Annotated in this window: 45 protein-coding genes and 2 pseudogenes; 20 read left to right on the forward strand and 27 right to left on the reverse strand. The window is 59.2% G+C overall.

Annotation, left to right across the window (positions count from 1 at the left end; genetic code table 11):
- On the forward strand, positions 1–297 hold a 297-nt coding region (locus tag SOP97_RS04315; protein WP_322948330.1), incomplete at its 5' end, for an ATP-binding protein.
- A gap of 298 nt (positions 298–595) precedes the next feature.
- Here SOP97_RS04315 and SOP97_RS04320 read toward each other — a convergent pair.
- The 5 genes from SOP97_RS04320 to SOP97_RS04340 form a co-directional block, all read right to left on the reverse strand.
- Positions 596–2,242, reverse strand: coding sequence for an ATP-binding protein (locus SOP97_RS04320; protein WP_322948331.1), 1,647 nt, complete (start codon positions 2,240–2,242; stop codon positions 596–598).
- Positions 2,243–2,261: 19 nt separating this feature from the next.
- Complete coding sequence (locus SOP97_RS04325; RefSeq protein WP_322948332.1) at positions 2,262–3,890, reverse strand: DUF262 domain-containing protein; 1,629 nt, start codon at positions 3,888–3,890, stop codon at positions 2,262–2,264.
- Between the two features lie 17 nt (positions 3,891–3,907).
- Complete coding sequence (locus SOP97_RS04330) at positions 3,908–4,960, reverse strand: restriction endonuclease subunit S (RefSeq protein ID WP_322948333.1); 1,053 nt, start codon at positions 4,958–4,960, stop codon at positions 3,908–3,910.
- Positions 4,957–7,038, reverse strand: coding sequence for a class I SAM-dependent DNA methyltransferase (locus tag SOP97_RS04335; RefSeq protein WP_322948334.1), 2,082 nt, complete (start codon positions 7,036–7,038; stop codon positions 4,957–4,959). The genes SOP97_RS04330 and SOP97_RS04335 overlap by 4 nt, the downstream gene beginning before the upstream one ends.
- A 294-nt stretch (positions 7,039–7,332) precedes the next feature.
- A complete protein-coding gene (locus SOP97_RS04340; protein ID WP_322948335.1) occupies positions 7,333–8,328 on the reverse strand; it encodes a tyrosine-type recombinase/integrase in 996 nt (331 codons plus the stop codon).
- Between the two features lie 167 nt (positions 8,329–8,495).
- Here SOP97_RS04340 and SOP97_RS04345 point away from each other — a divergent pair, with 167 nt between their 5' ends.
- The 4 genes from SOP97_RS04345 to SOP97_RS04360 all read left to right on the forward strand — a co-directional run bounded on the left by SOP97_RS04345 (position 8,496) and on the right by SOP97_RS04360 (position 16,084).
- On the forward strand, positions 8,496–9,140 hold the full coding sequence (locus SOP97_RS04345; RefSeq protein WP_322948336.1) for an MBL fold metallo-hydrolase: 645 nt from the start codon (positions 8,496–8,498) through the stop codon (positions 9,138–9,140).
- 111 nt (positions 9,141–9,251) lie between these two features.
- Positions 9,252–9,908 (forward strand): OmpA family protein, encoded by a 657-nt coding sequence (locus tag SOP97_RS04350; RefSeq protein WP_274089670.1) that lies wholly within the window; start codon positions 9,252–9,254, stop codon positions 9,906–9,908.
- 197 nt (positions 9,909–10,105) lie between these two features.
- Positions 10,106–13,864 carry a response regulator gene (locus SOP97_RS04355; RefSeq protein WP_322948337.1) on the forward strand — a complete coding sequence of 1,253 codons (3,759 nt, stop codon included), beginning with the start codon at positions 10,106–10,108 and terminating at the stop codon, positions 13,862–13,864.
- 72 nt (positions 13,865–13,936) lie between these two features.
- Entirely contained in the window at positions 13,937–16,084 is a 2,148-nt protein-coding gene (locus tag SOP97_RS04360; protein WP_322948338.1) for a putative bifunctional diguanylate cyclase/phosphodiesterase, read from the forward strand.
- Positions 16,085–16,112: 28 nt separating this feature from the next.
- Here the strand turns inward: SOP97_RS04360 and SOP97_RS04365 are convergent, their stop codons facing one another.
- The 4 genes from SOP97_RS04365 to SOP97_RS04380 all read right to left on the reverse strand — a co-directional run bounded on the left by SOP97_RS04365 (position 16,113) and on the right by SOP97_RS04380 (position 20,881).
- Positions 16,113–17,018, reverse strand: coding sequence for an acyltransferase (locus SOP97_RS04365; RefSeq protein ID WP_322948339.1), 906 nt, complete (start codon positions 17,016–17,018; stop codon positions 16,113–16,115).
- Between the two features lie 199 nt (positions 17,019–17,217).
- Complete coding sequence (gene pta / locus SOP97_RS04370) at positions 17,218–19,311, reverse strand: phosphate acetyltransferase (RefSeq protein WP_322948340.1); 2,094 nt, start codon at positions 19,309–19,311, stop codon at positions 17,218–17,220.
- A gap of 10 nt (positions 19,312–19,321) precedes the next feature.
- Positions 19,322–20,509 (reverse strand): acetate kinase, encoded by a 1,188-nt coding sequence (locus SOP97_RS04375; RefSeq protein ID WP_322948341.1) that lies wholly within the window; start codon positions 20,507–20,509, stop codon positions 19,322–19,324.
- Positions 20,510–20,881 (reverse strand): DUF3565 domain-containing protein, encoded by a 372-nt coding sequence (locus SOP97_RS04380; RefSeq protein ID WP_322948342.1) that lies wholly within the window; start codon positions 20,879–20,881, stop codon positions 20,510–20,512.
- Here SOP97_RS04380 and SOP97_RS04385 point away from each other — a divergent pair.
- The 3 genes from SOP97_RS04385 to SOP97_RS04395 all read left to right on the forward strand — a co-directional run bounded on the left by SOP97_RS04385 (position 20,850) and on the right by SOP97_RS04395 (position 22,871).
- A complete protein-coding gene (locus SOP97_RS04385; RefSeq protein WP_322948343.1) occupies positions 20,850–21,335 on the forward strand; it encodes an FKBP-type peptidyl-prolyl cis-trans isomerase in 486 nt (161 codons plus the stop codon). The two genes, SOP97_RS04380 and SOP97_RS04385, sit on opposite strands and share 32 nt — an antisense overlap.
- Before the next feature lie 217 nt (positions 21,336–21,552).
- Entirely contained in the window at positions 21,553–22,035 is a 483-nt protein-coding gene (locus SOP97_RS04390; RefSeq protein WP_322948344.1) for a glutathione peroxidase, read from the forward strand.
- Between the two features lie 98 nt (positions 22,036–22,133).
- Positions 22,134–22,871: a nitroreductase family protein gene (locus SOP97_RS04395; RefSeq protein ID WP_322948345.1), complete on the forward strand. Its 738-nt coding sequence runs from the start codon at positions 22,134–22,136 to the stop codon at positions 22,869–22,871.
- Positions 22,872–22,889: 18 nt separating this feature from the next.
- Here the strand turns inward: SOP97_RS04395 and SOP97_RS04400 are convergent, their stop codons facing one another.
- From SOP97_RS04400 to SOP97_RS04425, 6 genes are read right to left on the reverse strand one after another with little or no spacing between them, the layout of a single operon-like run.
- The gene (locus SOP97_RS04400; RefSeq protein WP_322948346.1) at positions 22,890–24,221 is read right to left on the reverse strand and encodes a DUF58 domain-containing protein; all 1,332 of its coding nucleotides are present in this window, start codon (positions 24,219–24,221) and stop codon (positions 22,890–22,892) included.
- 25 nt (positions 24,222–24,246) lie between these two features.
- Positions 24,247–25,350, reverse strand: coding sequence for an AAA family ATPase (locus SOP97_RS04405; RefSeq protein ID WP_322948347.1), 1,104 nt, complete (start codon positions 25,348–25,350; stop codon positions 24,247–24,249).
- A complete protein-coding gene (locus SOP97_RS04410; protein WP_322948348.1) occupies positions 25,347–26,576 on the reverse strand; it encodes a DUF4350 domain-containing protein in 1,230 nt (409 codons plus the stop codon). Before SOP97_RS04410 ends, SOP97_RS04405 begins: the two co-directional genes overlap by 4 nt.
- Positions 26,573–28,144: a DUF4129 domain-containing protein gene (locus SOP97_RS04415; RefSeq protein WP_322948349.1), complete on the reverse strand. Its 1,572-nt coding sequence runs from the start codon at positions 28,142–28,144 to the stop codon at positions 26,573–26,575. Before SOP97_RS04415 ends, SOP97_RS04410 begins: the two co-directional genes overlap by 4 nt.
- Entirely contained in the window at positions 28,131–29,111 is a 981-nt protein-coding gene (locus tag SOP97_RS04420) for a stage II sporulation protein M (protein WP_322948350.1), read from the reverse strand. The genes SOP97_RS04415 and SOP97_RS04420 overlap by 14 nt, the downstream gene beginning before the upstream one ends.
- A complete protein-coding gene (locus SOP97_RS04425) occupies positions 29,108–29,830 on the reverse strand; it encodes an RDD family protein (RefSeq protein ID WP_322948351.1) in 723 nt (240 codons plus the stop codon). Before SOP97_RS04425 ends, SOP97_RS04420 begins: the two co-directional genes overlap by 4 nt.
- Before the next feature lie 229 nt (positions 29,831–30,059).
- On the opposite strand from SOP97_RS04425, the gene sbcB reads away from it, so the two are divergent.
- Complete coding sequence (sbcB, locus tag SOP97_RS04430) at positions 30,060–31,490, forward strand: exodeoxyribonuclease I (protein ID WP_274089628.1); 1,431 nt, start codon at positions 30,060–30,062, stop codon at positions 31,488–31,490.
- 87 nt (positions 31,491–31,577) lie between these two features.
- On the opposite strand, the gene mvaT is transcribed toward sbcB, so the two are convergent.
- A complete protein-coding gene (gene mvaT / locus SOP97_RS04435) occupies positions 31,578–31,952 on the reverse strand; it encodes a histone-like nucleoid-structuring protein MvaT (RefSeq protein WP_274089629.1) in 375 nt (124 codons plus the stop codon).
- A gap of 300 nt (positions 31,953–32,252) precedes the next feature.
- Between mvaT and purU the strand changes: the two genes are divergently transcribed.
- From purU to SOP97_RS04450, 3 genes are read left to right on the forward strand one after another with little or no spacing between them, the layout of a single operon-like run.
- Complete coding sequence (gene purU / locus SOP97_RS04440) at positions 32,253–33,104, forward strand: formyltetrahydrofolate deformylase (protein WP_274088187.1); 852 nt, start codon at positions 32,253–32,255, stop codon at positions 33,102–33,104.
- Positions 33,105–33,149: 45 nt separating this feature from the next.
- Positions 33,150–33,575, forward strand: a complete 426-nt coding sequence (locus SOP97_RS04445) for a CBS domain-containing protein (protein ID WP_160013327.1) — start codon at positions 33,150–33,152, stop codon at positions 33,573–33,575.
- A gap of 27 nt (positions 33,576–33,602) precedes the next feature.
- Positions 33,603–33,788: a hypothetical protein gene (locus SOP97_RS04450; RefSeq protein ID WP_274088186.1), complete on the forward strand. Its 186-nt coding sequence runs from the start codon at positions 33,603–33,605 to the stop codon at positions 33,786–33,788.
- Between the two features lie 183 nt (positions 33,789–33,971).
- Here the strand turns inward: SOP97_RS04450 and SOP97_RS04455 are convergent, their stop codons facing one another.
- Entirely contained in the window at positions 33,972–35,849 is a 1,878-nt protein-coding gene (locus tag SOP97_RS04455) for a methyl-accepting chemotaxis protein (RefSeq protein ID WP_322948352.1), read from the reverse strand.
- A 129-nt stretch (positions 35,850–35,978) separates the two neighbouring features.
- Here SOP97_RS04455 and SOP97_RS04460 point away from each other — a divergent pair, with 129 nt between their 5' ends.
- Positions 35,979–37,478, forward strand: a complete 1,500-nt coding sequence (locus tag SOP97_RS04460; protein WP_274088184.1) for a helicase HerA-like domain-containing protein — start codon at positions 35,979–35,981, stop codon at positions 37,476–37,478.
- A gap of 47 nt (positions 37,479–37,525) precedes the next feature.
- Here the strand turns inward: SOP97_RS04460 and SOP97_RS04465 are convergent, their stop codons facing one another.
- Positions 37,526–37,738, reverse strand: a complete 213-nt coding sequence (locus tag SOP97_RS04465) for a hypothetical protein (RefSeq protein ID WP_274088193.1) — start codon at positions 37,736–37,738, stop codon at positions 37,526–37,528.
- Positions 37,739–37,980: 242 nt separating this feature from the next.
- Positions 37,981–38,736: a substrate-binding periplasmic protein gene (locus SOP97_RS04470; protein WP_274088183.1), complete on the reverse strand. Its 756-nt coding sequence runs from the start codon at positions 38,734–38,736 to the stop codon at positions 37,981–37,983.
- Positions 38,737–39,084: 348 nt separating this feature from the next.
- Between SOP97_RS04470 and SOP97_RS04475 the strand changes: the two genes are divergently transcribed.
- The gene (locus SOP97_RS04475) at positions 39,085–39,384 is read left to right on the forward strand and encodes a hypothetical protein (protein ID WP_274088182.1); all 300 of its coding nucleotides are present in this window, start codon (positions 39,085–39,087) and stop codon (positions 39,382–39,384) included.
- A 15-nt stretch (positions 39,385–39,399) separates the two neighbouring features.
- Here SOP97_RS04475 and SOP97_RS04480 read toward each other — a convergent pair whose 3' ends face one another.
- Positions 39,400–39,945: a tetratricopeptide repeat protein gene (locus SOP97_RS04480; protein WP_274088181.1), complete on the reverse strand. Its 546-nt coding sequence runs from the start codon at positions 39,943–39,945 to the stop codon at positions 39,400–39,402.
- 240 nt (positions 39,946–40,185) lie between these two features.
- On the opposite strand from SOP97_RS04480, the gene SOP97_RS04485 reads away from it, so the two are divergent.
- The gene (locus SOP97_RS04485; RefSeq protein ID WP_322948353.1) at positions 40,186–41,319 is read left to right on the forward strand and encodes a M14 family metallopeptidase; all 1,134 of its coding nucleotides are present in this window, start codon (positions 40,186–40,188) and stop codon (positions 41,317–41,319) included.
- Positions 41,320–41,410: 91 nt separating this feature from the next.
- Here the strand turns inward: SOP97_RS04485 and gcvT are convergent, their stop codons facing one another.
- The 5 genes from gcvT to gcvH all read right to left on the reverse strand — a co-directional run bounded on the left by gcvT (position 41,411) and on the right by gcvH (position 48,793).
- The gene (gene gcvT, locus SOP97_RS04490; RefSeq protein WP_322948354.1) at positions 41,411–42,535 is read right to left on the reverse strand and encodes a glycine cleavage system aminomethyltransferase GcvT; all 1,125 of its coding nucleotides are present in this window, start codon (positions 42,533–42,535) and stop codon (positions 41,411–41,413) included.
- 72 nt (positions 42,536–42,607) lie between these two features.
- Positions 42,608–43,984, reverse strand: a complete 1,377-nt coding sequence (locus tag SOP97_RS04495; protein WP_322948355.1) for an L-serine ammonia-lyase — start codon at positions 43,982–43,984, stop codon at positions 42,608–42,610.
- 84 nt (positions 43,985–44,068) lie between these two features.
- Positions 44,069–45,322, reverse strand: a complete 1,254-nt coding sequence (gene glyA, locus SOP97_RS04500; RefSeq protein ID WP_322948356.1) for a serine hydroxymethyltransferase — start codon at positions 45,320–45,322, stop codon at positions 44,069–44,071.
- A gap of 225 nt (positions 45,323–45,547) precedes the next feature.
- Positions 45,548–48,400 (reverse strand): aminomethyl-transferring glycine dehydrogenase, encoded by a 2,853-nt coding sequence (gene gcvP, locus SOP97_RS04505; RefSeq protein ID WP_322948357.1) that lies wholly within the window; start codon positions 48,398–48,400, stop codon positions 45,548–45,550.
- A 9-nt stretch (positions 48,401–48,409) separates the two neighbouring features.
- Positions 48,410–48,793, reverse strand: a complete 384-nt coding sequence (gene gcvH / locus SOP97_RS04510) for a glycine cleavage system protein GcvH (RefSeq protein WP_274088175.1) — start codon at positions 48,791–48,793, stop codon at positions 48,410–48,412.
- 488 nt (positions 48,794–49,281) lie between these two features.
- Here gcvH and SOP97_RS04515 point away from each other — a divergent pair, with 488 nt between their 5' ends.
- From SOP97_RS04515 to SOP97_RS20500, 4 genes and pseudogenes are all read left to right on the forward strand, one after another.
- A complete protein-coding gene (locus SOP97_RS04515) occupies positions 49,282–51,054 on the forward strand; it encodes a DUF1302 domain-containing protein (RefSeq protein ID WP_322948358.1) in 1,773 nt (590 codons plus the stop codon).
- A 29-nt stretch (positions 51,055–51,083) separates the two neighbouring features.
- Positions 51,084–52,454 carry a DUF1329 domain-containing protein gene (locus SOP97_RS04520; protein ID WP_322948359.1) on the forward strand — a complete coding sequence of 457 codons (1,371 nt, stop codon included), beginning with the start codon at positions 51,084–51,086 and terminating at the stop codon, positions 52,452–52,454.
- 926 nt (positions 52,455–53,380) lie between these two features.
- A pseudogene (locus SOP97_RS20495) lies at positions 53,381–54,838 on the forward strand (MalT transcriptional regulator family protein); the annotation flags it as partial.
- Between the two features lie 123 nt (positions 54,839–54,961).
- Positions 54,962–55,147: pseudogene (locus SOP97_RS20500) on the forward strand (response regulator transcription factor); the annotation flags it as partial.
- Between the two features lies 1 nt (position 55,148).
- Here SOP97_RS20500 and SOP97_RS04530 read toward each other — a convergent pair.
- Entirely contained in the window at positions 55,149–55,952 is an 804-nt protein-coding gene (locus SOP97_RS04530; protein WP_322948361.1) for a SirB1 family protein, read from the reverse strand.
- A gap of 165 nt (positions 55,953–56,117) precedes the next feature.
- On the opposite strand from SOP97_RS04530, the gene SOP97_RS04535 reads away from it, so the two are divergent.
- Positions 56,118–57,137, forward strand: a complete 1,020-nt coding sequence (locus tag SOP97_RS04535) for a Leu/Phe/Val dehydrogenase (protein WP_322948362.1) — start codon at positions 56,118–56,120, stop codon at positions 57,135–57,137.
- Between the two features lie 98 nt (positions 57,138–57,235).
- Here SOP97_RS04535 and SOP97_RS04540 read toward each other — a convergent pair whose 3' ends face one another.
- On the reverse strand, positions 57,236–57,496 hold the full coding sequence (locus SOP97_RS04540) for a YebG family protein (RefSeq protein ID WP_274088169.1): 261 nt from the start codon (positions 57,494–57,496) through the stop codon (positions 57,236–57,238).
- Positions 57,497–57,671 lie beyond the last annotated feature (175 nt).

Raw genomic sequence — 57,671 nt, forward strand, 5'->3', positions numbered from 1 at the left:
CTGATGAGCAGCTACGCCAAGACCGACCTGCTGATCCTCGACGACTGGGGCCTAGCCCCGTTCACCGCCGAACAGCGGCGCGACATGCTGGAGCTACTGGACGACCGCTACGGCCAGCGCTCGACCATCGTTACCAGCCAGATGCCGGTGGACAACTGGCACGAGCTGATCGGCGACCCGACCCTGGCCGACGCCATCCTCGACCGCCTGGTGCACAACGCTTATCGGATCAATCTGAAGGGTGAATCAATGCGCAAACGGACGCAGAAATTGACGACGCCGGGCACCTCAGACTAACAATGCCACCCCTGCGTCGCTGCGCTCCGACTGCCTGTCCGAATGATCGTGGAACAGGTGTCCGGATCAGCGTGGGCTGAGTGTCCGAATGGCGTGGAATCCGCATAACAAGGCATTTGGCATGGAGGGGCCAGGGAGGGCATTGCTTGGCATTCCTATCGGACATTGCCAAGCGCGCATCAAGAGATGTCCATTAGGGTGAAGTATATTTCGCGGGGCATTGGGGATGCCCTAAAAGACAAAGCCGATAGAAGTGGGCAGGATTACCCCGGCTTTGTCTTTTATGAGGTGTGCTGTTTCAGCTGGTGTGGTCGGCTAACCAGTAGCGCCGCCAGCGCCGCTCACCTTCTGGCCGAACCTGATTCTGCTCGATCAGCTCATCCAGTGCACGTTTCACCGTGCGATCAGAGATCTCACCGCCGATACGGGTGTTGATTTCACTGGAGGATGAGCCAGGGTAGCGTTGCAAATCTTCCAAAATCAGCGCTCGCAACCGATGCGGCTCAATACGGGTAAGGGTGGTCTTCCCCTCCAGACCACTGCCACGTAGCCATTCAGGTGCAACGAAGTAGCGGGTTGCCTTGGTGCGACCGCTTTCACTCACCAATTGCCAATCACGTAGGCGACCGAACCAGGGCTTTAGATCATCGGCTGAGCTGAGTTCCAGAGCGGATGCCAGCTCGCTGGCAGTCATGCCTTCGTGCTGGGCGAGTAACCCAAGAGTGATACGCTCTCGGCGAGTGGGCTGAAAGCGCTCATCAACGGTTTTTAGCAATCCGATCATTTCCGGGCGCACGATGCGGCGTCGGATGGTGACCCGTACGGAGTCCGGCCCTTCGCTGGTCTCCGGTGCTGGGCGACCCTGGGATAACTGCACGTCGTACATCAAATCGAAGCCGGTGCCTTCCTTCTCCATCATTTGCAGATCGTGGAAAAGGACGGCCATGCGGTCGTTACGACGTCGGCTGGCATGCAGAATATTGCCTGGGGTTACGCCAAATGGCAGGCGGCCAGGGTTTACCACTTCGAGCCGATCTGGATGCAGATTCAGGTAGATGTCACCGCGCTGGGTATAAGGACGGTGAACCAGGGCATTGACCAATAGCTCACGTACCACCCGCTCATCGAAAGCGGGGATGTGTTGACGATAGAGGCCGTCGGGCAGTTCGTAACTTTCGCGGAAGTCCGGCACCTCGCGCCAGATGGCATCCACCAGCTCAATTGGCGACTGCAGGTAGTCATCCCACAGCCACTTATTCACCTTGTCGCCATGCTCGTCGTATTTCAGCGCTTGCACCATTGGCGCAGTGCCGAGGCGGGCACGATCACGCGCTGTACCAAGGATTAGTACGCCGAGATTGGTCAGCCATTCACCGTCGGCCAAGCCGTAGTGATCGAGCAGTTCGGGATCGCTCTTTTCCTTGGTGTTTGCCTTGACCCGATCCGAAGCGCGCAAGCGCTGCACTAACTCAGTCTGCTTGCCAGCGTCGACGGCTGCACGTGGCACCTGCAGGTTACTTAACGCTTCCCAGGGCACGCCGGGGCGCTCGTTAAGCAAGCGCATCACGTCATCGCCAAGTACCGGCTGGCAGCTGTCGCCCACACGCAGGAAATAGCGGCCGTCGGAGGTGGATGCCACGCCGAAGGCCTTGGCTACCGTCAGCTCGACGTACTGGCCGCCGTTTTCGGCAGTTACCATGCGCGGGGCGACAATGACGTTGACGGTGCGCTCTTGAACCCGGCGGCGCAGGGTATCCAGCAGTCCCGACTCTACCCGTTGCTCAGCAGGTGGTAGCTCAGCCCCGTCTTCGATGCCGATCAGCAATTTCCCGCCTTCGCTGTTGGCGAAGCAGACGCAATCGGAGGCCAGCTCCTGCCAATTGGCGGATTTGCCAGTTACCTTGCGCAGGGACTTGCGGTCGAGGTGCTGATCTTCGAGTGGCATGTTGGTGTGCCCTTTGTTGTCAGCCAATCGACCAGGTCTCCTTGGCCAATTTAATGAGTCGTTCCTGGCGTGCTTTCAAGGCGTCTTCACTCCATTCGGCCAAAGCGCATATTTCTTTGGTCAGATCGAAGGAGACTTTTTTATCCCGGTCCAAGTAGATCTTCTTTTTGCGATCAAAATCGAAGTACTGCGCTTTGTAGTTCTTGCTACCACTCAGCATGGCCAGGTTGCCAAGGCGATGGAGCCATAGGCCATGATTCTCAGGGTTGAACCGATCCTTCCAATAAGCGTCTTTCAGCGCCTGTGGCATGACGTGCTCAATGGTCAGTCGACCACTGAATGTCTTCGTGACCGAGTCATCCTGCGAGGCTTCTTCCAGGCGCAAGAGCACTGCCGCGTCAAAAGGTTTGCCGTAGATCTCGCCACCCAGGAGATTGATGAATTCATCATTGTTGGCGTGGGCTCTGAAAATGCCACCCACCTCATCAACGGTTTTCGCGGCTTTGATAGCGTTGATCAGCTTGAAGTAAACGGTCAGGCGAGCTGTGCGGCCAAGACGACGTACCCAGTTCTGCATGGTGATTCGTTCCAGCAGGCTTAGGAACTGCGCCTCGCTCAGATCATCCACTGGCTGGTTCAGGTAGGCGAGCAGAGGAGGTATCCATTCGTCATAGCTGACGCGCCAGAGAGCGTTAAGCGCTCGCACTGATGCGGCATCTTGAAAGTCGATATCCCAGATACGCATGAAATTTTTGGCAGAGAGAATGACCTGATCCAGGAAGGCGAAGGGGCCGCCAGCGAACCCTTCGATAATCGGGCGGTATTCCTCATGCAGGGAGCCCCTGGCCTTAGCTGCCATCAGCGAGGTGCGGTGATGGCTGAGGAAGCTATCCAGCAGCTCGATACCCACGATTTCTTCTAATTCTAGCCACCGATCCTCCAGCTCATTGCTGAGGTTCTGTTGGCTACCTAACTCGCTGAACAGGGTGTTCTTGATCAGGTCTGCATTCGACAGCGACATGCCGCGGGCATTGAGCACGTTGAACAGGCGGTAGGCGGACTTTAACGACTCGGTTTTTACGAAAACTACATACACCTTCATCAGCAAGTAGTTGGCGAAAAGCTTGAGGGTTTGCTGATCTTTTTGCCCTAGGAACGCGTCGATGGCTTCAAGGTTTTCTGTGATGCGCTGTTGAGGGGCATCGAGTTTGCTGCGTTCAGCTGGCAGTGGGAGAGGCTGAGAGTCGAGAACATGGCGGCGGAAAAAGCTCTGATCTTTACGGCGCAGTAACAGGCGAGGTGTTTCCGTTTCGCCTGTCAGCTCATTGCGGGGTAGTACGCGCTTACCCAGCACGGCTTTAGCGGCACCATCTTCAATGTGATCACGTAGGCGAGCGAGGATGAGGTTGAGTGTCGTCAGGCGCTGCTGGCCGTCGACTACGTCGTAGCGTTTACCCTTTTCAATCTCGATGGTGATGAGAGAGCCAATGAAGTATTCCTCGTCGCTATTGCCATAAGCTTCCCAGACATCTTCTAGCAGCTGCTGGACGTTCTCCGCCTTCCAGGAGTAAGGGCGCTGGTACGGAGGGATTTCGTAGCAGATTTGATCGGTGAGGATATGCCCAACAGTGCTTTCTTCGGCTTTCATCTGGTTCCATCCAAAAATTAAACAGTAATTTCGCCATTCATTAGGCGAGGTAGAAGCAGGTCGCGAGCTTGGGCGAGTTTTTGATTCAGTTCTTCTAGTTTTTCAATCTGCTGACGTATGGGCGCTGCAGTCAGTAAGAACTCACTCAGAATTCTAGGGCTCGGTATCATGAGCGGGCGGCTATGGGCCAGATCTCGATTAAGCCCGGGCACTGCAACATCTGTGTTGATGAACTGCATAAATTGCAGGGCGTAGTAAAGGTAGAGATTGGCCTTGTCAGAATCGATGAAGTAAACCGTATCGATAGGCCAGCAATCTCGACTGGACCAGTAAACGCTACCGACATTTCCTTTACGGCCAACAATAATAGTCGGCCCCTTTACCTGCCCGGCATTATGTGAACCTACGACTCCGCTGGAGCCATAAACCGCGAAATCCCCTTCAACGCGGTTTTCCGCTTTAAGGGCTTTGCCATAGTTGAGCTTGCTGTATTGGCCAAGTGAGGTCTGCTCCCAGCCTTCGGGTACGCCATTAGTAATGACTACATGCTCATGTCCTGGGAAACGAAGGTAGACGAACCATTCGCGGTAGAGCAGTCGGGCTGATTCCTCCAGAAGCTTAATGCGTCGACGATTATTTTCGATAAGGTCATCGTAGCTAGACAGCGCATGGGATATTCGTATCTGAGTGTCAGCGTCTGGAGCCTTTATCTGCAGAGCATGCAGGACATTGCGGTCTACGCCGGGTATCGCTGCTTTGTCGCTCTGGTAGTCCTTCAGTATGTTCTTTAGAAAGTAAGACGTAAATCGCGGGTCGTTACCTTTGAAGTCCACTACGTAAAGTGCTGTATTTAGAGGCCAGTAGTCCTCCTCGAGAAAAAAAACTTCCCCGAGAGTGCCGTATCGTCCCGTCACTACCCCAGGAGCACATGCCTTTGCTTCTGAGTGATAACCGGTTATCCCGGCAGATGAGACTACGGGTATGGAACCCTGTTGGCGTACGCGGGATGGTAGGTCGTGGCCCCTTTTTAGGGTCAGGAAATCGCCAAGCAAACAATTTTGCCAGTTCATATTCCCAAACCCTCAAAGCTACTCGCGATTTCCGCCGCAAGCTCGACTGCTTCGTCATTCAGGCCCCGCAGTTCAATATGAATTTCGCGAAGCGCCTGCTCGAAATCGAAGTCGTCATCCTGTTCTTCAGGTGCCTGACCTACATAGCGACCCGGGGTAAGTGACCAGTCGTTGGCAGCGATTTGCGCTAGGCTGACACGTTTAACCAGCCCAGGAATGTCGCGTAGCTCGGCAGACGGGAATTTCTCTTGTAGCCAATGAGCCGCTTTCCAGTAATGGCGCACCTGCTTTAATTTTTCCACCAAAGACTTACGCGACTCTTCAGCAGTTTTGCGGCTTCGGTTTAAGTCGCGGATTGTAGGGTTTGGAGTGTCGTCCTCATGGGCATAGCGTGCATAGTCCTCCAGTAGACGGCTGCTGAGCTTGTAGAGCAGGTCAGAATCTTTGATTAGGTCGCGACTATGTTCAGCCAGGCTTTTAAACTTGTTTCCAGCGGCAAGTAGCAGTGCATTGGTGGACGTGACGCCTTGCCAGAAACTGTTGCAGGCTTGCACATCACTATCGAAGGCTCCTGCTTCGGCACAGTAGTCGGTGGTGGCGGACTCCAGCTCAACCAAGGATTGGGTCAGTGCCGCATTACCTACTGCAGAGATTGCTGGCTTGATTTGATCTGTCAGGGTGTCGATTGCGTTGCGCAGGGCGATCAGGGGCTCGCGACAGTCGCGGGCAGCCGCAACTGTTTCGCCAAGGTGCTCTGCAACCAGGTCGAGGAAGCGTTGCTGCTCGCCCCGATACAGCCAGACGATGGCCGTAAGGTTGGCTAACTGGTCTGGGGCGAAGTCGTAGATCTTGCGCGTGACCTTGCGATAGGTGTTGCGTGCATCAAGCATCAGCACATGGTCTTTGTGCTCGGCAGGCTTGGCTTTATCGAAGAACCACAGCTCGCACGGTACGGTACGGGTGTAAAAGAAATTAGAGCGAATCGCGACCATGGCGTCGACATGGCCAGTTTCCACCAGTTTCTGCCGTACACGGGCCTCGTCGCGGCCGGCGCTGGAAGCCTGGGATGACATCACGAAGCCGGCGCGCCCCTTGTCGTTCAGGTAGCTGTAGAAGTAGGAAATCCACAGGTAGTTACCGTTGCTGACCTTGTTGCCCTTGTTTACACCGGGTAAGCCGAAGGGCAGGCGCGGGTCATTCTTGACTGCCTCTGCGTCCACCTCATCAACGTTGAACGGCGGGTTGGCCATTACGAAGTCGGCCTTGTGCAGCAGTTCGTGCGGGTCTTCGTAGTAGCTGATGGCTTTCTGAATGTCACCACTCAGGCCATGCACAGCCAGGTTCATCTTGGCCAGGCGGATGGTGGTGGCATTTTTCTCTGCGCCGTAGAAGGTCAGTAGTTCACTTGGGTTTTGCTTCAAACGCTCTACGAAATGTGCGCTCTGTACGAACATGCCGCCAGAGCCGCAGGCGGGGTCGAGCACTTTGCCGTGGTCGGGCTCGATGATATTGGTGATCAAACGAACTAGGGAAACAGGGGTGAAAAACTCACCACCATCGTGTGCGCCTACGTCAGCAAAGGCCGTGAGGAAGTATTCGTAAATGCGGCCGAAGATGTCGCCGGTAGCCTTTTTCAGTTCCTCTGGGTTGAGGGTGCGCAGCAACTGGCCAAGCACGTTGTTTTCCAACTGCTGGTATTCCGCTTTAGGCAATACACCAGCCAGGGAGCTGTAATCGGCCTCGATGCTTTCCATCGCGCTGATAAGGGCTTGGGCGCGGTCTGCGCTATCCGGCAAGCCAACCAGGGTGTCGAACTGGGCGTGGGGTTGCAGATAAATTGCGCCGCGCTGAGAAAAGTCTTCTTTGGTGACTTCTCGCGTTTTGCCGCCCCGGCTGGGCAGGCTGGCAATGATGTCATCCTTCACGGCCAGGTAGCGGCTGTAAGCATGGCGCAGAAAGATCAGGCCCATGACGGGCATGAAGTATTCATTGGCCGCGTAGTTGGAGTTGGCGCGCAGGGTGTCGGCGGCAGACCAGAGGCGCTTTTCGATTGCCTCGATGTTTTCCAATTGGGCCATGGTGCGGTAGTCCGTTGCTGAATCAGTGATTGTCCGTTGCCTTGGTGGTGCCAGGCAGAATGCGGGCAGTTTAAAGAAGTTATTGGTCTTGGTGTTTTCTACAGACCTGCTGCATTGATCGCAGAGACCGGTCGAAAATTTTAGCGGCTAAAATTTGGTTCCTCAGGCGGTTGTTCAGGTTGCTCCCGTTGTGCGCGTCGACGTTTTAGCTCTGCGCGCACCCAGGCGCTTGCAGCCTGCATATCTTGGCGCAGCTCATCAATTTCCTCGGCGCTCAGCCTTCGAGGGCCGCTGTCACTGAAGTTTTTTGGCAAGGTCTTCTGTCCTCGGGTGGTAGTAGCGCATCAGCATTCGCGTGTCCTGATGGCCGGTGATCTTGGTGAGTTCGTGCAGCGGGAAAATTTCGGCGAGGCGCGAGGTGGCTTCATGGCGCAGGTCATGAAAGCGTAAGTCCATCAGAAACGGGTCATCGCTGATGCGTTGGTCGATCTTGCCCTGGGAAAGCTTTTTCTGTTTGAGGTGAAGGCTTAGCCCATCCGTGTAGGCGCTGCGAGCATCGGCGATGGCATCCGCGAATGCCTTGGTGATTGAGTCTGGCCGGCTTTTAAAGCAGCGGCCATCGTCACGCTCGGCGAGACTTTCCAGTATCTCCACAGCTTTGCTGGAAAGAGGGACGCCCCGAGCAGAGCCATTCTTGGTCATGGGCAGCAGGGCGACACGCTTGCCCCGATTTACGTTGGCGCGTAGCAGGCCGGTTATCTCACTGCGGCGCATTGCCGTTTCCACGGCGAAGGCGACGATCTTCGGCAGCTCGGTCGAGCGCGAGTGGCGGCTGATCATTTCCAGTTCGTCCAGGTGCTCACATACCAGCTTCCCGTCTTTGCGCGTCCATACATCAGCACTGAGGATTCGTCGTTCACGGGCGTCGTCAACGCTCGGTTGGCGGATCAATTCGACGGGGTTGCTCAGTGACTCCATGCGCCATTCTTTGCGGGCGATGGTGAAGACGTGAGAGATCAGTGCCAGCTCACGGCGCACGGTGGAGGGGGCCAGCCCTTCTTCGAGACGCATGTCGCGGTAAGTGGCCATGTCGGAGCCACGAATGCTCGCAAGCGAGCGAAGTGCCAACGGGTGGCGTTGCATGGCCTGGATGCGCGATAGCTCAGAGGCGCTGCTGCGCTTCTTGCTAGTCACCTCCTTGGCGTACAACTCCAGTGCGCTGGAGAACGAGGTGGCCTCGGCTTCGTTGCGGCTGACGAACACGCCGGCATCCATTTCGCGTTCGATCATGGTCGCCCAGGTTTTTGCTTCTGCCTGGGTATTGAATGTGCGGGTCTGTTGGGGCCACCCTTTACGTCTGATTTGGGCGTGCCACTGGTATGGGCCTTTCTTCCTGAACGTCGCCATCTTCAACCGCACTGTGCCAAAATTGTGCCATCAATCATACAGGAGCACCCATGGAAGCCGCAAAACCCCAGCTAATACGGGAAACCTTCCCTGTCGGGCCTTTGCAGTGCAACTGCACGATTATTGGCGATTCGCTGAGCAAGAAGGCGATTGTGATTGATCCGGGTGGTAATCCCGAGTTGATCATGGCGCGCCTCGAAGCCCATGGCCTCATAGTGGTCAGCATCATCCATACCCATGCGCACCTGGATCACTTTCTCGCCTCCGGGCAGATGAAGGAGTTAACCGGCGCGACTCTGCATCTGCATAAAGAAGATCAGTTCCTCTGGGATAGCCTCGAAATGCAGTGCCGCATGTTTGGCGTGCCTTACACGCCGGTGCCCGCGCCGGATCAGTGGCTGAGCGACGATCAGGCGCTTGATTGTGGATGTGGCGTCGCGCTGCATACGCCAGGGCATACGCCCGGTTCGATGAGTTTCTGGTTCCCTCAGGACAAGCTGCTGATTGCGGGAGACACGCTGTTCAAACGCGGTATAGGCCGTACCGATCTGTGGGGCGGCGATTACAGCACTATCGAGCGCTCAATCAAGCAGCGGTTGTATTGCTTGGATGAAGACGCCACTGTCGTGACCGGCCATGGTGCCGACACGCGATTGGGGGATGAAATGCGTGATAATCCGTTCGTTCGCGCATAGCTGCTGCGCCCTACTGGCATGCTGCATGGTCTGCAAAGGAACTTTGCGTGTTGTTTAGGCTCAAAAAACTCAGCGAAAGCTCGCATCTAATTGAATTATAAGGAAGCACGCATGAACCTATGGCGAAATCTTGCAGTGGTCACCCTCGGTCTTGGCGTGCTCGCCGGCTGTACCACCAACCCCTATACCGGTGAGCGCGAGGCAGGCAAGGCGGGCATCTACGGCGGTATTGGCGCAGTCACCGGGGCGGTGATTGGTGCGGCCACGTCGAGCAAGAAGGATCGCGGCAAGGGTGCTTTGATCGGTGCGGCCGTGGGCGGTGCGGCTGGTGGTGGTTACGGTTATTACGTTGATACCCAAGAAGCCAAGCTGCGCCAGACCCTGCAAGGCACTGGTGTGCAGGTGCAGCGCAATGGCGATGACCTGAAGTTGATCATGCCGGGCAATATTACCTTCGCCAGTAACTCTGCGGATATTTCCAGCAGCTTCTATCCAACACTCAATTCCCTGGTTACGGTGTTCAAGGAATTCGACAAGAACGGTGTGGATATCGTCGGCCATACCGACAGCACCGGCTCCCTTGAGTTGAACCAGAATCTTTCCAACCGTCGTGCGCAGAGTGTCGCCTCTTACCTGAGCGCCAATGGCATTCCGGCTTCGCGGTTGTCGTCTTATGGTGCGGGCCCTAACCAGCCGATTGCCAGTAATGCCACTGAAGCAGGCCGTGCGCAGAATCGTCGGGTGGAAATCAACCTGCGTCCGCTGTAACTGCAGGTACGTCTAAAAGCCGCGCATTCGTCCCGAATGCGCGGCTTTTTTATGCCTGCGAATTGTGCGCGGGGTGTTTAGCCTGGACCCAGAGAGCGAGCCTTTAATATCTGGCTAGACTGCTAGTAATCGTTACTTAAATTTTGCTGCCGTGGCGCAACTGTGTGCGCCTTACATGGATGAAGATTGGAGATCGCATGGACGACCGGCCTGCCGTTACCCCTCGCAAACCCTGGCTACCCATTTTGGTCACTCTGATTCTCCTGGTGGGTCTGGGCGGCCTGTCACTTTGGCAATGGCGCGCCCTTGAGCAGCGAGAGCACGAACAGCGTCAGCTGCGCTTCGAGCTCGATGCACAGGATGTCAGTCAGCGGGTCCTCAGTCGCATGCAGTCCTATGAAATGGTGCTGCGCGGGACGTCAGGCTTGATGAGCGGAAGCGAATACGTCTCCTCGGTTGAGTGGGAGCGGGCCATGGATCAATTGCAGTTACAGGATCGCTACCCGGGTATTCAGGCGCTAGCGTGGTCGCGTTATTTGCTAGCGGATCAGCTTGAAAAGCTTGTTGCGCAAGAGAAGGGAATAGACCGTGATATACCATTGTTCTTTCCGTCTGGGCAGCGAGAGCAGTACTTACTCATCGAGTACATCAGTCCGCTGGATTGGCGAAATCGGCGGGTGCTAGGTTTTGACATGCTCAGCGAAACGGTGCGGCAGACGGCCATTGAACTGGCCATTGAAAGTGGCGTCGCGACCCTCAGTGCACCGGTCACACTCCGTCAGGAAACCAAGGAAAATATTCAAGCGGGCGTGTTGCTGTATTTGCCGGTGTATAAGCCGGATAAACCGTTGAATACGGTGGAAGAGCGTCGTGCAGCATTACTAGGCACGGTGCATGCCGCATTTCGCAGCCAGGATTTGATGTCCGGCATTCTGGGCGCGCAGGCCAGTCGTTTTGCGATCGTTCTGACAGATAAGCAAGCCCCAGAGACGCTCCTGCTCAGTGGTGAAACCTCCAGCGCAACAGCCCCTCCGGCGTTTCGGCATGTGCTGGAACTACCACTGTACGGTCGTAACTGGGTGCTTGAAGTCAGCAGTACCGCCGTCTATGACGCCGAGCAACTCAACCCGGCCAGCAGCCTGCGCCTATGGCTGAGCCTGGCGGCGGCCGCACTGCTGGCGTTGTTAGTCGGCGGGTATCTGTATTTACGTGAGCGTGAGTTAGTGGCCAGTCAGCTGGCGACGGAGCAATTGCGTGAGCGCGAAGAGCGTTTTCGCCTGCTGGTTGAACTCTTGCCGGTGGCCACCTTGTTATGCGATGCCGAGGGGCGCATCGAGATGGCGAATCGCAGCGCTGCGGAGCTGCTCGACTCGACGCCGGCGAGTCTGCTCGGTGAACGTGTAAGGCGCTTCCTGCCTACTGTCGGGCAACTCAGCACGTTGGCGATAGACCACGACACGCCCGAGTTGGCTCATGAGTATCAGATTCGTCCTGAGCGCGGCGGCGAGTTGCCGGTTGCGCTGAGTGTGAGTGTGCTGGGTGATTCTACGGGGGTGAACTACCTGATTAACCTCGTCGATTTACGAGCCCGCAAAGGTGCCGAGGAGCGCTTTCGTCTTGTGGTCGAAGCCTCGCCCAACGCTATTGTGCTGGTGGACAGTCAAGGCTGTATTGCCATGGTCAACCGTCAGACCGAGCAGCTTTTTGGCTATGACCGCGAGACGTTACTGGCACAACCCGTAGAAATGCTCTTGCCGACTGATTTACGCCATAGCCACGTGCCGCAGCGTAAGGCCTACCAGGGCAATCCAGAACCGCGGCGCATGGGCAGTAACCGTGAATTGTTTGGCCAGCACCGCGACGGTCACCTGATCCCCCTTGAGGTGGGGCTGTCGCCCATACGCAGTGGTGAAGAGGCGTTGGTACAGGCGGTGATTATTGACATCAGCGAACGTAAAGCCGCCGAGCAGCGCCTGCGCGATCAGGCCGATCAGTTGATGCTGGCCAACCGTTACAAGTCAGAGTTTCTCGCCAATATGTCCCATGAGCTGCGAACGCCGCTCAACAGTATTTTGATACTCAGCGATCAACTACGCCTCAATAGTGCGGGCAATCTCACCGAGAAACAGGCTAAGCATGCCGACATCGTGCACCGTGCGGGCAGTGATCTACTGCAATTGATTAACGACGTGCTCGACCTGGCCAAAGTCGAGTCCGGGCGTATGCAGCTGAAAATAGAACCATTGAACATGCAGGATATTCTGGTCGAGCTGGATGCCGGCTTGCGGCCCATGGCGGAAATTAAAGGCCTGCGCCTGCACACCCAGTTGGAGGCGGGCGTGCCGCGAGTGATTCACAGTGACCGCATACGCTTGCATCAGATTTTGCGCAATTTGCTCTCCAATGCCCTGAAGTTTACCGAGCAGGGAGAGGTCAGCCTGACGGTATCCTGTGCCGCCGGTGAGCCGGATGAGGGGTATGAGCTGCTGAATTTCAGCGTGCGTGATAGCGGCATGGGGATCGCCCCTGAACAGCACGAACAAATATTCCAAGCCTTCCAGCAGATCGATGGTTCTACCAGTCGGCGCTTCGGTGGCACTGGACTGGGGTTGGCAATCACGCGTCAGTTGGTATTGGCCATGGACGGTGAAATCACCCTGCAAAGTGCGCTGGGTGAGGGCTCCTGTTTTACTGTGCGGCTGCCGGTAAGGGTGATGGCGCAGGAGCAGGTGCAAGCCGTGACAGACGCACCGCAGCGCAGCGGCGTGGGGCCGGCTGTGCTGATTGTTGAGGACGATGTAGATTTCGCCATGGTGCTGGCAGAGGAAGCGCACGCGCATGGCTTTGCCAGTGTGCATTGCCGCTCCGGCAAGCAGGCACTTGGCCTGCTGAAAGGCGAGCGCTTCAGTGCGATCATTCTAGATATCCTGTTACCCGATATCAGCGGCTGGCAGTTGTTCCGTAATCTGCGCAGTCATGCCAGTTACAGGGACACGCCGGTGCACATCATCTCTTGCGTACCGCAACCGGCCGACTGGAGCGATGACAGCACACGCTATCTGGTCAAGCCAATCCAGCTTGCAGATCTGGAAAAGGTTTTTGACGATCTGCAAATGGTCGGCCAGCAGCCGGCGCAGCACTTGCTGCTGGTGGAGGATGTTGAGGTTGAGCGTGAGCATTACCGTGAGCACCTGCAACAAATGGGCTTTACCGTACAGGCCTGCGCGCGGGCCGATGAAGCGCAGCAGGCTTACGTCGCGGGCGCGTTCAACGCGTTGGTGATTGATCTTGATCTACCTGATCAGGATGGCTTTGAACTGTTGGAAGCACTTAATCGGCAGCGCCCGCTTGATGATGCGCGGGTGGTGGTCAACACGGGTGTTGATGTCACTCGCCAGGCCTTGCAGCGTCTGCGCCGTTACAGTGCGGTAGTGGTGCACAAGCATGGCGAGGACATGCAGGCGCTAAGTGAGGCGGTGCAGGGTTTTCTCGGTGATGTACGTGACCCCGCACGATTAGGTGTGCCGATGGCGGAAAATCCGCTGGAAGGTCGGCGGGTTCTTTTGGTCGATGATGATGTGCGCAATGTGTATGCCCTGACGGCCTTGCTCGACGAGGTGGGGCTGATCATCAGTTCGGCAAAGGACGGCCAGGAAGCGATTAAGTGTTATGAACGTGAGCCGTTCGACTTGATCCTGATGGATATGGCCATGCCGGTCATGGACGGCTATACCGCGACTCGATTACTGAAAACCGAGCATGCCTGCCGTATTCCAATCATTGCTCTGACGGCCCATGCCATGAAAGGCGACCGGGAGAAGTGCATCACCGCCGGTGCCGACGACTATTTAGCCAAACCGGTAAGTCGTGAGGCCCTGTTGGAGCTGTTGAGGCGCTGGCTGGCAATGACCGACGCCCCAAGCGGTTCATCCGCTGCAGCGGCACCACCTGAATAGTTTTGCTGCAGCCTGCTAACCTGAATCGCAACAGGAGCCGAAAGGCACTCGCCAGGGACAAGGGGGAACTGTATGGCCCAAGCCCAACTCAAGGTCACAGCCGCTGCACAAGTGCTGCTGGTAGTGGATGACCGCCCGGAAAATCTGGAGGCTATGCAGGCCCTGCTGGAAGATGGCGACTGGGAACTGCGTTGCGTCGACTCAGGCGAAGCCGCTTTGCAGTGCCTGCTTGAAGAGGATGTCGGTCTGGTCCTGCTGGATGTGCAGATGCCATTTATGGATGGCTTCGAAGTCGCCCGGCTGATGCGCGGCAATCCGCGTACGCGCTACACCCCCATCATCTTTGTATCCGCCATCGCCCAGACCCAGGATTCGGTCCTTAAAGGGTATGCCACCGGTGCGGTGGATTTCATGCTCAAACCGTTCGACTCCAGTGTCTTACGCCACAAAATTCACGCCCTGCTCGAACATGAACGCAACCGCAGCGAACTTCTGCAGCTCACACAGCAGCTGGATACGGCGCGGGCCTTCAATGCCTCGGTATTGGATAACGCTGCCGAAGGCATCATGGTGGTGGGGGAGGACGGCTGCATCAATTTTGCTAACCCGGCCATGGCCCGCATGCTTGAGGGCACGGTCAGCGATTTGCAGGGCAGTGAAATGCTCTCTTATCTGCTGGCCCCTCAGGTGACATGCGAGTGGCGTATGTCAGAGTTTTACCGGCGCTGGCGTCGCGGCGAAGTCTATCGCCAGAATGATGCCAATCTACGTACGCTGAGCGGCGGTGAGGTGCCGGTCGCGTTGTCTTGTTCGCCGTTGCCGCGTTTGCAGCATGCAATGGTGGTCATGGCATTGGATATGTCGGTGGAGCGTCACTTGCATCAGCAATTGGAGTCCCAGGCGATCACCGACAGCTTGACGGGCCTGCTCAATCGACGGGGTTTCTATCAGGCGCTGGAGTCGGCGTTATCGCGTATCGAGCGGAGCGGCCAGCGTATGGCTGTGCTCTACCTCGATCTGGACGGTTTCAAACGGATCAACGACTCGCTCGGGCATGATGTTGGCGACGCGTTGTTGAGGCGAGTTGGCGAGCAGCTCAAGCTAAGCTTGCGCTCCTATGACAGCCTGGCGCGGATTGGCGGTGATGAGTTTACGGCCTTACTCGACAGCCTGGACCACCCGGAAGATGCAGCTCGCATTGCCGAAAAACTGATTGAGCAAGTCTCGGTGCGGCATACGCTCGACGGTGTTGATGTAACCCTGGGCGCGAGCGTAGGCATTGCTTGCTTCCCTGAGTGTGGGCAAAGCGTCGAAACCTTGTTACGCGCAGCAGACATGGCCATGTACGAGGCCAAACGAGCGGGGCGCCAGCAATACCGCTTTTTCTCGCCGGAGATGAATGGTCGCGCGCGCTCAAGGTTGATGCTTGAGGAAAGTTTGCGCACAGCCATCGAGAATGATGATTTCGTGCTGGTTTATCAGCCGCAGATCTACCTAGAAAGCGGGCGTTTACGGGGTTTCGAAGCCCTGTTGCGCTGGCAGCATCGCGTCGCCGGTACGGTGGCGCCGGGGGTGTTTATCCCGCTGCTGGAGGAGACGCGACTGATCAACCGCTTGAGCAGCTGGATATTTAAGGCCGGGGTCGAGCAGTGCCGGCAGATGAGTCAGCACTATGGAACCGAGCTGGTGATCAGTTTGAATGTCAGCCCGGTGCAGTTCGGCATGCCGCAGTTGGTTGAGGACTTGCGGCGGGTGCTGGATGAGCATCAACTGGCACCGCAGCAGTTGGAGGTGGAGGTCACCGAGAGCGCACTGATGCAAGACCTGGATACCAGTCGTGAACAACTGCGTCAGCTGCGTGAGCTGGGCGTTAAGATCGCGATCGACGACTTTGGTACCGGCTACTCGTCTCTGGCCTATTTGCGCCATTTTGAGCTGGATACGCTGAAGATCGACCGGCTGTTTATCAGCAGCATGCTCGATTCGCCCCGTGATGCCGCAGTGGTCAGCACCATCATCGACCTCGGGCGGCATCTTGGGCTTGAGGTCATCGCCGAAGGGGTGGAAACCATGGCTCAGCGCGATTGGCTGGCGCAACACGACTGCGCGATCATGCAGGGCTTTCTGGTTGCGCCGGGGCTGAGCGTCGAGCAGGCCAATGCGTTCCCCGCGCAAGTGGATTGGCACAACCTACCGCGCAATGAAAAGCCCGCCGGGTAGGCGGGCTTTCGTTAGCTTTAGTCACACTTCAATTGGCAGGAAAGCGCTGTTTCAGCTCATCCAGTTGCGCGTCTTTGTCCAGCCAAAGCTGATTGACCCACTGCTGAAACTGCAGGCGGTAAGCATCGTCCTGATCGTAGTTACCGCCAATAAATTCTTTGGGTATTTGCACCTCTTCGAAGCGCACTACCACCTTATCAATCCGTCCACACAACAGGTCCCAGAAGCCAGGCGCGCCTTGCGGGTAGTGAATGGTGACGTTGACCAGGCTATGCAGTTGCTCGCCCATGGCGTCTAGAACAAAGGCAATACCGCCGGCCTTGGGTTTGAGCAGGTGCTTGAACGGGGATTGCTGCTGAGCGTGCTTGGCAGGCGACAGGCGCGTGCCTTCAAGGAAGTTGAACACTGACACCGGGTTGGTCTTGTAGCGTTCGCAGGCCTTGCGGGTAGTGGCCAGGTCCTGACCGCGCTTCTCAGGATGTTTGGCCAGGTATTCCTTGCTGAAGCGCTTCATAAAGGGGAATTCCAGCGCCCACCAGCACAGACCGATCACCGGCACCCAGATCAGCTCCTGTTTGAGGAAGAACTTCAGGAATGGGATACGACGGTTGAGCTGGTATTGCAGCACCAGGATATCGACCCAACTCTGGTGGTTGCTGGTCACCAGATAGGAGTGCTGCTTATCGAAGCCCTTGAGCCCTTCGACATTCCACTCGATATTGCCAACCAGGTGCATCCAGAACTTGTTGGTGGAGATCCAAAACTCGGCAGTTGCATGCATGGCCGCACGCAGCAGGCGATGGACCTGCGCGAAGGGCAGCAGAAACTTGAGCAGGGCCCCGATAAACAGCGGCCAGCAGCAAATCAGGGTGTTCAGGGCGAGCAGTAGGCCCGCAAGCAGGCCGCGCAGTGGCGCCGGGAGAAAATGCAGCATGGGGGCCGGTGTCTCCGAAAATAGGGCGTACGCCCGTGGTGTGTAAGTCGGTGGCTTTGCACCACCGATCGTTCGGCGCACAGATTAACGTCTGTGCACCGAACTGCAAACCATGCGAAGTGCCGTTTATCCCCGCAGTTCGTGGCTTTTCAGGCCTATTAACCGGTCAGTACGGCAAGTTGACGGGGGCTGGCAAGTATTAGCGCGGCAAGTTGGCGGCCTGAATCACGGTCAGGGCAATGGTGTAGACGATGTCGTCAACCAGTGCGCCGCGCGATAGGTCGTTCACCGGTTTGCGCAGGCCCTGCAGCATGGGTCCGACACTGACGCAGTCGGCGCTGCGCTGGACCGCCTTATAGGTGGTGTTGCCGGTATTCAGGTCTGGGAAGATAAATACCGTGGCGCGCCCGGCCACCGCGCTGTTGGGGGCTTTTTGTCGGCCGACACTCTCGATCGCCGCCGCGTCATATTGCAACGGGCCGTCGAGTAGCAGGTCTGGGTTGATGGCACGTGCCAGGCGTGTGGCTTGGCGAACTTTCTCGACTTCTTCGCCGCTGCCAGAGTCGCCGGTGGAGTAGCTGAGCATCGCCACGCGCGGGGTGATGCCGAACGCGCTGGCCGAGGCGGCGCTTTGCAAGGCGATTTCTGCCAGTTCAGCGGCTGTCGGGTCGGGGTTTACCGCGCAGTCGCCGTACACCAGCACTTGGTCAGGCAACAACATAAAGAATACCGACGACACCAACTGGTAACCCGGCGCGGTCTTGATCAGCTGCAGGGCCGGGCGAATAGTGTTGGCGGTGGTGTTGATCGCGCCGGAAACCAGGCCGTCGACCTCATCCAGAGCCAGCATCATGGTACCCAGCACCACCGTGTCTTCCAGCTGCGCGGCGGCCATTGGCGCGTTCAGCCCTTTACCTTTGCGCAGCTCGACCATGGGTTCGACATAGCGTTCACGGATCAGGTCCGGGTCGAGAATTTCCAGCCCCTCAGGCAGTGCGATGCCATGGGCGCGGGCCACTGCGTGCACCTCTTCTGGCTTGGCCAGCAGCACGCAGCGAGCGATGCCACGCGCCTGGCAAATCGCGGCGGCCTGCACGGTGCGCGGCTCGCTGCCTTCTGGCAGGACAATGCGTTTGTTCGCCGCCTTGGCGCGCTGCACCAACTGATAGCGGAACGCGGGCGGCGACAGGTGCAGCTCGCGCGGGGTGCCACAGCGGGTAAATAGCCATTCGTGGTCGATATGGCTGGCGACGAAGTCGGCGACCGTGTCGGCGCGCTCCTTATCGTCGACTGGGATTTCCTTGTTCAGGCGGTTGAGGTTGGTTGCGGTGTCGTAAGAGCCGGTGCTCACCGTCATCACCGGTAAGCCGCTCTGCAACGCGCCGCGGCACAGTTCCATGATGCGTGGGTCAGGGGCAAAGTCGCTGCACAGCAACAAACCAGCCAGGGGCGTGCCGTTCATCGCTGCGAGACTGGCTGCGAGGATGATGTCGTCGCGGTCACCCGGCGTCACCACCAGCGTGCCAGGCTTGAGCAGTTGCACAGTGTTGGCCACCGCGCGGGCGCAGAGCACGATCTTGAGCATGCGCCGCTGTTCGTAATCGCCGGCATTGAGCACCCGCGCGCCAAGCAGGTCGGTGATGTCACGGGTACGCGGGGCGTTTAGCTCGTCCTGCCAGGGAATGCAGCCAAGCAGGCGGAAGTCATCGCTCTTGAACAGCGGCGAGAGTTCTTTCAAGCGGCTGGTGAACGCCTCGATGCCATCCTCGCTGCGCACCTTGTTAAGGATCACCCCGAGAACTTTGGCGTCTTTCGGCCCGCCAAACAGCTGGGCCTGGATTTCCACACGATCAATCAGCTCACTGAGGTTTTCCTGCTCCGGCGCGGAGACCAAAATCACCTCGGCATCGACGCTCTTGGCCAGGTGGAAGTTGACGCGCGCGGCATAGCTGGCCTGGCGAGTCGGCACCATGCCTTCGACGATAACGACATCCTTACCCTCAGCCGCTTGTTGGTAGAGGCTGATGATTTCTTCCAGCAGCTCGTCCAGTTGGCCATCACCGAGCATGCGTTCAACATGCGCCAGGGCCAAGGGTTTGGGTGAGTGCAGGCCGTGGGTGCGGGCGATCAACTCGCTGGAGCGTTCCGGGCCCATATCGCCCTGATGTGGCTGGGCGATGGGTTTGAAGAAACCGACCTTGAGGCCGGCGCGTTCTAGAGCGCCCACTAGGCCGAGGCTGATTGAGGTCAGGCCGACACCGAAACCGGTGGGGGCAATAAAAAAGGTGTGCATAGGGGCTCCGTTAGGCGTCGAGTAGTGCCAGTGTATCGAGGGCAATCTGTCGTTCTTCATTGGTCGGTAAGACCAGCACGCGTGGGTGACCCAGGGCCTGGATTGATCCAGCCGCGCCGCGCACGGTGCGGACGTTGGCGTGTTCGTCGAGGGCCAGGTTGAGCAATTTCAGGTGGGCGACGGTCTTGCTGCGAATCAGCGCCGAGTTCTCGCCGATGCCGCCGGTAAAGACCAGGCCGTCGAGTTGCGGCAGGGCGCAGCTCATGGCCGCCAGGGATTTGGCCAGGCGGTAGCAGAACACTTCAATGGCCAGGGTGGCGCCGGCATGGCCCTGTTCGCGGGCCTGTTCCAGGCTGCGCATATCGTTGGATAAACCGGAGAGGCCTAGCAGGCCGCTGTCTTTATTCAGCATCGCTTCGATCTGCTCCAGGCTCCAGCCCAGGGTGCGCGCCAGGTGGCTGTGCAGGTTGGGGTCAACATCGCCGCTACGGGTGCCCATTACCACGCCTTCCAGTGGTGTCAGGCCCATGCTGGTGTCGCGGCTTTGCCCATCGACAATGGCGCAGGTTGAGCAACCGTTGCCCAGGTGCGCGACCAGCCAACTGCTGGCTTGGATCGGTAGCCCACTCATCTGCGCGGCGCGTTGGCTGACAAAACGGTGGCTGGTGCCGTGAAAACCATAGCGGCGTACGCCGTGTTCGCGGTAGAGGTGCTCGGGCAGCGCATAGCGGTAGGCGTGCTCGGGCAGGGTCTGGTGAAACGCCGTGTCGAACACCGCCACCTGAGTCAACTCGGGGAACAGCTTGATCGCCGCTTCGATGCCCAGCAGGTTGGCCGGGTTGTGCAGTGGGGCCAGCGGTGCAGTGGTGCGAATCGCCGCAAGGCTCAACGTATCCAGGCGGCAGGCGGCGGTGAAATGTTCGCCGCCATGCACCACGCGGTGGCCGATGCCGTGCAGTTGGCCGCCCGCTGCGGCCTGTACCAGAGGGAAGACCTGGGTGAGGGCGGCACGGTGATCGGCGTGGGGCAGAATCAGGCTGTCTTTAATGTCGCCCTGTTGCCAGTGGACTTGTGCTTCGGGGCTGCCCAGGCACTCGGCCAGGCCGCTAAGGATAAAGGCATCTTGCGTTTCGTTGATCAGGGCAAACTTGATCGATGAACTGCCGCAGTTGATCACCAGAATATTGCGTGCGGGCATTTACCGCTCCTTGTTCAAATCTTGGTTCGGGCGCTCTGTCATCGCCTCGCGTGCACCACGTTCAGCCGCGCACCAGCCGCACAGGAAAGGTTTGCCCACGTGCGCCTGGCGTTGTTGCGCATCCACTACCCAGGCACGGTTTTGCCAGGGCGGTTGATGGCGCAAGTGCTGGGTATGGCCGCAGGACAATACTGCCAGCCAATCGCCGTGCTCATCCTGACGAAAATCAAGCACGCGCACTAATGCGCTGCATGGCCGTCCGTCTGTGTCCGGTTCGCTTTCAGGCGCGCCCTTCGGTAAACTCGCCCGCTCTTTATTTTCAAGCAAAAGGTCTCGCCCCATGCTGATCGCCGCCAATAAGGCCGTCTCCATCGACTATACCCTGACTAACGATGCCGGTGAGGTGATCGACAGTTCCGCAGGCGGCGCGCCGCTGGCTTATCTGCACGGTGCCGGCAACATCATCGGCGGCCTGGAAAAAGCCCTGCTGGGCAAGCAAGCTGGCGACGAGCTGGACGTTGCAGTCGAGCCGGAAGACGCCTACGGCGAATACAGCGCCGAGCTGGTAGCCACCCTCAACCGTTCGATGTTCGAAGGTGTGGATGAGCTGGAAGTCGGCATGCAGTTCCACGCCTCCGGCCCGGACGGCGGCATGCAAATCGTTACTATCCGTGACCTCGACGGCGATGACGTGATCGTTGATGGCAACCACCCACTGGCCGGTCAGCGCCTGAACTTCAAGGTCAAGATCGTTGAAGTGCGTGATGCCAGCGAAGAAGAAGTTGCCCATGGCCATATCCATGGCGAAGGTGGTCACCAGCACTAAGTTTCAGCCTTATGTCGGCGCTGTAATTCGACTTATGGTCGTATCAATTACCGGCTCGACTGCTAAGCTGAAATTAAACAAAGGCACCTTTGACAGGTGCCTTTTTTATGGCCAGCTGTTTATGGCCAGCACCCTGCAGGCCTTCGCTGGGCGACGTTAAGATGGCTTCAGAGCATTTCGTCTCTCGCGCTAAACCGGTGTTTTAAAGGAGTTAACCATGAGTGCCTTTCACGACCTCAACCTGCGTGCGCTAGATGGCCAAGCGTTGCCGCTGGCACCCTTCAAGGGGCAGGTAGTGTTAGTGGTCAATGTGGCCTCCAAGTGCGGCCTAACACCGCAATACGCAGGGCTAGAACAGCTTTATCAGCAGTACAAGGAGCAAGGCTTCAGCGTGCTGGGCTTGCCGTGTAACCAGTTTGCTGAGCAGGAGCCGGATGATGAAGAGGCGATCCGTGCGTTCTGCAGTCTTAATTACGGCGTCAGCTTCCCCATGGCCAGTAAGCTGGAGGTGAACGGCGCGGATCGCCATCCGTTGTATCGCCTGTTGGCGGGCGAGGGTGCCGAGTTTCCTGGCGATATCACCTGGAACTTCGAGAAGTTTCTGGTCGGGCATGACGGTCGCGTACTGGCGCGTTTTTCGCCGCGCACTACGCCGGATGATCCAAGCCTGATCCAGGCGATCGAAAAGGCCTTGGGCTAACAGGCCATTTGTGCCAAGGCTGCGGACTAAGCTCGCACATGGGTTGTCCGCAGCCATTTAGCACGGCTTAATCGGTCGATCTGCTAAGGACGACCACGATGAGCCTGTTCCCCGTTGACCCTGCCACTGCCCCCGCCAGTCCTGCTGCGCTGCGCGAGCTGATCGAGTGTCGCCGCGCGGTGCGCCGCTTTACTGCTGAGCCGGTGCCCGATGCTGTCGTGCGCGACTGCCTGGAGCTGGCGGTGCTGGCGCCCAACTCCTGCAACCTGCAGCCCTGGAGTTTTCAGGTGATTCGTGATCCGGCGCTTTTGGCCCGTTTGCACCCGGTGTGCATGAGCCAGAATGCGGCCAAGGCGCCGCTGATTATTGCCGTGCTGGCGCGCCCGGACACCTGGAAGCAGGCCTGTCAGAACGTCATCGATTACTGGCCGGAGCCGCAGGTGCCGGAGCGGATTCGTAGTTTCTACAGCAAGACCGCGCCCTTTCAGTACAACCAAGGCCCGTTTGGGCTGCTGGGCTTGTTCAAGCGCCAACTGTTGCGTATAGCCGCTTGGCGCAAGCCACTGATGCGTGCGCCCAACAGCCGTGCGCAGATGCGTATCTGGGCGGTGAAGTCCACGGCACTGGCGGCGCAGAACCTGATGCTGGCCTTTCAGAGCCATGGCTATGCCACCTGTCCCATGGAAGGCTTCGATGAAGTGCGCCTGCGCAAGACTCTGAGCATCCCGCGTGAGGCTTTGCCAATCATGCTGCTGGCGGTAGGCAGACAGGATGAGAAGGGCGTGTACAACCCGCGCTTGCGCTTTCCGCTGGAACAGCACGTGACCTGGCTCTAGTTGAGGCCTGCGTTGCGTCTAGAGCACGCCAGCTTTTTTCCAGGCCAGATAGCTGCTTACTAGTTGTGGCCCCAGTTCACTCGGGCGCGCATCCAACACCGGTACCTTATTGGCAATCAGGCGTTCGTGCAGGCCGGCGCGGGCATTCAGGTAGTCCAGGGTGCCGCAGTAGTCCAGGGCGCTGGAGAGGTCCTGCACCGGAGTGTGGCGCAGGGTATCCAGCACTTCTTCGCGCAGGCTGGCGACCAGCACGCGGTGCTGGCGGCTCAGGCGTTTGACCGCACCGAGCAGCGCCTGATCATCTTCATCGCGCAGATTAGTCACCAGTACCACCAGAGCGCGGCGGCGCTGGCGGCTGAGCAGGTTTTCCACTGCGGCGTTGAAGTCTGCTGGTTGCTGTGTGCTGCGCAGATCGTAGAGCGCATTGAGCAGCACATTTAGTTGCGCCTGACCTTTGACCGGTGAGAGGAAGCGGTTGTGTTCGCCCGCAAAGGTCGACAGGCCTACCGCATCGCCCTGGCGCAGCGCGACATAGCTGAGCAGCAGCGAGGCGTTGAGGGCGTGGTCGAAGTGCGACAGCTCACCATCCTGGCTGCGCATACGCCGGCCGCAATCGAGCAGGAAGACGATCTGCTGGTCGCGCTCATCTTGATATTCGCGGGCAATCGGTGTGCGCTTGCGCGCGGTGGCTTTCCAGTCGATCTGCCGCAGGGTGTCGCCGTCGCGGAATTCGCGCAGTTGGTGAAACTCCTGACCCAGGCCGCGGCGTTGTTGCTGACGCACGCCCAGCTGGCTGAGCCAGTCATCCACAGCCATCAACTGCGCGCCATATAGGCGAGCGAAGTCCGGGTAGACGCGGGTCTCACCCACTACGGGTAGATACCGACGGGCGCACCACAGGCCCATGGGGCTGGGCAGGCTGACCTCGCATTGCGGGAAGTGGAAGTGCCCGCGTTGCAGCGGGCGCACGCGGTAGCTGACCTGGGTCTGTTCGCCGGGATGCAGATCAACCTTGAGCGGCAGGTGCTCGAAGGCCATATCGCCGGGCAGATGGTCGAACACTTCCACCTGCAGCGGGCGGTTGTAACTGTGGTGCAGATTCAGCCGCACTTCACTCCAGCGCCCCAGCGGCAGGTTGCCGGGTAGCTGGCGTTCGATGCGCGGCGAGGGCACCTGGCGCAGGAGCAGGGCGTCGACCAGCGCCAGGCCGAGCAGTACCAACAGCAGGCCCCAGTAAATTGGGGTAAAGCTATGTGGCACGGCGATGGCCAGGGCACTGCAGATGCCTAGGGCAATGCCGAGAACGAATAGGCAGGCCAGCAGCGCCAGCAGCGCGCGTGAGGGTTTCATGCCGTTGCGCCTTGCAATACGTGCTTCATAGGCGCGGTGCCGGAACCTGGTCGAGCAGTTGTTGCAGCACCTGATCCACCGACAGGCCTTCGATATCCAGCTCCGGCGACAGTCGTACGCGGTGGCGCAGTACGGCCAGGGCGCAGCCCTTGATGTCATCCGGCAGCACGAAATCGCCACCGCGCAGCAAGGCACGGGCCCTGCCGCAACGTACCAGAGCAATCGAGGCGCGTGGCCCAGCGCCAATCGCCAGGCCTGGCCAGGTGCGTGTAGCACGGGCGATGCGTACGGCGTAGTCGAGTACCTGCTCGTCAATTGGCAGGTCGCTGGCGATCTTCTGCAGCGCTTGCACATCGCGGGCTTGCAGCAAGGTGCGCAGCGGTGTGACTTCGAGCATGTCGGCTTTGCTGGAGCGCGCTACCTGACGCACCATGTTCAGCTCTTCGCTCTGCTCGGGATAGTCCATGCGCAGCTTGAGCATAAAACGGTCAAGCTCGGCTTCCGGCAGCGGGTAGGTGCCTTCCTGTTCGATCGGGTTTTGCGTGGCCAGCACCATAAACGGCAGCGGTACGTTCAGGGCGCGACCTTCCAGGGTGACCTGGCGCTCCTGCATGACTTCCAGCAGCGCCGCCTGGGTCTTGGCCGGGGCGCGATTGATCTCGTCCGCCAGCAGCAGGTTGGTGAACACCGGGCCTTTACGCAGCTTGAACTGCTCGCTCTGCAGGTCGTACACGGCGTGGCCGGTGACATCGCTGGGCATCAGGTCAGGGGTGAACTGGATGCGCGCGAACTCGCCGCCAAAGCAGCGTGCCAGGGCGCGTACCAATAGGGTCTTGCCGAGCCCCGGAACGCCCTCGATCAGCACATGGCCGCCGGCGATCAGCGCGTTGAGCACGTCATCAATCACCGCCGTTTGGCCGATCAGGGCTTTCTGCAATTCAGCGCGCAGCGCTTGAGCCAACTGGCTGGCGCGTTGACGTTGAGCATTCGGATTGGCTGCAGCGGCTGCTGGGGCTGCTGGGGCCGCTGGCGCGGGTGCCGCAGCCGGTATCTCGGTGACGGGCTCGGTGATTATGGCCGCCGGTTCGATTGCGCTTTCTGGCTGTTCGGGTGTGTGTTCGCTCGTCATAGGGCATTCCTGAGGGTTTGCAGGTTGGCGACCTGGCGGGTGAAGTCGGCGGCGGCCAGGCGTTGCTTGGGCGGCGGCCGCATGGCTTGGCTGATAACGCTAGAAGGCTGGCGTGTCAGGCGGCTGAGGGTTTGCCATTGCTCGGCCACGGCGAGGCGTTCGAAGCCTGGATGACGCTGCCGGGCGCGGCGCTGGATGTCTTGCTGCAAACCGTGCAGCAGGCTGTGCTGGCCGTTGTGGCGCAGCAGGAAGTCGGCGCTGCCGCGCAGGTGTTCCTGCAGCTGTCGGCGATGTCTGCTGGCGGGTAGCTGCAGCGGACCCTGGCGCATGCCCAGGTGCCATAAGCCAAATGCCAGCAGCAGCGCCAGGGCGACCAGCGCGTGTGGAAAGTGCTCAAGCAGCAGGCTGATCAGGTCATCGCGGTCGGCGCGGTAGAGCAGAGTCACCTGGCTGTCTTGGGTCATGTACCAGAGCAGCCAGGCGTTGTCGTAGTCGCCGATGCTTTGGTTTTGCCAAATCCAGCTGTCGCTGACCACGCTGATCAAACCATCGCCATGGTAGAGCTGCAGCAGGTGCGTGGCCGCATCACTGTTGGCCCAGGCGTGGGCGCGGTTTTCGGCGTCGTAGAGGTGGAAGTCTGTGTCGAAGTTGAAATAGGCCGGTGCGTCTTCGTTTTCTAGGTAGAGCTGGGTCAGTTCCGGGTAGGCGTTGTCGTCGTCAGCGGCTGATTGGGCCTCTGCTTCGGCGTCATACTTATCGTCTGCACGGTCTTGCTCAGCTGTGGCGGCGCTGTCCTGGTCGTCGAGGCCGTCACTCTGATACTGCTGAATGCCTAGGCTGTCGAGCAGCAGGTCGCCGCTTTTACCTTCGTCGTCATCCCACAAACGTTCGGCGACGAATAACAGGTGGCCACCTTTGGCGGCCCAGGCCAGCAGACGTTCGGCCTGCTTGGGCGTCATTCGACTGCGGTCACCGAGCAGTAGCAGTGTTTGCCCGGCGCTCGGCAGGTCTTTGAGGGCTTCCAGGCCGTCGGCGCGTTGGACCTGCAGACCCTGCTTGCGCAGAAACTGCTCAGCCGCCAGGTAAGGGTTGGCCTGCGCCTCGGGCGAGGGACCGTGGTCGAGGGTTTCCTGATATGGCGTGAGCATGCCCAGCAGGTAGATGCCCAGCAAACCGAGAGCGAGCAGCAGGCCTGCACCGATGAAAAATGGGATGCGCCGCTTCATGCATGCGCCTCTTGCTCGAACAGTCGTCGCCAGGTGCTACACAGTTCTTGTTTGAGTGCTGCGGGCGGCAGTCGATGGCCATAGGCGAGGTTCTGCCAGTGAAGGGTTAGCGTCTGGCTGAAGTGGCTGAGTTCTTGTTGCCGCAGTGTTTGCACGCGTTGCAGTACTTCGGCTTCGGTGTGCGCACTTTTCAGCGGCAGGCGCTGTTCATGCAGCATGCGGCTGAGTAGGGCGCGGTAGAGCAGGCCGAGGGCTGCGCGTGGCTGTTTATCCCAGAGCCGTTCAACTTCGCCGGGAATGTCGGCTGGCAGGCTCTGCGGCGACACCTCCAGGCCAAACAGTTGTTCCGGCGGCTGGTATTTGTGCGCGCGTGGCACGCGCAGGCGTCCGGCAAAGGCGTTCAGCCAGTCGCGGTAACGCCACAACAGCCAGGCTATCAGGCCAAATAGAGCGGCCCACAACAGCACCTCGAAGAACAGTGCTACAGCCTCGACGCTTTTCCATAATTGGGTGAGCGTGAGGAACCCTTTCAGCAGTTCGCCCAGCGCCTTGGAGTCTGTTTCGCTGGGCGCCTCAGACTCTTCGCCGAAGCGCCAGCGGGTGACGGTTTCACGGTGTTCGAAGGGTGGTTGCTCGAGCAGTTGGCTGATGCTCTGCTGGGCCTCCGCGCTGGTCAGAGGTTGCTTGAGCAGGCGTTCGGCCGTTGGCCCCATGGGGTCTTCAATCGGCAATGGGCAGTTGCTGGCGGCCGCCATGGCACTGTTCGGTACTTGCAGCAATAGCAGGCTAAAACCCAGTAGCAGGGCGTAGGCCACGCCAGTCAGACGTTGGCGTAACTGGCGGAACACCAGCTCAATGTCCCAGGCTTCAAGGGCGGTACGCCGGTTCAGGTAGAGGGTAAAACCGCAGGCGACGTAAATAGGCTCCCAGAGAATCAGCAGCAGGACGTAGATCAGATTGGACAGGTGCTCCAGCCACAGCCATTCGCCGGCGGCAGCATTGATCAAGCTTTCCCAGCTCCAGTTCAGCTCAATCTGGGCCGGTAGAAGCAGGTAGAACAGGCTGATCATGCCGAACCACAGCGCCATTTCCAGGTGCATGCCGACAATCGTCAGCCAGCTCGCGCCGCCTGCATCACGCTGGCCAAGGGCAATTAAGCGTCGATTGCGCTCTTTGCCAGTCAGGCCTTCAAGCTGCATGACCGGCATGTCGAAGCTGCGTGTGAGGCTTAACCGGCGCCATGTCAGGCTCGCCAGTAACTGTGGTTTGAGCAGGCCAGGCAGGGCCTTCAGGGCTTGCGTGAGGCTCGGTGTTGCACCAAACAACGCATGCGAAAGGATATACAGCGGCAGGCGCTCATAGGCGGGTTTGAGCCACCAGAAAATCAACAGGGCAATGCTTGGGTAATCCCAGAGTAATACGCACAGCAGGGCGAAAATTGGCAGGGTGACCAGGGCCCAGCTGAGCATCAGCAGGCCAGCATGCTGCTTGGCCAGCAGCACGCCGAGGTCGATGGCTTCCCAGGCGCTGCGTGGGCGAATCACCACGCTGGCATCAGTCAGGCGCATGCACACCTCGGCCAGCCAGCAGTAGGTAAGCCAGAACCAGCAGCCAGAGCGCGCCGCCAACTGCGTATTTAACGCTGTGGCTGGCCAGGCTCATGGATGACCAGTAGGCCTCGATAAAAGCGGCCAGCAGTAGAAACACAATCACCCCGCCGACCAACCGCACACTGCTGCCGGCGGCTACCCGCAAGGCTTCGCCGCGGGGCAGGCGGCCGGGTACCAGCAGCGCCCAGCCGAGTTTCAGGCCGGCCGCACCGGCTAGGGCAATGGCAGTCAGCTCGAAGGCGCCATGGCCGACGACGAAGGACCAGAAGGTTTCGCCATAGCCGATCTGCGTCAGGTGGCCGGCCACTGCGCCAATCATCAGGCCGTTGAACAGCAGGAAGAACAGGCTACCGAGGCCAAACAGGAGGCCGCTGGCAAAGGTCTGAAAGGCGATGCCGATGTTGTTCATGATGTAGTAGCCGAACATCATCCAGTCATCGCCGGAGTCGCGCTCACTAAAGCGGCCGATGCGCCGGGCATCGGGGTCGTACATCTTTTCCATCTCGGCGACTTGGTCGGGCGGCATCACGCCGTAAACCAGATCGGGGAAGTGGTACACCAGCGTGCCCATCAGCAGCAGGCTACCGAAGAACAGCAGGCTGGCCGCGACGACAAAGCGCCATTCAGCCCTGACCAAGCGTGGAAAGCCGGCGAGGATAAAACCGAGCAACTGGCCACCCAGTGGGCTGCGGTGGCGATAGAACTGCTGGTGACCGCGCATGGCCAAAAGTTGTAATTGTTCGATCAGGTGGCTGCTGTAACCCCTGGTCTGCGCGAGGGCGAGGTGTTGGCACAGACGTCGATAAGCCGCGGCAAAGCCTTTGCACTGCTGGCTGTCTGCTTTGCCGCGTTCAAGCGCTGTGAGCAGTGCGTTAAATGCCTGCCACTCGGCCTGGTGCTGGTTTTCAAACAGGCTCTGCTTCATGTCGGGCCTAAAAGGCCACGGGCAATGCCGTGGATCTGTTGTTCAGCCTGCTCGGCGGGCACTTGCAAGGGCTCGGCAAGCAGGCCCGCGAGCTCCTGGCGGCGCGCGCTGGAGAGGCCCTGTGCACGTTCTGTAAAGCTGAGCAGGGCGCGTTGTTCAGCCAGGCTCATGCTGAATGGCGCACGCAGCGGTTCGGCTTGCGGTCGTTGCGGGGCAGTAGGCGGCTCATCGCGATAAACCACCAGTGTGCCGGCAGCGATATCGCCCAAGCGTTTAAAGGCCGGATGATTGAGGCAGCTCAGAATGCCCAAGGTGTAGCCGAAGGGCAAAATGTCGACGAAGCGCAGGAGGTTACGGGTCAACGAAGCGGCCCAGCCAACGGGCGTGCCATCATCATGAATCACCCGCAGGCCCATCAATTGTTTGCCGGGTGAGCGGCCCTGGTTGAGCACTTCAAACAGCACCATGTACCACCAGGTCACGAGAAACAGCAGGATGGTACCCAGGCCCATACCGAATTGGCCGAGCAGCGCCAGGGCTGCAAATAACACGCCGAGCAGTGCGCCGCGAATCAGCAGGTCGATGCTGAACGCCAGCGCACGCGGTACCAAGCCCGCCGGCCGCAAAATCAGGTCGATGCCTTCCGGCGTTTCCACTTTATAGCGGGTATCCAGCAGCGGGCGGTCGGTAACTGAATCAGGGGTTGGCGTGAGCGACATCGGCAGACTGCATCGAGGAAAGCCCGATGCTAGCCAGCAGCAAGCAGCGGCGCAACCGGCGCGTCACAAGAGTTGGCGGGGAAGGGCTATTTATCAGCAATAACGGGTTTTTACGCGACTTAAATGCAGCCCGTGCGCCTGCCACAGGTGGCTGGCGCACGGGCTGCGCTTGTCTGCGCGTTAGCAGCAGGGTGCTAGACTGCCGGCGCCTCAGCATTAGGACGTTACTGTGACTTCTAGCCTCTTTTGGTACGACTACGAAACCACGGGCATTGACCCGCGCCGCGACCGGCCATTGCAGTTGGCGGGGATTCGTACCGATGAAAACCTGAATGAAATTGATCAGCCGCTGAATATCTACTGCCAGCCCAGTGACGACATTCTGCCGCACCCTGCCGCCTGCTTGGTCACCGGGATTACTCCGGGCAAGTTAGCCGAGCATGGCCTGGATGAAGCCGAGTTTATGAGCCGTGTGCATGCTGAGCTGTCGCAGCCCGGCACGTGCGGCGTGGGCTACAACAGCCTGCGCTTTGACGACGAAGTCACGCGCTACAGCCTGTATCGTAACTTCTATGACCCCTATGCCCGTGAGTGGCAGGGCGGTAATAGCCGTTGGGACCTTATTGACCTGGTGCGTACCGCCTATGCATTGCGTCCGGAGGGTATCGTTTGGCCGCAAGAGGATGGGCGGGTGACCCTCAAACTCGAGCGTCTGACGGCTGCAAACGGCATTGCGCATGGCCAGGCCCATGACGCGTTATCCGATGTGCGGGCGACTATCGCCCTGGCGCGGTTGCTGCGTAGCAAGCAGCCGAAGTTGTATGACTATCTCTATCAATTGCGCATTAAACAACGGGTGCAGGATCAGATACGCCTATTGCAGCCGTTGGTACATATATCCGGCCGTTATGCCGGCGCGCGGCATTATCTGGCAGTGGTGCTGCCTTTGGCCTGGCATCCACGTAATCGCAATGCGCTAATCGTCTGTGATTTGCAGGCGGATATTGCGCCGCTACTCAATGAGAACGCTGAGACATTACGCACGCGTCTTTACACCCGCCGTGATCAATTGGCTGAGGGTGAGCTGCCGGTGCCGCTTAAGTTGCTGCATATCAACCGTTGCCCGGTTGTTGCGCCGATGAACGTATTACGTGCGCAGGATATTCAACGCCTGCAACTCGACATTCCGGCCTATCAGGCACAGGCCGAACAATTACAGGCTAAGTCTGCTCTTTGGCAGGAAAAACTGCTGCAGGTGTATGCCGAAGAGCAATTCGCACCTAATCAAGACCCGGAACAACAGTTGTACGATGGTTTTATCGGTGACCGTGACCGGCGTTTGTGCGAGCAGGTACGCCGTGCTGATCCGCAACGTTTGGGGGAGGCAGTTTGGCCCTTTGATGATGCGCGATTACCCGAGTTGCTGTTTCGTTACCGGGCGCGCAACTTTGCCGCGACCCTGAGCACTGAGGAACAGCAGCGCTGGCGAACCTTCTGTCAGCAACGCCTGAGCCACCCTGAATATGGTGCACCGAATACCCTTGAGCAGTTCGAACAGGCCTTGGCGCAGGTGTTTGCAGATGCTAATGCTGAGCAACAAGCGGTGTTACTGGAATGGCGCGCGTATGCCGAGCGGCTGCGCCAGCAATATGCCTTGTAATATGGTTGATTGTTAAAAATAGCGACCACAAAAAAACGCCAGCATTGCTGGCGTTTTTATTTAGCGCGGGGCTATTCGTGCGGTGGCTTAGTCCAGCAGGGTTACCCAGCTTTCAACAACGTCGCTGCCCCACTTAGCTTTCCACTCTTTCAGCGTTTTGTGGTTGCCACCTTTGGTTTCAATCACATCGCCAGTGTTCGGGTTTTTATACTGCTTAACTTTGCGCGCGCGCTTGGTCGCAGTAGTTTTGGCTGGACGCAGGCTTTTGCTGCTTCTGGCTTCCGGGTCAAGCATGGCAATGATGTCACGCAGCGACTTTTGGTATTCACCCATCAGTGCGCGCAGTTTGCCTTCGAATTCCAATTCTTTTTGCAGCTTGTCGTCTTGCGACATGTTCTTCAGGCGGTCTTGCAGTTCTTTGATGGCTTCTTCGGTAGCGCGGTATTCGTTGATGAGTGACATGTAGGGCGTGCCTATATAAGAAATTGACGATTAAGTGAAGCAATAGTAGTCAGGCACTTTTCACAAGTAAACCGCTTTATGGGTATTTTTTATGAATTGTATTGCTAAGTAACTTATTAGCCATTTTCTTATTGGCCGCGTAGGCATATTCAGCAGGTGGTTCTTGGCGTTTTTGCGCTACTTGAGTTGCAGAGGCCGCCGGCGTTGCTCTGATGGCGGCTCGCCAAGGCTGTTTGAGTACTGCAGTTTTCTCTTGCTGTGACTAGAATGGCCGACTTTATTTGCGTGCTGGAGCCGTTGATGCGTACTTTTCGATTGGTTATTGCCTGCCCAGACCGGGTTGGAATCGTGGCCAAGGTCAGTAACTTTTTGGCCACCTACAACGGTTGGATTACCGAAGCGAGTCATCACTCGGATAACCAGAGCGGTTGGTTCTTTATGCGCCATGAGATCCGTGCCGACTCACTGCCGTTTGACCTGGACGGTTTCCGCCAGGCATTTGCGCCGATCGGCCGCGAGTTTTCTATGGAGTGGCGGGTTACCGATTCGGCGCAGAAGAAACGTGTGGTGTTGATGGCCAGCCGTGAATCCCATTGCCTGGCTGATTTGTTGCACCGCTGGCACAGTAACGAACTGGATTGCGACATTCCGTGTGTGATTTCCAACCACAATGACTTACGCAGCATGGTCGAGTGGCATGGCATTCCGTTCTTCCACGTACCGGTTAACCCTGAAGATAAACAACCCGCCTTTGATGAAGTCGAGCGCTTGGTAAAAGCCCATGACGCTGACGTGATTGTGCTGGCCCGCTATATGCAAATTCTCCCAGCAAACCTCTGTGCGGAGTTCTCGCAGCGGGTCATCAATATCCATCACAGCTTCCTGCCGTCGTTTGTCGGGGCCAAGCCCTATCATCAGGCGTCGTTGCGTGGGGTTAAGTTGATTGGTGCGACCTCGCACTATGTCACCGAAGAGTTGGACGCCGGCCCGATCATCGAGCAGGACGTGGTGCGCGTCAGTCACCGTGACAGCATCGAAGAGATGGTGCGCCTGGGTAAAGATGTCGAGAAGATGGTGCTGTCGCGTGGTCTACGCTATCACTTAGAAGACCGAGTGCTGGTGCATGACAATAAGACGGTGGTATTCGACTGACGTGTAAGCAGCCCTTCGGTTCAGCGCAGGCAGAGGAGATTACTGATGCTCAAGTCAATCAAAGTACGTGACTACATGACCCGCAATTTGGTGACTTTTCGTCCTGAAATGAATCTGTTCACCGCCATCAATCGTTTGCTTGAACACCGTATTTCCGGCGCGCCGGTGGTCGATGGGCAAGGGCATCTGGTGGGCTTGTTATCGGAAGGCGATTGTTTGCGCGGCATCCTCTCTGGCGCTTATTACGAGTCGGCGGGCGGTGATGTCAGTGCCTACATGACCACCGAGGTGGAAGTGATTTCGCCAGAGGCGGATATCATCGAAATCTCCGAGCGCTTTCTGCGCGGCCGGCGCCGGCGTTTGCCAGTGGTCGAAGAGGGCCGCTTGATCGGGCAGGTCAGCCGCAGCGATGTGCTGCGTGCGGTCAAAGAGTTCGCCCAGCATGACGAAGGTCACCTGGCACTTAACTGAAGCCCAACGAAGCATATTGGAGGTGCTATGACTGATCCGCTTGCGCGTGGAACATCCAGCGCGCCACCGGTGCTCGGGGAGGGCTGTACGCAGCGCTATGATCCGCAGGAGCTGACTCCTGAAGACGGTACCGAGTTTGCTGATGCTGCCGAGTTGTGGCGGCAATTGCAGCAGGACGAACAACTGCCAGCGAATAGCGAAAAGCAGAAATAAAAACGGGGCGCTCAGTGAGCGCCCCATTTGTTTTATTGCCGCTACAGTCAGCTTCCGATCTTGCGAGCTAGAGCCCTGCAAGGCAAAAACAGGCGAGGAAGCGGAGTGTACTGTTGTACATGAGCATTCCGAGTCTGTTTTTAACGCGGCAGGGCCGACGCGCAGCTGATCGCGGTAAACATCTTAAATGCGGAAGCTGTCGACCAGTTGCTTGAGTCGACTGGCCTGCTGCTCCAGATCACCGCAAGCGCGCAGGGTCGCGTTGAGGTTTTCCACGCCTTCCTGGTTGAGGGTGTTGATTTCGGTGATGTCGACGTTGAGCGACTCGATCACCGAGGTTTGCTCTTCGGTGGCGGTGGCCACTGACTGGTTCATGCCATCGATCTCGCCGATGCGTTCAGTCACGCTGCTCAGGCGCGCGCCAGCCTGGTTGGCAATCTCCACGCTTTCTTCGCTGTAACGCTGGCTTTCGGTCATGGTGGTGACCGATTCACGGGAGCCGACTTGCAGCTCCTCGATCATCTTCTCGATTTCCTGTGCCGATTCCTGGGTGCGATGGGCCAGGTTGCGTACCTCATCGGCGACCACGGCGAAGCCCCGGCCGGCTTCACCGGCGCGCGCTGCTTCGATAGCTGCGTTGAGCGCGAGCAGGTTGGTTTGCTGGGAGATACTTTTGATCACCTCAAGAATCTGCCCGATGTTCACCGTCTTGCTGTTGAGGGTTTCGATATTGCTGCAGGAAGCGCTGATCTTGCCGGACAGCTCATTCATCGCCTGGATGGTTTTCTCCACGACCTGGCGGCCGTCTTCAGCCAGGTGACGGGCATCTGAAGCCTGATTCGACGCGTCGGCGGCGTTACGGGCGATCTCCTGAGCGGCGGCGCCCAGCTCATTGATTGCCGCGGCGACGCTGTTGGTGCGGCTGGCCTGTTCATCCGAGTTGATCATCGACGAGTTGGAGGCTCCGACCACCAGTTTGGCCACTTCATTGACCTGGCTGGTGGCGGATGACACTTCGCGGATCGAGCTGTGGATACGTTCGACGAAGCGGTTGAAGGCTGTGGCTAGGCGGCCGAACTCATCGTTGGACTGAATGCTCAGGCGCTTGGTCAGGTCGCCCTCGCCTTGGGCGATGTCCTCCATGGCTTTGCCCATGACATTCAGCGGTTGCATCAGCACGCTGATCAGCATGCTCAGCAGTAGCATGATCAGCACCACGGCGATGATGGTGGCGATGATCGCCGAGGTGCGGAACTCGCTGAGCATCGAATAGGCTGCATCCTTGTCGATGGACAGGCCGACATGCCAGTTCACCGAGGGCAGCCCCTTGACCGGGGCAAAGGTGAGGATGCGTTCTTCGCCATTGAGCTCTGTCTCGCTGAAATCACTACTGATCCGTGGCGTGTTCTGCGGGTAGACCTCGCTGAGGTTCTTCATCACCAAGGACTTGTCCGGGTGCACCAGGATCTTGCCGTCAGCGCTGATCAGAAATGCATAGCCGATGCCATCGAGATCCAGCAAGTTGATGATCTCTACCAGAGTATTGAGGCTCAGATCGCCGGCGGCGACGCCTGCTGCTTTGGCGGGTGAGGCGATGGTGATAATCAACTCGCCGCTGGCAGCGTCAATATAGGGTTCGGTCAGGGTGCTACCGCCGGCGGCCATGGCATCCTTATACCAGGGACGCGTGCGCGGGTCGAAATCGGCTGGCATTTCGTCGTCCGGGCGCATGGTGAATTCGCCGTCGGCACTGCCGAGGTAGGTAAAGTCGAAGGTCGACGTCAGTACTTTCTGCTCCAGCAAGCCGGTCAGCACCTCACTGGAGGCGTCACGGGCAACCGACTGCGCGACGTTTTCCACCAGCAAGATACGTCCGGACAACCAGTTTGAGATGTTACTGGCGGTCACCTCACCCATTTCATGCAGATAACTTTCCAGATCCGCGCGAATGGCATTGCGTTGCAGATAATCGTTGTACAGGGTGAACAGCGAGAATGCAGCGATCACCACCAGTGAGGCGGCGAGCAGAATCTTGTGGCTGAACTTCAGGTTGTTGGTCATGGCTTCTTGCGTCCGTTAAGTTCTGGCATCAGTCTTGAGCTGATGTAAGGCAGTGGCTGTCGCAGGGTATGCGGCATGCTGACTATGTCGGCTTAGTTGCAGTAAAGCTTTAACCATGGAGATAACAAGATGGCGCAAACCGAGCAGTTTGTTGTAGGGGCCGATCTTCAAGGGATGCCGGTGGGGCAGGCGTTGCGTTTGGCCAATCGACACGGGCTGATTGCCGGCGCGACGGGCACTGGCAAAACGGTGACCCTGCAGCGCTTGATTGAAACCTTCAGCGATGCTGGCGTGGCGGTGTTTGCCGCTGATGTTAAAGGCGACCTCTGCGGTCTGGGCGCTGCCGGCACGCCGCAAGGCAAGGTGGCTGAGCGCATCGCCAGCATGCCCTGGCTCAATCACCAGCCGATGGCCTACCCGGTAACGCTATGGGATGTGCAGGGCAAGAGCGGCCATCCACTGCGCACCACATTGAGTGAGATGGGGCCTTTGCTGCTCGGTGCGTTGTTGGAGCTGACAGACAGCCAGCAAGCCGCACTCTATGCCGCATTCAAGGTGGCGGACCGCGAAGGTTTGCTGCTGCTCGATCTGAAAGACCTCAAGGCGCTGTTGGCGCATCTGAAGAACCACCCCGAGGTGCTGGGCGAAGACAGCGCGTTGTTTACCAACACGTCATCGCAAGCCCTGCTGCGCAAATTGGCGGGCCTGGAACAGCAAGGCGCCGATGCGCTGTTTGGCGAGCCGGCGCTGCAACTGGAAGACATCCTGCATCCGGACCGCGATGGTCGCGGGCGCATTCATCTGCTCGACGCCAGCCGTCTGGTGCATGAGGCACCGAAGGTCTACGCGACCTTCCTGCTCTGGCTGTTGGCCGAATTGTTCGAGCAGCTGCCGGAGCGCGGAGATGCCGACAAGCCGCTGCTGGCGCTGTTCTTTGATGAGGCGCACCTGTTGTTTGCCGATACTCCCAAGGCCTTGCAGGAGCGTCTTGAGCAGGTGGTGCGACTGATCCGTTCGAAAGGCGTGGGGGTGTATTTCGTTACCCAGTCGCCGGGCGACTTGCCGGACGATGTGTTGGCGCAGCTGGGCCTGCGTATTCAACACGGCCTGCGCGCCTTTACCGCCAAAGAGCAGAAATCGCTGCGCGCGGTGGCCGATGGCTTCCGGCCGAATCCGGCTATCGACACGTTGACGGTACTCACCGAGCTGGGGATCGGTGAAGCCTTGGTTGGCACGCTGGAGGCCAAAGGCACGCCGGCCATGGTCCAGCGTGTAGCCGTTGCGCCGCCGCAGTCGCGTATCGGGCCGCTGAGTGAGTCTGAACGCACGGCGTTGATTCAGCAGTCGCCATTACGTGGGCGCTACGATAAACCCATCGATCGTGAGTCAGCGTACGAGTTGTTGACCGCCCGCGCTGAGCAGGCTGCGCAACAGACAGAGCCAAGCAAACCGAGCGCTGCCAGCAAGAAGGCAGAGGCCAGTGGTGGGATTGCTGGTGCTGCTGGCGAGCTGCTCGGTGGCCTGGCCAGTCAGGTGATGAAAACAGCCATGCGCCAGGCGGCCAATCAGATCGGCCGGCAACTGGTGCGCGGTCTATTGGGTTCGCTAATGGGCGGTAAAGGGCGTTGAGCCTATGGCCATCTCTGCAGGGGATGGCCTGTCAAGGCGACGGGGCGTCAGCCAGAGGCCTCGTCGGTTTTGCTTTGCAGCTCTTTTTCGATTTTTTCCAATTCTTTTTCAAACGCTTGGTCGAGAAGGTTAGCCTTCTTGCGCCACGGCTTGCGCTCGGGGTCCGGTTGAGCGGCGTAGGTAATCACTTCCCCGCCGTATACATCCTTGTAACGCTGCGCCTGGCGCTCGAGTTCGGCGCGCAGTTCGTCTTTCGTCACGTAGTTACCCATGGTCTTGAACAGAATATTGGCTGGATGCCAGGCATATGGCTTGGGCACCTGAGACGGCCAAACAGTTTTGGCCTGCGCATTTATAAACGCTGCGAATAGTTTCAAGGACTATCAGCGCGCGAGTGTGCCCTTTAATTGAGCTTTACCTGAACGAGTTGTCAGGTTTGTTAAGGGACTGATTTGGCTGCGCGGGGCAATTATGGCGAAGCCAAGTTAAATGTCCAGCCTGCTTAATTGGCAGGGTGTAGACCATAGCGCTGCAGGATGGTTGCAAGCTGGCCGTTATTACGCAGTGTGTTCAGCCCGCGATTGAATGCCTGAAACTGCGCTGGGGTGACTTTTTTGCGAGAAAAACCAATGCCATATGAAATTGACGCCAAATGGCCGGCGTGACGCAATGCATATAGATATTCATGTTCGATCAGGTGGCGAGCAACATCACGATTAAGCACCACTATGCCTTGCTCGCCAAAACGTCCGGCATTGAGCATTAATAACAGGCGATGGTTGTTGGTCACCAGTTTAACCTCGACATCTGGCGTGTTATTCAGGCTTTCCTGCAGCACAAACGAGGTGCCCGATGGGCCATACACGCCGACCTGGCGGCCATGCAAATCGTCTGGCTGGCTGTAGTGGAAGTTGCTGTTGCGCAAGGTGTAGAAGTCGTAGCTGGAGGTCACCAGCATGGGGGTGATAAAAAATGCCTGTTGCCGTGCGGGTGATTGAATCACGGTAAAAATGCCATCCACCTCACCATCCTCGGCCTTTTGCAGCGCGCGCCGCCAGGGCAGAACTTCAATGTGGCAGCGCCACTGCAAGATCAGGCAGGTGGCGTCGACTATTTCGGGCAGGGCACCGCTGGCAATTGCTCCGCGTGAATAACTGAAGGGTGGAAATTCTTCAGTCACAAAGTGCAGCTCTTCAGCCACCGAAGTGCTTACCCAGAGCAAGCTCGCCAATGCGCACAGTGCATTGCGTGTCAGCACGACATAATCCTTTTAGTTGCGATGAACGCTCGCAGGCGCTGCATTAATTGGGATGCACATAGTGGTTGGTATTATTAGCCTTGTGTAAGCGTATTTGCCTAGTGCCTGTTTGTGCCTACCGCAATGCGCTGGGTTTTGTTGGAGACCCTTGCTATTTCAGCGTCGCAGGTGGACTGCTCGGTAACACCTTGCAAACTCTATGCAATTGAGGAAACACCCGCGCCTCCCTACATTTGCGCACGCACTGCTGAGCCTCGCCTTGCGGTTAATCAGCCGGGTGATCAATCAACGCGGCGGCCACTGGGTCGCGGCACAACAGGCCGGTAGCGGCTGTGTATGGAGAACGTGATGCGTAAGTCGATGCAAATGGGTGTGTTGGGTCTGGTACTGATCGGCTTGGTCGGTTGCGAGGCGGCTGAACAGTCGGCGCAGAAACTTGCCGAGAAAGCCGAGCAGGCAGTTGTGGACGTCGCCCGCGAAGCGGTTGATGAGACAGTGAAAGAGCTCAACAAACAGGTGGATGACGTGCAACAGTCGACCAATGAGTGGCTGGGCAAACCTGCTGAAGATTCTGAGCAGGCTGAGCCGCAACAACCCGAGCAGCCACAGGCGGAGCCTGATGACCAGGCTGCGACCAAATCCATCTAGGCCTGAGTCGAGGTTTCAGGGCATCTCCTGTAGTGCTGTGCAACTGGAGCTGTAGTTCTGTTGGCAGGCGCTGTTAAACAGGCGCCGGGCCTGGTTGGCGTCCAGCGGCACGCCTTGTTCGCCGCGCAGGTAGAGGTTGCCGAGAATGTGCTGGGCCATCGGGTTGCCGCCGGCCGCGGACTGGTTGAGGTACTTGAGCATCTGTTGCGGGTTGTTGAAATCCGGGTTGTCGCGGCCGGTATACAGGTAGGCCAGGCTGACGGCGGCCATGGCGTGGCCTTTGTCGGCGGCGAGCTTCCACCAGTATTCGGCCTGCTTGAGGTCCTTGTTCGGCTTGCCGACGAAGTACAGGCTGCCGAGCTGGAACTGGCTGTCGAGGTCGCCGCGGTTGGCCTGGCTGAGCAGGTTGGCCTCGGCGGCGCTGTTCTCGCGGGGTGCATCGGCTTGCTGGGCGGGCTGTTCGCTCTGGCTTTGTTCCGGTTGGCTGGCGCAGCCGCCCAGCAGCAGGCCTGCGCAGAGCAGTAACAACAGTGGGCGGTGGCGTAGTGGCGCAATATTCATGCGGATTGCTGCTCCCTTGAGTTGGCGTTGAGCGTTCAGTCGAACCTGTGGCGGGTACACACAAGACTACAGGCATGCTGGCAAGTTGCGCGGCGGTCGAGCTGTTGGCTGCGTTGATCGTCCCAGGCAGGTTGCAGAATCCATATCAGTTTGTCGCCTGCAGCGTTTCGCCCGCGCGCCAGAGCTGCGATTCTTGCTCATCTTCGCGTCTCTCCATGCATCCAGGCCTTCGAGGTATCCATGCAGATCAGCTCCAACTTCGACAGCGGCAATATCGAGGTCATCGACGCCAGCAATCCGCAGCAGGTGCTGTTGGCGATTCGAGCGGACCTCAACAGTGGGCATTTCCAGTGGTTCCACTTTCACGTGGATGGCCTGCAACCAGGGCAGCCCTACGGGTTTAGCCTGAGCAATGCCTGGCAATCGTCATACCCGCATGCCTGGGCGGGTTACCACGCGGTGGCTTCGTACGATCAGCGTAACTGGTTTCGTGTGCCTAGCCGTTTTGAAGAAGGCGCGCTGAAGTTCGACATCGAGCCTCAGCAAGCGCAGGTTTGGTTTGCCTATTTTGAGCCCTATAGTCGCGAGCGCCATGCACGTCTGATCGTCGATGCGCAGCGTTTGGCTGGCGCCGAGCTGTTTGCCTGCGGCAAGAGCATCGAAGGTCGGTCGATCGAATTACTGCGCATCAGCCGCAATTCGCAGGCGCCGCGCAAGATCTGGCTGATTGCCCAGCAGCATCCGGGCGAGCATATGGCTGAGTGGTTTATGGAAGGGCTGCTTGAGCGTCTGCAACTGCGTGATGACGCCGAGATGAATGCCTTGCTGGAACAGGCCGACCTTTACCTGGTGCCGAACATGAACCCGGATGGTGCCTTTCGTGGTCACTTGCGGACCAACTTCGCTGGTCGCGACCTCAATCGTGCCTGGCAGTCAGCCACAAAGGCGGACAGCCCCGAGGTGTATTTCGTCCAGCAGCAGATGCGCGCCGTGGGCGTTGATCTGTTCCTGGATATTCATGGTGATGAGGAAATCCCTCATGTGTTTACCGCCGGCTGTGAAGGTAATCCGGGCTACAGCCCGCGCCTTGCGCGTTTGGAGCAGCAGTTTCGGCAGTTGTTGATTGATAACGGCGCCGAGTTTCAGACTACTTTCGGTTATACCCCTGACCAATTCGGTCAGGCCAATACCACCCTGGCCTGCAATGCGGTGGGGCTGGAGTTTGATTGCCTAGCGTTCACCATCGAAATGCCGTTCAAGGATCACGATGACCGGCCTAACCCGCAAACGGGCTGGAACGGCGAGCGCTCCAAGCAGTTGGGTAAGGATGTGCTGAGCGTTGCCGCGGCGATGGTTGGGCAGTTGCGCGAGTAGCGCTGCGATTGATGGACAGGGCTGCTGGCCTTGTCTGCAGCTGCGGTTAGCGAGTAGCCCGGATGCAATCCGGGCTACGTTGGGGCAGGGGTTAGCCGCGGTAGTAGCGTTGTGGCACGAACGGGGTTTTGGCGACTTTCATCGCCACGCGCTTGCCACGCACGATGGCCCACAGCTCAGTGTCCAGGGCGATATGGCTGCTCTGCACATAACCCATGGCCACTGGTGCGCCCAGCGTCGGACCGAAACCACCGCTGGTCACGGTACCAATTACCTTGCCGTCGGCATCGACGATTTCCGCGCCTTCACGCACCGGCACGCGCTCCTGCGGCAGCAGGCCAACACGCTTGCTGGCAACGCCGGCTTGTTGCTGGGCGAAGATGCGCTCGGCACCTGGGAAGCCGCCCGCGCGGGCACCGTCGGCGCGGCGCGGTTTGGAGATTGCCCACAGCAGGCTGGCTTCGATTGGCGTGACGCTAGTGCTCATGTCGTGGCCATACAGGCACAGGCCGGCTTCCAGGCGCAACGAGTCGCGTGCGCCGAGACCGATGGCCTCGACTTCTGTTTCGGCCAGCAGGCTGCGCGCCAGGGTTTCGGCGTGTTCGGCCGGCACCGAGATCTCGTAGCCGTCTTCACCGGTGTAACCGGAACGGCTGACGTAGCAGTCCACTCCGAGTAAACGCACGGGGGCGAACTGCATAAAGGTCATCTGCGCCACTTCTGGTGCCAGGCGCGCCAGGACGTCGACGGCTTTCGGGCCTTGCAGGGCGAGCAGAGCGCGGGCTTCGAACAGGCTTTCGATTTCACACTGGCTGCCAATATGCTTCTGCAGGTGAGCCAGGTCCTGGTCCTTGCAGCCGGCGTTGACTACCAGGAACAGGGTGTCGTTGCCCAGGTTGGCGACCATCAGGTCGTCGAGGATGCCACCGTTCTCATCGGTGAACATGGCATAGCGCTGCATGCCGACTGGCAGGTCGATGATGTCGACCGGCACCAGGCTTTCCAGGGCTTTGGCGGCATTGGCGCCGCGCAGGACGATCTGACCCATGTGTGACACATCGAACAGGCCGGCCTGATCGCGAGTATGTAGATGCTCTTTCATCACGCCGAGCTGGTATTGCACCGGCATGTCATAACCGGCGAACGGTACCATGCGTGCGCCCAGTTCGAGATGCAGGGCGTGTAGTGGGGTTTTCGCCAGAGTTTCAGTGGTCATGCGCTTCTCCAGTTCTGTAAGCGTTACGTGTGTAGGCGCGTGGCGCCTACAGGGTTGTATGGGTTGCCGTAATCAGCACTCGACGATGTTCACGGCCAAGCCGCCACGGGCGGTTTCCTTGTACTTATTGTTCATGTCAGCGCCGGTCTGGCGCATGGTGCGGATCACTTTATCCAGCGAGACGAAGTGCTGGCCGTCGCCGCGCAAGGCCATGCGCGCCGCATTAATGGCTTTCACCGAGCCCATGGCGTTGCGTTCGATACAGGGTACCTGCACCAAGCCGCCAATGGGGTCACAGGTCAGGCCGAGGTTGTGTTCCATGCCGATTTCGGCGGCGTTTTCCACCTGATTGACGTTGCCGCCGAGCACTTCGCAGAGCGCTCCGGCGGCCATCGAGCAGGCCACGCCGACCTCGCCCTGGCAGCCGACTTCAGCACCGGAGATCGAGGCGTTTTCTTTGTACAGAATGCCGATAGCGGCGGCGGTCAGCAGAAAACGCACAATGCCGTCATCGTTGGAACCGGGAATAAAGCGGCTGTAGTAATGCAGCACCGCCGGCACAATGCCGGCCGCGCCATTGGTCGGCGCTGTGATCACGCGGCCGCCGCTGGCGTTTTCTTCGTTGACAGCCAAGGCGTATAGGTTGACCCAGTCGAGCACGCTCAGCGCATCGCGCAGGCTGGCTTCCGGGTGCTTGCACAGTTGGCGGTGCAGAGCGGCGGCGCGGCGTTTGACCTTGAGCCCGCCGGGCATGATGCCTTCATTGCGGCACCCGGCTTCGACGCAGTCCTGCATCACCTGCCAGATCTGCAGCAGGCGCATGCGGGTTTCCGCTTCCGGGCGCCAGGCGGCTTCATTGGCGAGCATCACCTGGCTGATCGACAGGTTGTGTTCGGCGCAATGCGCCATCAGCTGTTTTCCGGTGGTAAAGGGGTATTGCAGCGGCGTGGTGTCTTCGACGATGCGGTCGGCACCGGCCGCTTGTTCATCGACCACGAAACCGCCGCCTACCGAGTAGTACTCGCGTGAACGGATCTGTAAACCGGCGGCATCGAAGGCGCGGAAAATCATGCCGTTGGGATGGAAGGGCAGCGGCTTGCGGATCATTGCCAGGTGCTGCTTCTCGACAAAATGGATGGTTTTTTCGCCGAGCAGCTGGAGTTCGCCACTGGCGCGGATCGCGGCCAGTCGAGCGTCGACGCTGTTGGTATCGACGGTGTCCGGCTGTTCGCCGGCTAGGCCGAGCAGCACCGCTTTGTCACTGCCGTGGCCTTTGCCGGTCGCGCCGAGGGAGCCGTATAGCTCGACCTTGAGGCTCTCGGTGCTGCCCAGTAAATCATCGCGGCGCAGGCCTTCGGCAAAGCGCAGGGCGGCGCGCATCGGCCCGACCGTGTGTGAGCTGGATGGGCCGATGCCGATCTTGAATAGGTCAAAAACGCTGAGTGACATGTTTTCTCCGGCGTTGAGCCAGCCTCGTGGGTGGCGTGGATGCAGCGCGGCGGGTAACCGCGGCTGCATTGTTCAACGGCATATTTAGTCAGCGTAGACCGGGAAGCTGGCGCATAGGTTCGCCACCTGATCACGGACGCGTTCGATCAGCGCCGGGTTTTCCAAGTCATCAAGAATGTCGCAGATCCAGCCGGCCAGTTCGCGGCATTCGGTTTGTTTGAAACCGCGCGTTGTCACGGCCGGGGTGCCAATGCGAATGCCGGAGGTCACGAACGGCGATTGCGGGTCATTCGGTACGGCGTTTTTATTCACGGTGATATGCGCCGCACCCAGTGCGGCATCGGCGGCTTTGCCGGTCAGACCCTGCTTGACCAGGCTGATCAGCATCAGGTGGTTATCGGTACCGCCGGAGACCACGTCATAGCCACGGCCGACGAGCACTTCGGCCATGGCCTGGGCGTTGTTGATGACCTGCTGCTGGTAAGCCTTGAAACTCGGCTCCAGCGCTTCTTTGAAGCACACCGCTTTGGCGGCGATCACGTGCATCAGCGGCCCGCCCTGGCTGCCGGGGAATACCGCAGAGTTGAGTTTCTTCTCGATCTCGGCATTGGCGCGGGCCAGGATCAAGCCACCACGCGGGCCGCGCAGGGTTTTGTGCGTGGTGGTGGTGACCACATCGGCAAACGCAATCGGGTTGGGGTACAGGCCAGCGGCGACCAAGCCAGCGACGTGGGCCATGTCGACAAACAGCAGCGCGCCGACCTTGTCGGCGATTTCGCGGAAACGGGCGAAATCCAGGGTGCGCGAATACGCAGAGAAACCGGCGACGATCATCTTCGGCTGGTGCTCGACGGCCAGGCGCTCGACCTCGGTGTAATCGATCAGGCCTTGCTCGTCGATGCCATATTGCACGGCGTTGTACAGCTTGCCGGAGGACGACACCTTGGCGCCGTGGGTCAGGTGACCGCCGTGGGCCAGGCTCATGCCGAGGATGGTATCGCCGGCATTGATCAGCGCCAGGTACACCGCGCTGTTGGCGGAGGAGCCGGAGTGCGGCTGCACGTTGGCATAGTCCGCACCGAACAGCTGCTTGGCACGCTCGATAGCGAGGGCTTCGACCTTGTCGACATGTTCGCAACCACCGTAGTAACGCTTGCCCGGATAGCCTTCGGCGTACTTGTTGGTCAGGCCGCTGCCTTGCGCCTGCATCACGCGCTGGCTGCAGTAGTTTTCCGAGGCAATCAGCTCAATGTGATCTTCCTGGCGCTGTTCTTCGGCGTTGATCGCGGCGAGCAGGGCGTCGTCATAACCTTGCAGTTGGTCGTGCTTGCTGAACATGGTGAGATCCCTCGCTTGTTGTTGTTTTGGGTGCAACTGACCCGCCCCGGGTAGAGGTGAGTCGAAATTCTTGGATAAACAAAGCCGTAGGATGGGTTGAGCGCAGCGATACCCATCATCCCGTGTGTCGCGTCCATCGCTGATGGGTTACGCGGCGCTCAGGGATGGTGTTAAAGGTGCTATTGCGCTGCTGCGCCGCTAACCCATCCTACGGTTTTTATCGCCTTAAGCGTCCTGGTACGCCTCGATGGACGGGCAGGCGCAGATCAGGTTGCGGTCGCCAAACACGTTGTCCACGCGGCCGACCGGCGGCCAGTATTTGCCGTCAATCAGCGAAGCAACCGGGTACACCGCCTGCTCGCGGCTGTAGGCGTGCGTCCATTCGCCGACCAGTTCCAGGGCGGTGTGCGGGGCGTTTTTCAGCGGGTTGTCGTTGGCATCCAACTGGCCAGCTTCTACCGCACGAATCTCGTTGCGGATGGCGATCATGGCATCGCAGAAACGGTCCAGTTCTTCCTTGGATTCGCTTTCGGTCGGCTCGATCATCAGCGTGCCGGCCACCGGGAAGGACATGGTCGGGGCGTGGAAGCCGAAGTCGATCAGGCGCTTGGCCACATCGTCAACGCTGATGCCGCTGCTGTCCTTGATCGGACGGATGTCCAGGATGCACTCATGCGCCACCAGGCCGTTGCTGCCCGAATACAGCACGGGATAGTGCTCTTCCAGGCGGCGGGCGATGTAGTTGGCGTTGAGAATGGCCATCTGCGAGGCGCGCTTGAGGCCTTCGCCGCCCATCATGCTGATGTACATCCAGGTGATCGGCAGGATGCTGGCGCTGCCGAACGGCGCGGCGCTGACTGCACCTTCTTTACGGGCCATATGGCCGTGGCCAGGCAGGAACGGAATCAGGTGCGCTTTGACGCCAATCGGGCCAACACCTGGGCCGCCACCGCCGTGCGGGATGCAGAAGGTTTTGTGCAGGTTCAGGTGCGAGACGTCGCCGCCGAACTTGCCCGGGGCGCAGAGGCCGACCATGGCATTCATGTTGGCGCCGTCGATGTACACTTGGCCGCCGTTGTCATGAATGATCGCGCAGATTTCGCGGATGCCTTCCTCGAACACACCGTGGGTCGACGGGTAGGTGATCATCAGCGCGGCGAGACGGTCCTTGTGCTCTTCGGCCTTGGCCTTGAGGTCGGCGATGTCGACGTTGCCGCTGCTGTCGCACGCGGTCACCACTACGCGCATACCGGCCATGCTCGCGGTTGCAGGGTTGGTGCCGTGGGCCGATTGCGGGATCAGGCAGATGTCGCGCTGATCATCGCCGCGGCTCAGATGGTAAGCACGAATCGCCAACAGACCGGCGTACTCACCCTGGGAACCGGCGTTCGGCTGCAGGGAGATGCCGTCGTAGCCAGTGGCCGCACATAGCATGGCTTCCAGTTCGGTGGTCAGCTGGGTGTAACCCTGGCTCTGCTCGGTTGGCGCGAAAGGGTGCAGGTTGCCGAACTCGGCCCAGGTGATTGGGATCATCTCGCTGGCGGCGTTGAGTTTCATGGTGCAGGAACCTAGCGGAATCATGCTGCGGTCCAGCGCCAGGTCCTTGTCGGCCAGCTTGCGCAGGTAGCGCATCAGCTCGGTTTCGCTGTGGTAGCGATTGAATACCGGGTGAGTGAGGATTTCGCTCTCGCGCAGCAGGCCTTTTGGCAGCTGGGCGGTCACGCCTGCCGCCAGTTCAGCGAAGGCTGGAACGGTTTTGCCGTCGGCGAATACTGCGAGCAGTGCTTCAACGGCGGCTTGATCGCTGGTTTCATCCAGGGACAGGCCCAAGCGCTCGCCATCGATTTCACGCAGGTTGATGCTGGCAGAGCGAGCAGCCGCGTGCAGCGCTGCGGTTTTGCCGCCGGTGGCCAGAGTCAGGGTGTCGAAGAAGAATTCCTGCTCAACGCTGTAGCCCAGTGCGCGCAGGCCCTTGGCCAGGATCGCAGTGAACTGGTGAGTGCGCTGGGCAATCTGGGTCAGGCCTTTCGGGCCGTGGTAGACGGCGTACATGCTGGCGATGTTGGCCAGCAGCACCTGAGCGGTACAAATGTTACTGGTGGCTTTCTCGCGGCGAATATGTTGCTCGCGCGTCTGCATGGCCAGGCGCAGGGCCGGCTTGCCGAAACGGTCGATCGACATGCCGACCAGGCGGCCTGGCATGTCGCGCTTGAATGCATCGCGGGTGGCGAAGTAGGCGGCGTGTGGGCCACCGAAGCCCAATGGCACACCGAAGCGCTGGGCGCTGCCCAAGGCTACGTCGGCACCGAACTCGCCCGGCGGGGTGAGCAGGGTCAAGGCCAGCAGGTCAGCGGCGACGGCAACCAGCGCGTTAGCCGCGTGGAAGCGCTCGACTAGTTCGCGGTAATCGAAGATATCGCCATTGCTCGCCGGGTACTGCAGCAGCGCGCCGAAGTAGGCGCTGGCATCATTAATCGCGGCTTCGTCACCGATCACCACTTCGATACCCAGCGGCTCGGCACGGGTGCGCAGCACATCGAGGGTTTGCGGGTGGCAATGCTGGGAGGCGAAGAAGGCGTTGCTGGCCTTGTTCTTCGACAGGCGCTTGCAGAAGGTCATGGCTTCGGCAGCGGCGGTGGCTTCATCTAACAGCGAGGCGTTGGCGATCTGCATACCGGTGAGGTCGCTGATCAGGGTCTGGAAGTTCAGCAAGGATTCCAGACGGCCTTGGGAAATTTCCGGCTGATACGGGGTGTAGGCGGTGTACCAGGCCGGGTTTTCCAGCAGGTTGCGCAGGATTGGGCTCGGCGTGTGGGTGCCGTGATAACCCTGACCGATATAGGTCTTGAACTGCTGGTTTTTACCGGCAATGGCCTTGATCTTGGCCAGCGCGTCGGCTTCCGACAGGCCCGGTTGGCTGCCCAGTACGCTGGAGCCCTTGATGCTGTCGGGAATCACGTTATCGGTCAGTGCGTCGATGCTGGCGTAGCCGAGCAGTTCGAGCATGGCCGCGGTATCGGCGTCACGTGGGCCTATATGGCGGGCGACAAATTCGTTCTGGGTGGTCAGCTTGGTCATCACAATCTCTCAGGCGTCAGCATTGGCGTTGAGCAGGCGCTCGTAAGCGGCCTGGTCGAGCAGGTCGGCTACCGCGCTGGCATTGGCCGGACGGAAACGGAAGAACCAACCCTTGCCTAGGGGATCTTCGTTGACCAGCTCAGGGCTGGATTCTAGCTCGCCATTAACCTCAACCACCTCACCGTCCAGCGGCATGGCGATATTGCTCGCCGCTTTTACCGATTCCAGCACGGCCACTTCGTCACCCTCGGCGTAGCGCTGGGCTTCCGGCAGCTGAACGAATACCACGTCACCCAAGGCTTCCTGGGCATAGGCGGTGATGCCCACGGTAACCAGACCATCGGCATCCTGACGCAGCCATTCGTGCTCAACGGTAAAACGCAATTCGCTCATGTGAACTCCTCAAGGGGTGACTCGCCCTTTCTACTGGGGGCGATGTGCTGGACGCGCGTGCTTGGCAACGGGCGTAAGGTGTAAAGACCCTAGCAAGGTAGGTGCCATTCTATTTTTTATCAATAAAAACAACGACTTATATTGTTTATCAAGGGCCGCTTTTATGGCGTGTGTAGTGATTTCAATACGTCTGGCTTGGGCGTGTCGGCAAAGTGCTCTGCAAAGGCCCTAACGCTGTGAGGTGAGCGGTTTGTTTTGATTTCGTTACGATGTACTTGTTTCGATACGGGTGCTGGGGCGGCGGGGTATTCATCCAGGCTATGCAGCCCCATCGAAATGGTTCATGGCGGCCCCGTAAGTCGGCTTGTTAGAGCGTCATTCACTCTTTTGGCTGACAGGGCAAATACCTCTTTCGGGCGCTTATCCGGCTTCGGGCGGCTGGGTAGCGTGGGGCCTCAACACGAAACCCTGCTTTCCAGGAGAGCCGCATGAGAACAACAACAAGACATGCCTTCTTCCAGCCCAGCATTTTGGCGGTTGCCATTGCTGTCGGCTGTGTCGCGCCTGTCCAGGCTATTACATTTAATATCGGAGAGATTGAAGGGCAGTTCGACTCATCCCTTTCTGTGGGGGCCAGTTGGAGCGTACGCGGCGCCGATCCTGACTTTATTGGTCTGCGTAATGGCGGCAAGGCATCCTCGCAGACGAACGATGATGGGCGTCTGAACTTCAAGAAGGGCGAAACCTTCTCGAAGATTTTCAAGGGTATTCACGACCTTGAGCTGAAGTACGGCGATACCGGCGTGTTTGTGCGCGGCAAGTATTGGTATGACTTTGAGACCAAAGACGAGAGCCGGTTGCTGTACGACATTGATGACCACAACCGTAAAACTGCGGCGCAGGCTGCAGGTGCGGAAATCCTCGACGCGTTTATCTACCACAACTACAGCCTGGGCAGCCTGCCAGGCAGTGTGCGGGCTGGTAAGCAAGTGGTCAGCTGGGGCGAGAGCACGTTTATCGGTAACTCGATTAACTCGATCAACCCGGTGGATGCCGCGGCGTTCCGCCGGCCTGGCGCGGAAATCAAAGAGGGCCTGATCCCGGTCAACATGCTCTATGTCTCGCAGAGCCTGACAGACAGCCTGAGCATGGAGGCGTTCTATCAGCTGGAGTGGGACCAGACGGTGGTCGATAACTGCGGCACCTTCTTCTCCACTGGCGACACAGCTGCTGATGGCTGCAATGATCGTCTTGCGGTCTTTGGTGCTGATGTGGCGCCTGATAAGTCGAACAATACCGGCGCTCCCGGTAACCCTATTTTCATTCCACGTGCTGGTGATAGGGATGCCCGTGACAGCGGCCAGTTCGGCGTTGCCCTGCGCTGGTTCGCCGAATCGCTGAACGACACCGAGTTCGGCCTGTATGCCATGAACTACCACAGCCGTACCCCCAGCGGCAGTTTTCTACGCACCACCACGCCGTCTGCAGCCCTCATCCCCGGCGCGCCGAATGCCCGTTACTTTCTTGAATATCCCGAAGATATCCGCCTCTACGGGGTGAGCTTCCAGACCAACGTCAACGGCACGGCGCTGGCCGGTGAACTGAGCTATCGGCCAAACATGCCGATCTCGATCAACTCAACGGATCTGACGTTTGGCTCGCTCGGGTTGCCCAATTCGCCGGTATTCACCAGCGGCCATGCGCGCAATGTCGACGGCGAAGAAATTGCCGGTTATGTGCGCAAGCCGGTGACCCAGGCACAGATCAGTGCCGTGCAGTTCTTTGACCGAGTGCTCGGGGCCAGTCGCCTGACCTTGGTGGGTGAGGTGGGCTACAACCATGTCAGCGGCATCAGTGATGATGTCGGTGAACTGCGTTTTGGTCGTGACCCGGTCTATGGCCTTGGTGAGCTAGCCGTGAATGCGACCTGTACTGCGGGGCTCAATACCGCGAAACCGGGTGAGTGCAACGATGACGGCTTCTTCACTAGCAGCTCTTGGGGTTACCGCCTGCGCGCCAGCGCTGATTACAGCAACGTTTTCGCCGGGATCAACCTGACGCCGAGTATCGCCTGGTCGCATGACGTCGATGGTTATGGGCCGAACTTCAGTGAGGGCAGCAAGGCGGTGAGCCTTGGTCTGAACGCTGATTACCAGAACACCTACACCGCTAGCCTCAGCTACACCGACTTCTTTGGTGGTGAGTACAACACCAACGTCGACCGTGACTTTGTCGCCCTGAGTTTTGGTGTGAATTTCTGATCAACGCAGTGCAAAAGGATCCGTACACAATGAAAAATACAAGAATCCTGCAAGCTGGAGCGCTGGCGCTGACTTTGTTAGCCAGCAGCGTAATGGCCGCAGTCTCCGAGCAAGAAGCCGCCCAGCTAGGCACCAGCCTAACGCCACTGGGTGGAGAAATGGCCGGCAATGCCGATGGCAGTATCCCAGCCTGGGATGGCGGCCTCTCGACCACCGCTGCCGCAGTCGATGGCAAGGGTTTTCTCGCTGACCCGTTTGCCAGCGAGCAACCGCTGTTCACCATCACCGCTGCCAATGCCGAACAGTACAAAGACAAGCTGTCAGCCGGTCAGATGGCCATGCTCAAACGCTATGCAAGCAGCTATAAAATTCCGGTTTATCGCTCGCACCGCACCACGGCGGTACCCGCTGCTGTAGAGGACGCAGCCAAAGTCAGTGCGCTGAACACCATCCCGGTAGACGGTGGTAACGGCCTGCAAAACTTCACGGCCAGTCGCTACTACGCCTTCCCGGTCCCCAAGACGGGGGTTGAGGTGATTTGGAACCACATCACCCGCTACCGTGGGGGTAACACCCGCCGTGTTATCACCCAGGCCACACCGCAGACTAATGGGTCCTACAGTCTGGTGAAGTTCGAAGAGGAGGCGGCGTTTCCAGCTGATATCGCGGACCTTGATCCGGCCAAAGGCAGCAACGTGCTGCTCTACTTCAAGCAACGCGTGACCGCACCGGCACGTCTGGCCGGCAACGTGTTGCTGGTTCACGAGACGCTTGATCAGGTCAAGGAGCCGCGCCTGGCATGGATCTACAACTCCGGTCAGCGTCGGGTACGCCGCGCACCGCAGGTAGCCTACGACGGTCCGGGTACCGCCGCGGATGGTCTGCGTACCTCAGACAACTTCGACCTGTTTTCCGGCGCGCCGGATCGCTATGACTGGAAACTGGTCGGCAAAAAGGAAATGTACATTCCCTATAACAGCTACAAGCTCGACTCACCGGCGCTGAAATATGACGACGTGATCAAGGCGGGGCACATCGATCAGGACCTGACCCGTTATGAGCTGCACCGGGTTTGGGAAGTAGAGGCGACGCTGAAGAGCGGTGAGCGGCACATCTATGCCAAGCGCCATATGTATGTCGACGAAGACAGCTGGCAGATCGCCCTGGTCGATCATTACGACGGTCGCGGCCAACTGTGGCGTGTTGCCGAAGGTCATGCCCAGCAGTACTACCACCAGCAAGTGCCGGGCTACACCCTTGAAGCGTTGTATGACTTGGTGGCCGGCCGTTACTTGGCCCTGGGCATGAAAAACGAAGAAAAATCGGCTTACACCTTTGGCTTCAAAGCCTCAGCGGCGGATTACACGCCGGCTGCCCTGCGCAGCTCTGGCGTGCGCTAAGCCGTCAGGCAACAACAGCTACTCCGTGATTGAGCGGCCTGCGGGCCGCTTTTTTTATCGCCTACCATCACGTGCTGTTATAGCGCTGTAAGCCTCGCGGCTTGAGGTTTAGCCTGCGATGACCCGGTTACGCTAGAACAATAAAACGAGCCGCCATGAACGCATTAGCGCCTTTCTCGCTGAGCGTCGCTGCGTCTTCCTGCGGCAGCGTCAAGCGCCCACCCCCAGGCCATATTCGCCGATTCGCCCTGCAGCAACGCTTACTTGCGCAAGACTGCCGGCTGCGATTGCTGATCGCCCCAGCAGGCTTCGGCAAGACCGTATTGCTCGCCGACTGTGCCCGCGAATGCCCGCAGGGCTTTCAGCTGCTTTGGCTCAACTGCGGCGCTGATGGCATGCCGGTCGATCACCTCACTCAGCAACTGGGCAAGCTGCTTGATTACCCCGCGCCGCTGACCGCTGATGACATGCTTGCGGCGCTCGCGCAGGAGTCGCGGCGGCTGTGGATCATGCTCAATGATTACCCCGCACGGCCTGACAGCGCCCTGGATGACTTTCTCAATCAATTACTCACGGTGACGCCCGCTGGCGTCTGCTGGTGGCTGGGCAGTCGTCGTCGCCCGGCCTGTAACCTGTCGCGCTTGTTGTTGGAGGGCGAGTTGCTTGAGCTGGGTGCGACGGATCTGTCGTTTACCGAGGCCGAGGTAGCAGGTTGGCTGCAGCAATTGGACCCGGCCCGCAGCGCCTGGGCGCCTGAACTGCACGGGCTGACCCAAGGCTGGCCGGCGGCTTTGCGTCTGCGTCTGTTGGCCGCTCAGGCCGAGCATGCCGAGGCGGATGCACCGCTGGATGCGGAGCATGATCACCTGCTGGCTGAGTACGTCGAGCGCGAGGTCTTGCATGATTTACCGCATGAGCTGCTGCAGATGCTCTACCAACTGGCCCAGCTGCCCTGTTTCAACCTGGCGCTGTGTGATCACCTCTTCGGTGTGGGCGAGGGGGCGGACTGGCTGCGTCAGCTGATTGAGCGTGGCCTGTTTATTCAGGAGCTTGAGGCGGCCAAGGGGTGGTTTGTGCTGTTCACGCCCTTGGCCACGCTGCTGCAGCGGCAGACAGCGGGCGTGCCCTATGGTGCGCTACATGTGCATGCGAGTCAGTGGTTTGCCAGCCAGGGGGATATTCGTGCAGCGGTAGAGCATGCGCTGCTGGCCGGTCAGCCGGAGGTGGCCAGTAGTTTTCTTGAGCGTTTTACCGAAGAGCAGGTGCTGCAAGGTCAGGATTTGGCGCTGATTTTGCGCTGGCGCAGCGAGTTGCCAGAGAGCCTGTTGAGCAGCACGCCGCGGCTGATTCTGCTGAATGCCTGGGTCTTGCTGCTGGTCGGGCGCCTGGATGAGGCGCAGGTCTGTATTGATCAACTGGCCAAGTTTCAGCCACGCAGCGACGGCCCGCGTACCCGTGAGTTGTTTGCCCACTGGCAGGCAATCCAGGGAATCATCGCCTACGGTCGGGTGTGTGCGGTGACTGCGCGCAGTCATCTGCTTGAGGCCTTGCAGGGGTTGCCGGAAAGCGCCTGGTCACAGTCGTTGCTATGCCGCTCGGCACTGACCCTGGTGGCGATTGGCCGGGGCGATCTGGAGCTGGCGCAAAAGCTTAGTTTCGAGGCGTTGAAGCAGGCACGCTTGCACGACAATGCCGTATTTGAGGCGTTGCTGGAGCTGGACCATGCCTTGTTGTTGGAAGCCCGCGGCGAGTTTGCCCGTGCGGAGACGCTGCTCCAGCGGGTGCTGACGGCAACCCAGCCAGCGGCACTGCAAAAGACTCCCGTGCTGGCGCGGTTGCAGTTGCGTTTGGCCCGGGTGCAGTTACGCCAGGGGCGGCTACGTGAGGCCGCTGCAGGGTTTGCCAGTGGCCTGGAGCAGGCGCTCAATTGCGGTGACCCAGGCGCGTTTCACGGTTATCTCGGCCTGGCTGAGTTAGCCATGGGGCAGGGTGATTTTGCCGGCGCCTTTGCGCATTTAGGCGAGGCTGAGCGCCTGATGCAACGCCAACATGTCAGTGAAACCCTCTACCGCGGCACCCTGCTGCTGGCCAGCAGCCATTTGTGGGTTGCCCAAGGCCACTATGAGCGGGCGCGTATGGCGGTGGGCAGGGTTCTGGCTTATGAGCAGAAGGTTAAGGCGATTCTGCCAACGCCCAACTTCCCTGAACTAATTCCGCGTTTGCAGCTGTTATTGCTGCACTTGGATTTGCAGCAGGGCAAGGATGTACGTGAGGCGCTGCAACAGTTGTTGGCGCAAAGCCTGGGGCAGGGGCGGCAGGCACTCGCCAGTGACGTTTGGCTGGGTTATGCCCAGGCCTGTGCACTTTTTGATGATAAAGCGGCGGCCGAGCAGGCGCGTGAAAGTGCACAGGCACTGCGCCGGCGCCTGGATTATCACTGCCTGTGGTTCACGGTCGCCCCGCCGCCAGGTGACACGCCAAACGCGCCGTCATCAGCGGCCAATGCCCTGAGCCAGCGTGAGTTGGCTGTGCTGCGCTTGATCGCGCAGGGCTGTTCGAATCAAGAGGTGGCCGAGCAACTGTTTATCTCGCTGCACACGGTTAAGACCCATGCGCGGCGGATCAACGGCAAGCTGGGGGTTTCGCGGCGCACACAGGCGGTGGCCAAAGCCAAGGCACTGGGTTACTTCTGATTCAGTGCAGCGCCGGGCTGGCGCTGAGCAAGCGCAAACGCTGGCTGAGCTGCAGGCGCTGTGTCGGTTCATCACAGAGCAGCAGCGCGCACTGCAGGTCGAAGCGCTCACCCTGCGGGCAATCCAACTGTTGATAAATATCCGCGCGGGCCAGGTGGTCATGCAAGTTGGCGGAACCCAGAAGCAGCACGCGCTCGGCATCGCGCAGTGCTGCCAGCGGCTCATCGGCCTGTTGATGCAGGTGGCGTAGATTGCGCGACAGGCGCTGCAACATGCTGCGGGGGTCACAAGGCAGCAGGTGGCTGGCGCTCAACTCGGTGTGCGGGCCGTACTGGCGTTGCAGCAACTCGCGGCAATCGCGGGTATACAGGCGGCGGCCGCTGCACGGGTCCAGCAGGTGATCGGCACCCGGTACGCGCAGCAGAAAGTGCCCTGGGAAGTTCACCCCTTGCAGGGGAATCTCCAAACGTCTGGCCAGCTCCAGTGCGAGCAAGGCGAGGGTGAGCGGTTGGCCACAGCGACGCTGCAGTAGCAGATTAACCAAGGCCGCTTGTGGCCGTAGCGGCTGCTCGTCATCTTCATGGAAGTTCAGCTCAGTCAGCCGGCGCAACAACGGTTGCGCCAGCTCCTTGGCCGGCAGATTGGGCAAGCCTTGAGCGATGTGCTGTTGCAGGCTGTCGACCTGGCGCAGCAGGTCAGCCGGGTGCAAGTGGGGCTGATGCTCCACGGCGATCCACAACGCCGCCTCGAACAGCGCAGGCGGTTGTTGCTCCAAGCAGGCAAGGCAGGCAGCGCGTGGGTCCATGACAATCTCCCGGTGTCTCTGGGTTTGTAGTCAAGTGCTGGCGCTTCGTCCAGCGGATTGTTGCAACCACAGGTGTAGCGAGCGTTTGGCGGCAACTGACCACCGGGAGGGTGCCGGCAGCGCCGGTGCCTATACTGATGTGCAAATCAGTACGGGAGCCCCAGCATGTTCGCCCTGATGGAAACCGCCCGACTGGAGTCGTTGCACTTCGCTGTGGACCCGCTGACGGGTCTGCAGGCCATTATTGCCATTCACAACAGCCGCCTGGGCCCCGCGCTCGGCGGCTGCCGTTACCTACCCTATGCCGACACGCACAGTGCGATTGAGGATGCCCTGCGTCTGGCCAAGGGCATGAGCTACAAGGCGGCATTAGCCGGCCTGCAGCAGGGCGGCGGTAAGGCGGTGATCATTCGCCCTGCGTATGTCGAGAATCGCGGGGCACTGTTTGAAGCCTTCGGCCGGTTTATCGAAACCCTCAACGGCCGCTACATCACCGCGATGGACAGTGGCACCTCCAGCGTCGATATGGACTGCATCGCCCAGCACACCCAACACGTCACCAGCACCACGGCCGAGGGCGACCCTTCACCGCACACGGCCATGGGCGTGTTTGCCGGCATTCGTGCCACTGCGTTGGCGCGTCTTGGCAGCGACAACCTGGAAGGTTTGCGTGTGGCCATTCAGGGTTTGGGCAATGTGGGGTATGCCTTGGCTGAGCAACTGCACGCCGCCGGTGCCGAGTTGCTGGTCAGTGATCTCGACCCTGGCCGCGTGTTATTGGCGGTTGAGCAGCTGGGCGCGCGGCCGGTGGCCAGCGAAGCCTTACTCGCCACCTCGTGCGATATCCTCGCGCCGTGCGGGCTGGGCGGTGTGTTGAATAACACGAGCGTCAGCCAACTGCGCTGCTCGGCGGTGGCGGGGGCGGCGAACAACCAGCTGGCCAGTGCCGATATCTCCGACAGCTTGCAGGCGCGGGGGATTCTCTATGCGCCGGATTATGTGATCAATGCTGGCGGCCTGATCTACGTGGCGCTCAAACACCAAGGCGAAAGCCTGGTGGCGATTACCGCGCACCTGACGCAAATCAGCCGGCGCCTGACGGAAATCTTCGGCCATGCCCAGGCCGATAAACGCTCACCGGCAAGGGTTGCCGATGCCATCGCCGAGCGCTTGCTGTATGGCTAAACTGGCGATTTAAAACGCGCCACCCACGGTACAGAGGGTGTTGGCTAGAAACACAAAACCCCAGTAATTGACTGGGGTTTTGCTGAGCACGTTGCGCGTTACTCGGCAGCGGGCGCGTTCAGTTCACTCAAGGCGTCAGGCTGGTTTTTGAAAGCCTTGGCGAACACATCGCGATTCTTCGCCATGTAAATCCCCAGTTCTTCGCCCTGGGCTTCATTCAACGATGGCACGGCTTTTTGCAGCACCTCGGTGAGCAGCTCCGCCAGTTCGAGCATTTTGTCATGACGGTCGGCTTCGGCTTTATCCATGAATAAACGCTCCAAATCCCGGCTGCTGCGGTACACCACTTCGACGGCCATTCATCACCTCTACGCCTTCACGCTGATAAGTTGCAATAGACTGTTTATCTGTACAGTGGTTGCGAGCTTAAAGAACTCGCAGGCATTTGAACAGCAGCAATTTCCTTACCGCTACCCGCTCACCCATGCGCAGTTTCTGCTGACCCCCCAGTTAGCCTGCCGAGTGGGCAGGCAA

It is taken from the genome of Pseudomonas spirodelae (assembly GCF_034653255.1).
Taxonomy (GTDB): Bacteria; Pseudomonadota; Gammaproteobacteria; order Pseudomonadales; family Pseudomonadaceae; genus Aquipseudomonas; species Aquipseudomonas spirodelae.

Coding starts and splice junctions, on each gene's coding strand:
- SOP97_RS04320 (WP_322948331.1), bottom strand. CDS start 2,242: ATGCCACTCGAAGATCAGCACCTCGACCGCAAGTCCCTGCGCAAGGTA.
- SOP97_RS04325 (WP_322948332.1), bottom strand. CDS start 3,890: ATGAAAGCCGAAGAAAGCACTGTTGGGCATATCCTCACCGATCAAATC.
- SOP97_RS04330 (WP_322948333.1), bottom strand. CDS start 4,960: ATGAACTGGCAAAATTGTTTGCTTGGCGATTTCCTGACCCTAAAAAGG.
- SOP97_RS04335 (WP_322948334.1), bottom strand. CDS start 7,038: ATGGCCCAATTGGAAAACATCGAGGCAATCGAAAAGCGCCTCTGGTCT.
- SOP97_RS04340 (WP_322948335.1), bottom strand. CDS start 8,328: ATGATCGAACGCGAAATGGATGCCGGCGTGTTCGTCAGCCGCAACGAA.
- SOP97_RS04345 (WP_322948336.1), top strand. CDS start 8,496: ATGGAAGCCGCAAAACCCCAGCTAATACGGGAAACCTTCCCTGTCGGG.
- SOP97_RS04350 (WP_274089670.1), top strand. CDS start 9,252: ATGAACCTATGGCGAAATCTTGCAGTGGTCACCCTCGGTCTTGGCGTG.
- SOP97_RS04355 (WP_322948337.1), top strand. CDS start 10,106: ATGGACGACCGGCCTGCCGTTACCCCTCGCAAACCCTGGCTACCCATT.
- SOP97_RS04360 (WP_322948338.1), top strand. CDS start 13,937: ATGGCCCAAGCCCAACTCAAGGTCACAGCCGCTGCACAAGTGCTGCTG.
- SOP97_RS04365 (WP_322948339.1), bottom strand. CDS start 17,018: ATGCTGCATTTTCTCCCGGCGCCACTGCGCGGCCTGCTTGCGGGCCTA.
- pta (WP_322948340.1), bottom strand. CDS start 19,311: ATGCACACCTTTTTTATTGCCCCCACCGGTTTCGGTGTCGGCCTGACC.
- SOP97_RS04375 (WP_322948341.1), bottom strand. CDS start 20,509: ATGCCCGCACGCAATATTCTGGTGATCAACTGCGGCAGTTCATCGATC.
- SOP97_RS04385 (WP_322948343.1), top strand. CDS start 20,850: ATGCTGATCGCCGCCAATAAGGCCGTCTCCATCGACTATACCCTGACT.
- SOP97_RS04380 (WP_322948342.1), bottom strand. CDS start 20,881: ATGGAGACGGCCTTATTGGCGGCGATCAGCATGGGGCGAGACCTTTTG.
- SOP97_RS04390 (WP_322948344.1), top strand. CDS start 21,553: ATGAGTGCCTTTCACGACCTCAACCTGCGTGCGCTAGATGGCCAAGCG.
- SOP97_RS04395 (WP_322948345.1), top strand. CDS start 22,134: ATGAGCCTGTTCCCCGTTGACCCTGCCACTGCCCCCGCCAGTCCTGCT.
- SOP97_RS04400 (WP_322948346.1), bottom strand. CDS start 24,221: ATGAAACCCTCACGCGCGCTGCTGGCGCTGCTGGCCTGCCTATTCGTT.
- SOP97_RS04405 (WP_322948347.1), bottom strand. CDS start 25,350: ATGACGAGCGAACACACACCCGAACAGCCAGAAAGCGCAATCGAACCG.
- SOP97_RS04410 (WP_322948348.1), bottom strand. CDS start 26,576: ATGAAGCGGCGCATCCCATTTTTCATCGGTGCAGGCCTGCTGCTCGCT.
- SOP97_RS04415 (WP_322948349.1), bottom strand. CDS start 28,144: ATGCGCCTGACTGATGCCAGCGTGGTGATTCGCCCACGCAGCGCCTGG.
- SOP97_RS04420 (WP_322948350.1), bottom strand. CDS start 29,111: ATGAAGCAGAGCCTGTTTGAAAACCAGCACCAGGCCGAGTGGCAGGCA.
- SOP97_RS04425 (WP_322948351.1), bottom strand. CDS start 29,830: ATGTCGCTCACGCCAACCCCTGATTCAGTTACCGACCGCCCGCTGCTG.
- mvaT (WP_274089629.1), bottom strand. CDS start 31,952: ATGTCACTCATCAACGAATACCGCGCTACCGAAGAAGCCATCAAAGAA.
- purU (WP_274088187.1), top strand. CDS start 32,253: ATGCGTACTTTTCGATTGGTTATTGCCTGCCCAGACCGGGTTGGAATC.
- SOP97_RS04445 (WP_160013327.1), top strand. CDS start 33,150: ATGCTCAAGTCAATCAAAGTACGTGACTACATGACCCGCAATTTGGTG.
- SOP97_RS04450 (WP_274088186.1), top strand. CDS start 33,603: ATGACTGATCCGCTTGCGCGTGGAACATCCAGCGCGCCACCGGTGCTC.
- SOP97_RS04455 (WP_322948352.1), bottom strand. CDS start 35,849: ATGACCAACAACCTGAAGTTCAGCCACAAGATTCTGCTCGCCGCCTCA.
- SOP97_RS04460 (WP_274088184.1), top strand. CDS start 35,979: ATGGCGCAAACCGAGCAGTTTGTTGTAGGGGCCGATCTTCAAGGGATG.
- SOP97_RS04475 (WP_274088182.1), top strand. CDS start 39,085: ATGCGTAAGTCGATGCAAATGGGTGTGTTGGGTCTGGTACTGATCGGC.
- SOP97_RS04480 (WP_274088181.1), bottom strand. CDS start 39,945: ATGAATATTGCGCCACTACGCCACCGCCCACTGTTGTTACTGCTCTGC.
- SOP97_RS04485 (WP_322948353.1), top strand. CDS start 40,186: ATGCAGATCAGCTCCAACTTCGACAGCGGCAATATCGAGGTCATCGAC.
- gcvT (WP_322948354.1), bottom strand. CDS start 42,535: ATGACCACTGAAACTCTGGCGAAAACCCCACTACACGCCCTGCATCTC.
- SOP97_RS04495 (WP_322948355.1), bottom strand. CDS start 43,984: ATGTCACTCAGCGTTTTTGACCTATTCAAGATCGGCATCGGCCCATCC.
- glyA (WP_322948356.1), bottom strand. CDS start 45,322: ATGTTCAGCAAGCACGACCAACTGCAAGGTTATGACGACGCCCTGCTC.
- gcvP (WP_322948357.1), bottom strand. CDS start 48,400: ATGACCAAGCTGACCACCCAGAACGAATTTGTCGCCCGCCATATAGGC.
- gcvH (WP_274088175.1), bottom strand. CDS start 48,793: ATGAGCGAATTGCGTTTTACCGTTGAGCACGAATGGCTGCGTCAGGAT.
- SOP97_RS04515 (WP_322948358.1), top strand. CDS start 49,282: ATGAGAACAACAACAAGACATGCCTTCTTCCAGCCCAGCATTTTGGCG.
- SOP97_RS04520 (WP_322948359.1), top strand. CDS start 51,084: ATGAAAAATACAAGAATCCTGCAAGCTGGAGCGCTGGCGCTGACTTTG.
- SOP97_RS04530 (WP_322948361.1), bottom strand. CDS start 55,952: ATGGACCCACGCGCTGCCTGCCTTGCCTGCTTGGAGCAACAACCGCCT.
- SOP97_RS04535 (WP_322948362.1), top strand. CDS start 56,118: ATGTTCGCCCTGATGGAAACCGCCCGACTGGAGTCGTTGCACTTCGCT.
- SOP97_RS04540 (WP_274088169.1), bottom strand. CDS start 57,496: ATGGCCGTCGAAGTGGTGTACCGCAGCAGCCGGGATTTGGAGCGTTTA.